The organism is Kribbella yunnanensis, from assembly GCF_039529655.1.
Classification (GTDB): domain Bacteria; phylum Actinomycetota; class Actinomycetes; order Propionibacteriales; family Kribbellaceae; genus Kribbella; species Kribbella yunnanensis.
The window spans coordinates 37,059-86,604 of the sequence record NZ_BAAANF010000021.1 but is presented as its reverse complement, the minus strand read 5'-3'; the positions used below and the strand labels follow the sequence as shown (position 1 = coordinate 86,604).

Genomic DNA, 49,546 nt, shown 5'->3' with positions numbered 1-49,546 from the left:
GTCCAAACCCCACAAGACCATCGACGGCGAACGCGACCCCCGCACTCGCGACCAACGCCAAGCCGACGCCTTGACGATCATCATGAACGCCGCCGCCGGCAACCCCGACCATCCCGGTGTCCCGCACCTGACCGTCACCATCGACTTCAACGACCTCAAAGCCGCCACCCCCGCCGGTTTCGGCGGCACCACCGGCGCAGATGCGAGCCGAGCCGGTGCGGTCGGAGCCGACACGAGCCGGGGCGACGTGAGCGGGGCTGACGCGACTGGTCTCGCTGCCGCCGGCCGGGGTGGTGGAGTAGGTGAGTTGGTGTTCGGCGGCAACCTGTCCGCCGGCGCCGTCCGTCTCCTAGCCTGCGACGCCGCGGTGCTGCCGATCGTCCTCGGCGGAGACTCCCAACCGTTGGATGTAGGCCGCGAACAACGCTTCGTCAACCGCTACATCCGCCGCGCGTTGAACAAACGCGACAAAGGCTGCGTCGTCTGCCAAGCACCACCCTGGATGTGCCACGCCCACCACCTCATCCACTGGGCCAACGGCGGCCCGACCAGCCTGCAGAACCTCGCGTTGCTGTGCTCGGTCCACCACCGCGCGGTCCACGACGGCCAGTGGGCGCTGTCGATTACGGACGACGGTGTCGAGGTCACCCGCCCGTCATGGGCCGACCCGCCCCGCACCGATCCCGCCGCACTCGCCGAGATGATCGGCTGGGTCACCCCTGCCCACACCCACAACACCAACGACTGCGGTGACGATCGGGGCGGTGTCAGCAGCACCAGTGCGGACTGGAGTGGCCTCACCGGCGTCACCAGCAACCCAACGCACCAGCAACCCGAACGGCTCCCCGCCGCCAGCACCCTGCCCAATCCTGGACTGGCCGCCGCCCGCAAAGCCCTCGCCCGGCTGCCCGAGCTGGTACCCAACTACACCGACCCCTGGGGCACCAACACCACCCCCACAGCCGGACCGTAAACCCCACCACCTCGATCCATAACCCCACCCACCCCATCACCCCACCGCGGCAGCCGGTCCCCAGACCGGCCCGCGGACCTACCCACGTCCACCACCGACGCCGACCACACCACCGGCACCAACCGCCAACCGCACGATTCCCAAGCAGCAACCACCGCGATGGGTCAGCCGCACAGCCACCTGATCCCAGCTCAGCAACCACCACGGTGGGTCAGCCGCAGGCCGCCTGATCCCGGAGCAGTAACCACAGCCCGTCAGCCCCAGGCAACGCAGGCACCGGTCGCCGGCAGCAACCATCCGGCTCAGCCATCGGACCGCCCCGCCATCCTGCTTTTAGTCGGCCGCAGCGGCGATCAACCACCACGCACGTCACCGGCCGAGTCGACGCCCGGCTGCGCCACCCGACCGGACCAGCCGTACGCCACCTTGTCCTGGGGCACCAACTACAGCGGTGGGTTAGCTGCAGGCCACCTGATCCCCGTGGCAGCAACCACAGCCTGTCAGCCACAGACGACGCAGACACTGGTCGCCGGCAGCAACCATCCGGCTCAGCCATCGGATCGATCAGCCAAGCCGCTTTTAGTCGGCCGCAGCGGCGATCAACCACCACACGCGTCAGCGGCCGAGCCCACGCAGACAGCACCCCGCTCGATGGGCCAGCCACAAACCACCTGATCCCGGGGCAGCAGCAACCATGGCGCTGGGTCAGCTGCAGGCCGCATGGTCCCCGGAGCAGCAACCACAGCCCGTCAGCCCCAGACGACGCAGACACCGGTCGCCGGCAGCAACCATCCGGCTCAGCCACCGGACCGCCCCGCCCTCCTGCTTTTGGTCGGCCGCAGCGGCGATCAACCACCACGCACGTCACCGGCCGAGTCCAAGCAGACAGCACCCGCTCGATGGGTCAGCCACAACCGCCTGTTCCAGGGCAGCAGCAACCACACCGGTGGGTCAGCTGCAGGCCGCCTAATCCCCGGAGCAGCAACCACAGCCCGTCAGCCCCAGACGACGCAGGCACTGGGCGCCGGCAGCAACCATCCGGCTCAGCCATCGGATTGCTCGGCCAACCGACTTTTGTCGGACGCAGCGGCGAACAACCACCGCGCACGTCATCGGCCGAGCCCACGCGGACAGCACCCCGTTCGATGGGGCAGGTACACGCCACCTGATCCCAGGGCAGCATTAGCCGCAGCTCGTCAGCCGTAGACGGCGCGGGTGCCCGTCGTCTGCGGTTTTGTCTCGGCAACATCTGTGCTCGTGGAGCACCGAGTGCCGCGGCAGTTCGGGAATTCATGACAGACATCCCTTACTCGGTGGAACTGAAGGCGGTTAGGCCGTCGTTCCAGTTGCCGGGGACTGTTGTCGTGGCGGTCCAGGGGTTGCGGGGGTTGCCGTTGTGTAGGTGGACCAGCAGCTCGCCTGTTGGGCTGGTGGCGAGGAGGTCGGCGCGGCCGTCTCCGTTGACGTCTTGTAGGTCGAGTGCCGTGCTGGCGGCCCAAGTGGTGCCGAGGCGGTAGGGCTTGGTTGGGTCGGCCGGGGCGGGGTCGGCGGTTGCGGGGTTCCATCGCCAGAGGGGTGCGCTGCCTGGTCCGACGACGCCACCGGGGTTCGGGAGCACCCAGACTGAACCGTCGCGTTCGCGGATCACGAGGTCGCGGCGGTTGTCTCCGGTGACCTCGCCGAACCGTACGACGGTCGTGTTCTCCAGGCCGGTCGCGATGTCGGACCATTGGCCCGCGGACAGCCAGGGGCTCGAGGCCGTCTTGCCGTCGTGCAGCCAGAACCGGAGGTTGCCGGCTGGCATCCGGGACAGGAGGTCCGGACGTCCGTCGCTGTTGACGTCCTCGAGGATGACGGCCGCGGCATTGTTCCAGCCGCTCATGCCGAACACCTTGCGGGTCAAGCTCCAGGGCCGCTGCGGATCGGCGGCGGAGTGCGGGTGGAACCACACGCTGCCGTCACCCGCGGGGTCGCGGACGAACAGATCCGGAGTACCGTCGAGCGTCACGTCACCGAGCACCAGCCGGTCGGGTCCGGCCCAGTCGATCCCAGCCATTTGCCGGGTGATCCGGCTCCACGGCCGGGCGGGGTCGCCGGTGTACGGGTAGTGCCACAACCGCCCGTCCCGATCGAGTCCAACCGCGTCACCTGGCCGCACCGGCGCCGGCGAGGAACCGCCACCGGCACCCACCTTGAGTCCAGCCGCGCCGACGGCTGCCCCGGTGAAGCCGGCCAGTACGGCGGTGTTGCCGTCCGCATGCGCCGTGGCGCGGCCTGAACTGTCGATCGTCGCCACCGTTGATGATGCGGTGGACCACGTGACCTCGCTCGTCACATCACGACTCCCGCTCGGCGACACGAGGGTCGCGCGGAAGCTGGTCGTCGTACCGGCCTTTGCTGAAGCCGTCCGCGGCTCGATCCGAACCACCGACACAACCTTCGTGACGGGACGGATCGCGACCAGGTCGTAGGCAGACCAGTCCCCCGCCGACACTGTCGCCGGCCAAGGGTTCTCACCCGCCGGCGCACCGGTGTGCAACGCGATCCGCAGCCGGCCATCGCGATCGGTGGCAAGCAGATCGGCCAAGCCGTCGCCGTTGACGTCCTGGAAGTCGAGCCGGACATCCTCGGCCCACCCGGTCCCCGCGCTGTACGGCGCCGCCGGATCCACGCTAACCCCGGCCGCAAGCTGGTTCGTGCTGACGCCGACCGCGAGGCGCTTCGCTCGTTGCTTGCTCCATTGCCAGCGGGGTGTTTGCTTCTGCTTGCCTGCAGCAACCTTCGCGGCTGCGGCGCCGGGGTGGGGTAGGACCCAGACCGTGCCGTCGTCTTCGCGGATCACGAGGTCGCGCAGTCCGTCGCCGGTGACTTCTCCGAACGCGACCAGGTCGGTGCGTTCGAGGCCTTCGGCTACGTCGTAGGCGGGTTTGGTGAGCCACGGGCTGGCGGTGGTGTTGCCGTCGTGGGGCCAGACTCGCAGGTTGCCACCGCTTTGCCGGGCGAGTAGATCGGGGCGACCGTCGCCGTCGACGTCTTCTGCCAGGACCGCCTGCGCGCTGTTCCAGCCTGCCATTCCCAGCACGCGTACTGCGGGGTCCCAGCCGGGCGTGGGGTGGTAGCCGACTGTGCCGTCGTTCGCCGGGTCGCGCGTGAAGAGGTCGGGTAGGCCGTCCAGCGAAACGTCGGCCAGCGAAAGGATGTTAGGGCCGGACCAACCTGATCCGACAAGCGTTCGTACGGCGGGATCCCACGGGCGCGTGGCATCGCCGGTACCGGGATGAACCCACAGCCGGCCGTCACGATCGCGACCCACGAGGTCGCCGGGCTCCGACCCACCGACGACAGCAACACCGGCTCCGATAGCGATGCGCGCATCGGCGGTTCCAACAGCGCTGCGTGGGTCGGCGGGTCCGGCGGCGATGCGTGCATCCGCGGGTAGGGCAGGCAGGGTTAACGCAGTCAGCAGGGCGACGAGTCCGGCAGTCGTCCGCCGTCGGAGCGATTGGGTGCTCATGGGGTCTCCGGGGGTCAGATGCTGATCGGGCGACCGGGTGACGCCGGCCTTTCGCGGCCGTTCACGCGGATCGTGCGGAGGCCGGGAAGCGGCGGAGTGTGTAGCAGGACGCGGGGCGGGTGCGGCCAGCGCCAGATGGGTTTGAAGGTGACGTCCAGCCGCTTGCCGTGGCTGGCCAGCCGGAACCGCAGATCGACCGTTCCGTGCTCGGTCGGGAGGCGGTTGAAGACGGTCTCCTCGTCCGAGCTCAGCCAGGGCAGCGGGCAGAGCCGGAGCAGATGAAGTTCCTGGGAGGCGATCGCGTCGTCGACGACGGCCTTGAGGAGATGCCAGGTGACGAGGCCGGACGACGACAGCTGTCCCTGCATGCTGTGCCGGTGCTCGTTGGAGATGAACGTCTGCGGTGACATCCCCGCCGCGAACAGGCTGTAGACGCCCTCCAAGAACTTCGCTCGATCACCGGCCTGCCAGCTGTGCGTCAGGTTCCAGCTGTAGCACGGCTCGCAGCTCGACACCTCGTGCAGCAGCGTCGCGCGGTGGATCGCGTTCGAGCGGACGTCCCACAGCTCGGAGTTCGGGCCGACCCGGAAGTAGTCGAGATGCGATGTCATCAGCGGGTCGTCGGCCGCGAAGACCCCGGCCCACACGAAGAACAGCGGACCGGTGTCGAGCAGGAACGCGTCCTGGAAGATGTGGAAGGGCCGATCGGTGTAGTCGGCCTTCGGCACTGGCTGCCGCGATCCGTCCGGGTGCGGCCACGTCGGCGCCTTGCTCATCAGATCGCGATAGGCACTGACCAGCTTGTCCTGGAAGGCCTGCCTGGCGTTGTCGAACTCCGCCGCGCGCGGGTGCCCCAGCTTGGTGAGCAGACGGACAGCGGTGGACAAACCCTTGTAGCACCAGGCTTCGGACCAGACCGCTTGGGTCTCGAGCAATTCGTCGGTGGCAACGGCCTTGGGCATCAGGCCGTGGATGCCGTCGTGGTTGGTGTTCTCGCACGAGTCCTTGACGAAGTCGCAGGCCTTGACGACCACCTCCGTCCAGTCCCGGACGAACCCAGCATCGCCGCTCAGGAGAGCGTGGTACGCGATCGTGTGCAGGAGAGCGCCGTGATCCGACAACCAGTCGAAGGCTTGCAAGTGACGCGGTGACCCGAGGTATCCCGGATGCTCGGCGTAAGCCTGCCCGGGCGGTTTCCGGGTCCCCTGCGTCGCCTTGAACAACTGCAGATGCTTGAGGGCGATATCGTGCCGCCCAAGCGGGTCGAGCAACATATGGAAGGCCATCGACGTCGGCGTCGCCCACAACACGTCGTACCCGAAAGAGCCCGTCAGCAACGTGTGATCGCCCGTCTCCGGGCTCTTCTCCCCGACGATCTCCGCCAGCTCGACGAAGCGCCGGAAAGCCTCGTTCACAAAGGGTTCCGGAGTTCGGATCTCCGCGCCGGGCTTGGCAGTTGCCGTCCAATAGGCGTTCGCCTCAGCCAGCGCCCCGTCCCAGCCGAGTGCGAGTTCGCGGTCGAACTCCTCGCGCGGCTGCGGCCGCATCGCGACCAGGAAGTCCACGTGAGCGCCGGCGGTGACATCGAGAGTGACCTTCAGGTCGTAGACCCTCTCGGTCGCGAGTTCGGTGAACGACGCCTGGTCCTGCCGCAAGGGCGACGTACCGATCCGGACCGTGTTGTCCAGATGCTGGATGCGGCGCTCGTACGGGCGGTTGCCAGGGTTGAACACCGGGGCGACCCGCATCCGCCCCGGCATCGGCGCTTGCGCCGGGTCGTACTCCAGCGTGACCCCGTTCTCGTCGGCGTACCGGTCGCGAAAGAACAGGTGCCGACGCGCGACCCGAACCACGAACGGCAACGTCTCCGGCGCCCGAACCGGATCGACCTTCTCGACCTCGAGGCGCACCCAGGCATACAGCGGATCCGTCTCCCCCTCGTACGCACCGCCGCCCTTCAGATGACCGAACACAGACTGCCGTACGACGACTCCCTGCGGCAGGCGCCATCTGGTCCACAGCACCGGCGCGACCGTGTCCGGCCGCCAGCCCTGCTCGCCGATGCCGAGGTCGTCCTGCCACATGTACCGGGCGTGGCTCGGTGGCGAGGGGAACCCACCATGGAAGTCGGGCGGCAGGAACTGCAACTGCATGCCCTGCCCCTGGTACTTCATCACGTTCTCTTTGGTATTCCACCCCGGACCCGGCTCGCACATCAGCATCCCGTTGTAGAACACGTTGAAGCGGAACAGGTGCCCCTTCCAGCCGATCGGCGTCCACTCCTGTCGTTGCGGCGGCCACCATGACCGCGCGGTGGCGAGGTCCGCCTCCCCCGACCGGTACGGCGAACTGTCGGCGACGACCTGGTTGCCGTGGGCACCTTCGGCCGCCGATGGTGCGAGTGATCCGGCGACTGCTCCGCCGGTGAGTGCGAGGAAACCCCTACGGGGAAGGTTCGGCATGTCGTGTCCTTGCTCAGATGAAGAAGGTGCGGGCCGGTTCGTCCCAGCCGTCGCCGATGATGACGGAGTCGCCGTACGGGCGGGTGCGGAAGCCCTCGTCGTTGTGCCAGGCCTGGATGTCGCCGGTGTCCTGGATCGCGGCGATCTCGTCGCGTCCGTCGGCGTCCAGGTCCATGAACCGCACCCGCTCCGGCTCGTCGAACCCGTCCGCGATCGTCACCATGTCGCCGTACGGCCGGTCGACGAAGCCGCGATCGTTGTGCCAGGCATCGACCGGGTGACCGGGCTGGTCCTGTACGGCGATGACCTCGTCGCGCCCGTCGCCGTCGATGTCGGCGAAGAAGGTGCGGGCGGCAACATAGAACCCGTCCGCGATCAGCTTCTGCGCGCCGTACGGCATCGCTGCGAACGCAAGATCGTTGTGCCAGGCCTTGACGTCACCGGTACCGTTCTCGGTGACCTCGATGAGTTCCGCGCGGCCGTCGTCGTCCAGGTCGGCGAACTTGACCCGGCCGGGCACGAAGAAGCCGGTGGCGATGACGATCTCGGTGGTGAACGCGTTCGCCCGGAAGCCGCCCGAGTTCAGCCAGGCATGGATCTCACCGTTGGCCTGGATCTCGATCATTTCCTTGCGGCCGTCATCGTTCAGATCGGCAAACCGGACCCGGCTGGGGTCGTGGCGTTTGTCGGCGATCTGCAGCGACGCGCTGTAGGGCATCGTGGCGAAGCCCTTGTAGTTCTGGGCGGCATGGACCGTCCCGTCGGCCAGGATCTCGGCGACCTCGGCCCGGCCGTTCCCGTCGAGCGATGCGGCGCGGTGACCGCCCTGGACCGGGAATCCGTTCACCCAGCTCAGGTCGATCGAGAACATCTGCCGGGCCCCGCCGACCCAGCCGTGCAGGACGACCTTGTCACCACCGGTCAGTCCATCGGCCTCGGTGACGACGTCGGCTCCACCAGGACCGCACAGACCGGTGTTGCCCGTGGTCATCAGCGGCTGGGAGGCGCGGGTCCACGGTCCACCGAGGTTGGTCGAGGTCGCGTACGACGTGAGGTAACCGCATCCGCCGTAGTCGCCGCCGGAGTAGAACAGCACGTACCGGCCGTCGCGCTCGATGATGTCGGGCGCCTCGATCACCTGGCCGGCCGGCGCCGAGAGCATCGCGTACCGCGTTCCGATCAGGCGAGCCCCGTTGTCGACCGCCTGCTGCACCCACAGCGTGCTCGACTGGCCGATCGCATTGCCGTCGTTCTTCCACATCAGCCAGCGAGTGCCGTTCGACGCCAGAAACGTGTTGGCGTCGATCGCTCCGCCGATTGACGTCGTACAGATCAGGGGCTGGCCGCCGTACGGGACGAAGGGTCCGAGCGGTGAGTTGGCGAGCGCGACGCCGATGCACTGCTTGCCGGATGCCGTATGCCTGGCGGTGTAGGTCAGCGTGAACGATCCGTCGGCATTGGCCGCGACGTCCGGCGCCCAGGTGTACCCGTACTCCGACCAGCCGTCGTGCCAGCCTTGTGGCATCGCGTCCCCGCGCATCGACCACGGCCCGTCGATCGTCGGCGCACTGGCGACCGGAACATGCAGCGAGTTGTTCGTCGAGTACGCGTACCACGTGTCGCCGACGCGCAGGATGTCCGGATCCGGGAAGTCTTGCCCGATCAGGACTTTCGGCACCTCCGGTACGGCGGCCGCGGTGGCCGTCGCCGTCGGAGGCGGAAGGAGGATGGCCAGCAGCGCCGTCACCAGCGCGAGGGTGGTTGGACGTCGTCGGTACCAGGCGGGCGGTCGTGGCATCGCGGACTCCTAAATTCGAGATATCGAAGATAATTTCCGGATATCAGGTGAGCGTAAAGTGCCGCGCGCCGCCCTGACAAGAGGTCAGGACTCGCGGAGGCGAGCGGTGAGGGCGTGACCGTACATCAGCTCGGCGTCCGCGATAGCCGCCGTCGACGGCGCGATCGAGGCCGCGCCCGCCGCGGTGAGCCGCTGGTAGGTGACCGTCTTGAGGAACTTGCCGACCCACAGACCACCGGTGTAGCGACCGGCCCGGCCGGTCGGCAGGACGTGATTGGTGCCGATGGATTTGTCCGAGAATGCGACCGTAGCCTCGGGCCCGATGAACAAGGAGCCGTAGTTTCGGAGGTTCGCCGCATACCAGTCGTCGTCCGCGGTTTGGATTTCCAGATGCTCCGGCGCATAGGCGTCGGAGACCTTGACGACTTCCTCGCGCGAATCGCAGACCACGACCGTGCCGTGCTCACGCCAAGCACCGCCCGCGACCTCGACGGTCGGCCAGTCGGTGGACAACCAACGCTCGATCTCGGCAAGGACCGCCGTACCGAAGGCTCGGTCGGTCGTCACCAAGAGCGCGGGACTGTTGAAGCCGTGCTCGGCCTGACCGAGCAGATCCGCAGCGACCAGTCGTGGGTCGGCACTCTCGTCGGCGATCACAGCAACCTCGGTCGGGCCGGCGAGCAGATCGATCCCGACCGTTCCGAACAGCTGCCGTTTCGCCTCCGCGACATAAGCATTGCCCGCACCGACCACCAGATCGACCGGCGGCACATCCTCGAAGCCGAAGGCCAGGGCGGCGAACGCCTGGACTCCGCCTAGGCAGGCGATCACGTCGGCACCGGCCAGGTCCATCGTGTAGAGCTGCGGTCCGTAGATCCCCTTCGCCGCCCGCGGCGGCGCCATCGCGACCACCGTGTCCACACCGGCCACCTTCGGCACAGTCACGGTCATGATCGAGGAGGCGATCAAGGGGTACCGCCCACCGGGTGAGTACGAGCCGACGCGACTGATCGGCAGGTGCTTGTGCCCTAGTACGACGCCGGGCCGGGTCTCCGCTTCGAGGTCGGTCAGCGTCGCTCGCTGCAACCGGGCGAACCCCTCGACCTGCTCGCGCGCGAACTCCAGATGCGCCGCCAGCTCCTCATCGACCGAGGCGGCCGCAGCCTTGATCTGGTCGGCGGAGACGACGAACGACTCCGGATTCCAGTCGTCCAGCTGTTCGGAGTACCGACGGATCGCCGGCAGCCCCTCCCGCTCGACGTCGGAAAGGATCCGGCTCACCGTGCCGATCACCTCCGGCGACCGCTCGACCCGCTCCGGCCAGCCCGCTTTGAGGACCTCCACGCTGCCCACTTCCTATCTTTCGATATACGAGATATAAATTCAGTTTCTCGTATGATCATAGGCGCGACCCTCCAGAACAGGACAGTGCTCACCATGTCTTCCCCCAGGCACACCGCACCGGCCGTCGCCACGACGGCCGCGCCGCGACCCCGCGGCCACTACGCCCAGGCCCGAATCGCCGGCGACCTGATCTTCACGGCCGGTTTCGGGCCTGTCGATCCGCAAACCGGTCTACTCGTCGGCGACGGCGATGTCGCCGAACAGACCCGGCAGACGCTGCGCAACCTGCAGGCAGTGCTGGCCGAAGCGGGCGCGACGCTTCAGGACGTCGTCAAGCTCACCGCGTTCCTGGAGGATCCGGACCGAGACTGGGACGCCTACGACGCCGTGTTCCCGGAGTTCTTCGAGGCGCCCTACCCGGCTCGACTGACGGCCGGCGCTCACCTCGGCACGATCCTCGTGGAGATCGAAGCCGTCGCACTGCGACCGCCCCAGGACCTTGCATCAAGCCCCCAATAACTCATATTATCCGCATATCGGAAGCTTTATCTCTTATTTCGAAAAATGCAGCAGACGCCGCCCCGCGCCGATCTCCGGCCCACCAAGGGAGCATTTCGATGACAATGAGGCGCGCGGCCCTGATAGCCGCCTTCGCACTGGCGCTGGTCTCGGGCTGCGGCAGCAGCAACCCTGGGACCACGGCAGGCCCCGACGCGACGTCATGGCGTGACCAGATCAAGCCGGGCCCACTGGAGGTCGGCGTACTGCCGGCGAAGGGCACTCCCGGCCTGAAGTTCCTGGAGAACCTCAGCACCGGGCTGGAGAGCGAGTACCCCGGTTCCAAGGTGACCTTGACCTTCGCCAACACCGAGGCGCGCCCGGGCCTCGAACAGCGGTGGCGTGCCGGGACTCCGCCGGATGTGGACTACGGCATGTTCGACGGCACCGTCCCGGATCTGCGCGCCTGGGCGGACGACGATGCGCTGCTCGACCTGACGCCGTACCTGCAGCAGAAGGACCCGGCCAGCGGCAAGCCCTGGCTGGACCGCTACAGCCCGACGGTGCGCAAGTTCATGGAGCATCCGGAGACCAAGAAGATCTACGCGGTGCCCTCGGAACTCTCGCTGCACGTGTTGTTCTACAACGCGAAGCTGTTCAAGGACCTCGGGATCAAGCCACCGACGACTTGGAACGAGCTGCTGTCGGCAGCCGACGCGCTGACCGCCAAGAACGTCGACCCGATCGCACTCACCGGGCTGTTCGAACCGTACATGGGGATGTGGAGCGACCATCTCTGGCTGCGAACCGTCGGCTACGCCAAGGCCCGCGGGGTGCTGACCGAAGGGAAGGGTCACATCACCGAGGACCCGGGCTTCCTGAAAGGCCTGCAGATGCTGCAGGACTTGCGGGACAAGAAGGCCTTCCTGAAGGGGTTCAAGGGCACCGACTTCACCGCCGCACAGGCGCAGTTCTTCCAGGGCAAGGCCGGCATGATCCTGATGGGCTCGTGGCTGGTCAGCGAGATGAAGGACGTGATCCCGAAGGGCTTCGAGCTCGGCGTCGTCGCGTTCCCGAAGGTGGACGGCGCAGCCGGTGACCAGGGCACGGTGATGGCCGCCCTGCAGAACGTGTCGATCTCGGCCAAGAGCCCGGACATCCCGCTGGCACTGTCCTGGATCGACAAACTGACCAGCGTCGAAACCCAGACCAAGCGCGCCACCGAGATCGGCGAGGTCTCGGCCGTCGTCGGCGTACCCAGCCCGCCTGGTGTGCCGGGGATCGACACCGTGCTGTCCCAGGCAGACGCACTGCAGCCGCGCGACTTCGGACTCTCGCAGAGCAAAGCCGGAAAGCCCGTGTACGCCGAGATCGCGCGGCTGCTCTTCGGCGAGCAGGACGCGGACGAGACGTTGCAGCGGTTGGACGCCGCCCTCCGACGAGTACACAAGAACTGACATGCTCCGCAACGCCCAGCGGCGTATCGTCATTCCGTTCCTGCTGCCTGCCGTCGTACTGCTGGCGCTGTTCTTCCTGTATCCGCTGGTGCGGACATTCGGCATCTCGTTGTCGGACTGGACCCGCACCGGCGCGTCGAGATACGTCGGCGGCGCGAACTACACCGCGCTGCTGTCCGACCCGGAGTACCGGACCGCGCTGAAGAACACCTTCGCCTTCACGTTCATCGGCGGCTGCATGCTGTTTCCGCCGGCGGTCGCGATCGCTTGGGCGCTGAACCAGCCGATCCGCGGTGAACGGTTCTTCCGGCTCGTGGTCTTCGCTCCGGTGGTGCTGTCGGCGGCAGTGGTCGCGCTGATGTGGAAGTTCATCTACCACCCGACGCTCGGTTTGATCAGCCCGGCGATGGCCGAGCTCGGTCTCGGCGGGCTGGCGCGGGAGTGGCTCGGCGATCCGTTGACTGCCTTGCCTGCGGTGGCGTTCACCACGGTCTGGCAGGGCATCGGGATCTGGGTGGTGCTGCTGTCGGCGGGATTCGAGCGGCTGCCTCGCGACGTACTGGAGGCCGGGCGGGTCGACGGCGCCAGCGAATGGCGGCTGTTCTGGTCGGTGATGATGCCGATGCTGCACGATCTGCTCCGCATCCTGCTGGTCCTGTGGATCGTGCAGAGCATGCAGGCGTTCGCGTTCGTCTACATCATGACCGGCGGTGGCCCGTTCGGTTCGACCGAAGTGGTCGGCACGCTGATGTACCGGATCGCCATCGACCAGACCGAGTTCGGCTACGCGGCGGCGATGGGCGTGGTCCTCGTCGCGGTACTGCTGATCGTCACGACAATCCTCAACAAGGTGCTGAAGCGCGATGACCTCGAGTACTGACATCCGCCCCAGGTCGTACCGGCCGCATCACCTGGTCATCTACCTGGCGCTCGGCACCATCGCCTTCTCGGCCGCGGCCGCGTTCGCCTGGGTGGTGAACGTGTCCCTGAAGACGAATCAGGAGTTTCTCGGGACACGGCCGTGGACCATCGCCGAGAAGTTCCACTTCGAGAACTACGCGAACGCGTGGACGAACGCGGACGTCGGTGCGTTCTTCGGCAACAGCGTGATCGTCAGCATCAGCGCCACCGTCCTCGGTGTCGTGGTCTCGGCGTTCGCCGCCTATCCGATCGCCCGGATCCCGTTCCGCCTCAACGGCGTCGTACTGGCGGTGTTCCTGACGGGTCTGATGGTGCCGTGGATGGTGACGTTCATCCCGCTGTACCTCACCCTGCAGGACCTCGCGCTGCTCGACACCCGCCTCGGGTTGGTCCTCGTCTACGCGACCTACAACCTGCCGTTCAACATCTTCGTTCTGGTCGGCTTCCTGCGCACCCTCCCCCGCGAGCTCGAGGAAGCCGCCGCGGTGGACGGCGCCGGCCCGGCCACGACGTTCGTCCGGGTCATCCTGCCGCTGCTCGGCCCGGGCCTGGCCTCCGTCACCATCATCAGCTTCCTGAGCAATTGGAACGAGTTCTTCTACGCCCTCGTGCTGATCCACAGTCCGTCGAAGATGACCCTTCCGCTCGGCTTGTTCCAGCTGGGCCAGGCCGCGGACTACGGCACCAACTGGGTCACGCTCTTCGCCGGGATGATGATCACCGCCCTCCCGGTCCTCGTGGTCTTCGCACTGCTGCAGAAGCAGGTGACGAAAGGCCTCACCGCCGGCGCACTCAAAGGCTGACGCTCAGCGCTGCCAGGCGCGGACGTAGTCGACGGCCTTCTTGCCCGATGCCGTCGCCGGGTTGGGCTCGTAGCCGGAGCGTGAATAGACGTAGAGGTCCTCGATGATGTTCGTGTTCTCCGACGGGGCGCCGGCGACGGTGCAGACCAGCTTCCCGTCGATGTAGAACTTGGTGCCCTGCGCCGAGATGTCAGCGCCGTACACGTGGAAGTCAGCCCCCGGATCGAAAGCGAGGTTCACCTGGCACCCACCACCGGCGTTGGCGTGCGAGGTCAGGTACAGGCGGCGAGGATTGTCGCTGTACTGCTCGTAGACGTCCGTCTCCTGCCAGGAGTTCACACCGGCGGCCTGCCAGGTCCAGAACGCCGGCCAGAAGCCTCGTTTGTCCGAGACCGGGCTCCCTTGGGCGTTCAGGACGTCGTACGTGAGTTTGGCGCGGGACTCCATGAAGCCGTACTTGAAGGTGAAGCCTCGGCTTCCCGTCGAGCTCAGCAGACACGACGTCCAGTCGTACGTCGTCCCTGACGGCGCCTGGTAGCGCTCGCGCTTGGCGGTCATCGTCATCACGCCGTTGGCCTCGCTGCAGTTGCGATCCAGGTTGTACTCGAGCTGCTGGTTGCCCTTGTTACCGCGGCCCGCGTCGGCCAGCGCGCTGGAGTGCCCGTTCCACTTCGTGCCCCAGTCGACGGCCGTTCCGTTGAACTCATCCCACCACTTGATGCCCCATCCGGTGCCGCCACCAACCGGCTGGACACCGGCCGGCGGGTCGTCGGCGAGCACCCGTGAAGTGGTTGCCTCGTCGGCCGCTGTCGCGTGCGTGGCGATCAGCGCACCGGACAGCGCGAGCAGGCCGGCTACCACCGGCACGGTGATTCTTCGTTGGAACATCAGCGATCTCCTTGTGACTGCGCCGGGCAGGCCGGCGAGGGGGCGGGCACACGGCTAGTGCATTGTTTCTGGCAACTCATGGAAACGATGCAGCAACAGCTTGCCACGGATTCCACGGATGTGCCAGCATCTGAGGGGCCTTGTGGAGGTGAGACGCGGTGCGGGTTCTCGTGACCGGTGCGGCAGGACATGTTGCACAGCAGGTACTTCCGGCACTCGAGCGGCGCTACGAGGTCCGGCCGGTCGACCTGGCGGACGGCGACCTGAGCGATGCCGCGGTCGCCCGGCGAGCGGTGACCGGAGTCGATGCGATCGTTCACCTGGCCGGCAATCCACATCCCAACTCCGGTTGGGACAGCCTGCTCGGTCCGAATGTCGTTGCCGTCGCCAACATCTTGACCGCCGCCGCCACGACCAGAGTGGTGCTCGCCAGCTCGATCCACGCCGTCGGCCAATACCCGGGGCACGTCGACACTCAGTTGCCGACAGCACCATGCTGCGCTTACGGCGCCACGAAGGCGTTTGCCGAAGCCGCGGCGTACACGCACTCCTACAGCTCCGGCGGATCAGCGATCTGCCTACGACTAGGGGCCTGTACGCCGACGCCACCTGCCCGGCAGGCGTTGGATCACTGGCTTGCGCCGGAAGATCTTCAGCAGCTGGTCATCCGAGCTCTGGAGGCACCAGTGCGATTCGCCATCGTGCATGGCGTCTCGGCGAACACCGGGAGCCACTGGTCGACCGCCAACACCATCGGCTACCGTCCGAGCCGGGACTCCTCGCCGTACCGGCTTGAGGTCGGCGATGATCCCCAATGGGCACCTTGTCAGGGAGCAGACTGATGACGATCGCGATGATTCCCGAAACCGAGCTCACCGAGGCTGAGGACCAACCGCTCCGAGAGCTGTTGGCCAAGGCCTTCCCGGGACGAGCGGACCACTTCCGTCAGCAGTCCTGGTGGCTCGCGCGACCGCAGTGGCGGTTGATCCTGAGTGACGGTGGCGTGCCGGTCGCGCACCTCGGCATCGAGCGCCGACGGATCGGCGTCGGCGATGAGGATCTGTACGTCGCCGGCGTTGGCCACGTCTGCACCGACCCGGCGTACCGGGGCCGTGGTCTCGGGGTCGAGCTGATGGCGCACCTCCGTGAGGTCCTCCCGGCTCCGTTCGGATTCCTGACCTGCTCGCGCGCCGTCCAGGGCTTCTACGAAGCCGCAGGGTGGGTCGAGGTCGCCCCCGGAGTGACGATGACCAACGTCTACACCGGCGAGAAGATCACGGCCTACACCCACCCGGCGATGGTGCTGGGCGACGGCTTCCCGGCAGGTCGGCCGATCGACCTGCGCGGCCTTCCTTGGTGATGCTGGTCAGCGTCGGACAATCGTGAAGGACTCAGCCAGGCGACCTGGCGGCAGCTGTCCCCTGTCAGCTATCGCGGCACATCGCTTCCGCACCGAGTCCGCCTCGGTGCCCGGCTGACTGATGTGCTGGGCCAGGGCGGCCAGCTTGAGGTCGAATGTGTCGGTGATGTCCACGTAGTGCTGTGGTTCCGGCGGCTCGCTGAACCAGATTTCGGGCACCGACCAGGTCTCGAGGCCGGCAAGCTCTGGATGAACGTACGGGTTCAGCGCATCGGGATAGACCGCGCAAGCCGTCGCTTCACCGACGGCCGCGTGGTCGGGATGATCCGCATCCAGCAAGCGCCAGGTCCGGACCGGCGAGCTGGTGAGGACGCGCCGCGGCCGCTTGAGCCGGATCGCGCGCGTGATGTCGCGTCGCAGTTCGAGGGTGACTGTAAGCCTGCCGTCCGAGTACCCGTCCAGGAACTCGACATCGTGGACCCCGACAGCCGCCGCGGCAGCACGCTGCTCGGCCTCCCGCAGTTGCTGGATCGTCTCCCTGGGCTCCCCCTGTCCGGCTTCGCCGCGGGTGACGACGAGGTACGACACCTCGATCCCCTCCCGGATCCACTGCGCGATCGTGCCCGCAGCATTGAAGTCGACGTCGTCGGGATGGGCGAAGACGGCGAGTGCTCTTGTCATTTCAGTGCTCCAGCGGTCAGGCCGTCGACGATCCGGCGCTGGAAGAGCAGCGCACCGATCACCAACGGGACGGTGACGGCGACACCGGCCGCCATCTGGGTTCCGAACGGTTGGTCGAACTTGTACTGGCCGGTGAACAGCGCGGTGATCACCGGCGCGGTCCGCATCTTCTGATCGTTCGTCAGCGACAACGCGATGATGAACTCGTTCCAGGCCGCGATGAAGGTGATGATTCCGCTGGTGAAAACCCCCGGCATCGCCAGTGGCAGGATGACCGCGCGGAACGCCTGCCACTGACTGCAGCCGTCCACTTGGGCAGCGTCCTCGAGTTCCGACGGCAACTGCTTGAAGAACGCGGTCAGATTGAACACCGTGAGCGGGAGCCCGAAGCTGAGACTCGGCAGCACGAGCGCCTGGTAGGTGTTGATCCAGTCCAGCCCGACAAACAGCTTCAGCAGCGGGATCAGCAACGTGACGCCGGGGAACATCGAGGTGGCGACAATGATCGCCAGTACGACGTTCTTGAACCGGAACTCGACCCGGGCGATGACGTAGGCGGTGGTGATACCGATCGCGAGCGTGAGCAGAGTCGTCGTACCGGCGACGATCAGGCTGTTGAGCAGCGCCCGCCCGAAGCCGTTGCGCTCCGCGAACGCAGCCGCGAGGTTCTGGAACGACACCGGCAACGGGAACGGCGTCGTCGCGAACTGGTCGGCCGGGTGCCGCAGGGCACTCACGATCATCCAGTAGAAGGGAACGAGGCAGAACAACACGATCAACGCGGACCCGATATCGGCAAGCTGGAGACGTTTGGTCATCGGCGCTCCTTCAGCCCGCGCCCGATCAGGTCGGCGCCGAGCAGTTTGACGAACACGAACGCGATCAATGCGATGTAGAGGAAGAGAACAGTCGAGTACGCCGCCGCCGGTCCGTACCGAACGTTCGACATCTCGTACTGCGCAAGCGTCGATAGCGTCTCCACCGAGTGTTTGTGCGCACCGACCAGGACGAATGGCAGGTCGAACATCTTCAGTGCGTCGAGGATGCGGAAGAGGACCGCCACGACCAGCGTCGGTTTCACCAGCGGCAGCGTGATGCGCCAGAAGGTCGCCCAACTCCCAGCGCGATCCATCTTCGCGGCCTCGTAGACCTCCTTCGGGACGACCTGCAGGCCGGCAAGTACCAGCAGGCCGATGAACGGAGCGGTCTTCCAGATGTCGGCGATCAGTACCGCGGTGAACGGCGCCGACAGGAACCCGAGGATCGTCGAATCGTCCGCGGTCCAGACCACGTCAGTCCGCAGTACGGCGTTGGCGATGCCGTCACTCTCGAAGACCCATCGCCACAGCAGTCCGGAGATCGCCGTCGGGATCGCCCACGGAACCAGGACGCTGACCCGGACCAGCGCCTGGGTCCGGATCGCACGATTCATGACGAGTGCCATCGCGACGCCGAGTGCCGTCTCGGCGACCACGCCGACGACAGTGAACAGCGTCGTGTTCCAGAAGGCGTTGCGAAACGCCTCGCTGGACTCACCGGTGAAGATGCCCGCGAAGTTGCCGAGCCCGATCGACTCCGTTCGTTCGAGCATCCCGGTCTGCGGGTTCACCCGATCGGCGACTTCGACGAAGGCCAGCCGGATCGCCGCCACCACCGGGTACCCGACCACCAGGGCAAGGGTGAGCAGGGTCGGTGACAGCATGAGCGCGGTCGACCAGGCAGGACGTTTCACCGGTTGACGATCTCGGTCAGGCGCTTCTGCAGGTCGGCCAGTGCCTGCTCGGACGACTTCTTGCCGGTCAGCGCGCTGCTCATCTCCTCCTGAATCGCCGCCGTGCCGTCGCCGTACCGGACGATCGACGGTCGCGGAGCGGCGTTGACGAGGCCCGCCTTGAGCATCGGCAGGAAGGCGAACTGCTTGACGAGCTCAGGGTCGTCGTACAGCGCCGTGTACGACGGCGATTGCGACGACTGCAGCATCAGCTGCTTGGCGGTCTGCTGGCCGGTCATCCACTTGATGAACTCCAGGGCAGTCGCCTTGTTCTTCGTGTACTTGCTGATCGCCAGGTTGTTGGCGCCGATCGTGCCCTTGCCCGGTCCGTCCAGGCCCGGAATCGGGGCGACACCGAACTTGCCCGCGACCTTGCTGGAGCCGTCGCTCCGGTTGGCCAGCGTGTAGACGTACGACCAGTTGCGGTGGAAGAGCAGTTTGCCTTCCTGGAACGCCCGGCGGCCGCCTTCTTCGTCCCACGTGATCGCGGCCTTCGGGATGTGCCCGGACGCGAAGCCCTGGACGAGAAAGTCCAGGCCCCGCTTCGCCTCGCTGGTGGCCAGGTTCGGCTTGCCGTCCGGCCCGACCACCGAACCGCCGGCGGAGTTGATCGCCTCCGAAGCATTGACTGTCAGCCCTTCGTACTTGTTGAACTGGCCGCCGTAGCAGTCCACGCCCTTTGCCTCAGGCAACTTCAGGACCTTGTCACAGGCAATCGTCAGCTCGGCCCAGGTCTTAGGCGGTTGTACGCCGGCCTTGGCCAGCAGGTCGGTGCGGAAGTAGAGCAGTCCCGTGCCACCACCCCACGGGGCCGCGTACATCTTGTCGAAGTACTTCACTCCCGCGACCAGCGACGGAAGCATTTGCGAGAGCTGGAATTCACTCTGCGGGAGCTCGTCGACCCAGCCGTTCGCCGCGAACTCCGCGGTCCACACGACGTCGAGCGCGACAACGCCGTACGAGGCCGACTTCGTCTGCGCGTTCTGGATCAGCTGCTGACGCTGACCGTCGGCCTGGGCGGGAAGCTCGACGAGCGTGACCTTCTCGTCCGCGTGCTCCGCGTTCCATTTGTCCAGCAGGCCCTGCAGCACGCCGCTGGAGTCCTTGCCAGTGACGAACGTGATCGGGCCCTTGCCTTCGAGGGCGCTGGTTGTGGAGTGGACGACGGGCTTGGCGTCCGCGGTGCATCCGGTCACGGCAAGAGCTGCGGCGACCAGCAGCGCACAGCTGCGGTACTTCATGGCAGGACCTCCAGGGTCGCTCCGCCGGCCAACTGGTGGCCGCGGATATCGATAACTGAGAGTTGGTAGGTGCCAGGACGATCCAGCGCGACGAGCGCGTCGAAGCGCTCGAGTCGCCCACGTCCGACGCCCAGGGTCGTCGTCGAGACGATCGCGCCGCCGGCATTGGTGATCCGGAGCCGTACAGGTCCAGCGGCTGCGACGCCTGTGCCGACATCCACGCTTCGTTTCGCCTTCACCTGTGGATGCGAGACCTGCGTGACCTGCTGCCCGGTGGCGAGCCAGCGGGGAGCCGTCTCGATGGTTCGGCCGTCGTCGGTGTACAGGACCAACTGAGCCAATGCCGTGCGGCCGGCAGTCGGCGGCGGATAGCTGAGCGGCAACTGATTGCCACTAGCAACTTGTACGCCGTCGAGATAGAGCTCGGCTCGCCGTACAGCTCTTGGCAGCTTGTCGACTGTTGCCGCGCCGGCTGCGAGCCGGAGGGCAGGTCGACGCTCCGAGGCCGCTGCGCCGGTCAGCTGCGCAAGTTCGCCGTACGTGCGGGTCGGCTTGTCCGGATACTCCAGCAGCGTCCAGCCGTGCCACTCGTCATCCGGCTTCGTCTCGGACCACACGAACCAGGCCAGGCCGGAGATGTACGAACGCTGTGCGGCAAGCTCATAGGTACGGCGAAGGTAGTACGCGCGGCGGTCGTCCGGTACCAGCCCCATCCAGGTCTGGATCGCCGAGTACGAGAACTCCCCCAGATAGATCTTCTTGTGGGCATCGCCCTGGCGGACCATCTCGGAGCGGAGCCGATCGATACCGAGGAAGTTGTCGTCGAACTCACCACCGGCCGCGTTCTCGCGCACCTTCGCCGGATCGTGGTTGTCGGGATGCCGGTCGTCGGTGTACGGATGCGCGCCCATCACGTCGAAGAAGTCATCGTTGCCCGCGGCATCGGGGTACTTGCGAAGTTCGTCGTACACGCTTCTGACGAAGCCGGGGTCGGTTCGCGTGGTGCCGCCGAAGATCACGTCAGTGGCCGGGTCCTGCGCTTTCACAGCGAGATAGCCCGTGCGCAGCAGCTTGGCGTAGTCCGCGGGATCCTCGACCGGCTGGTAGAAGTCGCGCCAGTTCTCCTCGTTCCAGATCTCGTAGCTCTCCACCTGGCCTCGGTAGCGAGCAGCGAGGGTCTGGACAAATTGGCTGAACTCCTGGAGTTCGGAGGCAGTGCGCGTCGGTGGGTACCAGATCCGCCGGCCGTAGTCCGGCACTGTCTCGACCAGATCCGGATGCACCCAGTCGGGCGTCGAGTTGATGTGTACGGCGGTGCTGATGCCGCGCTGAGCCGCTTTCGCGAAATAGGCATCGAGTACCGACCAGTCGCAGGCATCTCGTCGCGGGCAGAGACCGGTCCACGACGCGACGACCTGCGCACGCCGTACGCCGGCTTCGGCCATCTTGTCCAACGATGCGTCGAGGTTGGTGGCCGCCGGATAGACGAAGGCCACCGCGATATCGCGAACCCGCTCGGACGACACCGGCTGATCGCGCCGGGGCTGGGGCAGAACGACGTTTGCTGCTTCCGGCGGCTGCGCGGCCGTCACCGGGCCGAAGGCCAGGGACAGCGCGAGCATGACGAACTGAACCTGATGAGGCATGAGGGCATCACTTTCCGCGCACCCCGTTTGCGCATGAGGGCAGGCCGATCTGCCACGCGCCGAGGGCGCGTGGTGATCGGAGTGGTGTGATCAGTCCTGGGTTGGCAGCGGCCGAGCCGGCCAGTGGACCTTGGCGGTCGCCGGTCCCGTGGAACCCCGGACGATGAGCTGGGTGTCGACCTCGATCGGTCCGGCGTCCGCCTTGTCCCTGGACTGCAGGATGCTCAGCAGCAGGTCGACCGCGAGCGAGCCGATCTCTTCGACGGGGATGCGCACGGTGGTGAGCTGCGGACGGGTCAGGGTGGCGACGAACGTGTCGTCGACGCCCACGACGCTGATGTCGTCGGGGATGGACAGCCCGCGATTGACCAGCTGGAGCATCAGCCCGATGGCGGTCAGGTCGTTGTTGGCGATCGCCGCGGTGACCCCATGTGCGGCGACGATGTCGGCCGCCTGCACACCGCCTTCGACAGACTGGGCGAACGGACCGACCTCGACGAGTTCCATGCCGAGCGACTTACAGGTACGCCGTACTGCGGCTCGCCGATGCTGGTTGGACCACACGCTGCGCGGTGCGTTGACGTAGGCGCAACGCGTATGGCCCAGCGCATACAGGTGTTCGACGGCTTGCCGCATCCCGTCCTCACTCGAAGCGACAACGGTCGGTAGACCGCCGGCGCTGCGGTTGACGAGCACCGTCGGCACCCTGCTCGCGACCTCGACCAGCGTCTCGCTCGGAAGCCGGGACGACCAGAAGATCAGCCCGTCGACCTGCTTGGACATCTCGGCAACTGCTTCGGCCTCTTCACCGGCATGAGCGTCACTGTCGGCCAGCGAGACTCCGTAGTTGCGGGACCGTGCACGTCGCTGCACGGCCTTGATCATCGGTGGGAAGAACGGGTTGACGATGTCCGGCACGATCAGCCCGATCGAACCGGTGCGCGTCGACCGCGGGATCGGATCCGGGATGTAGCCCAGGCGCTCCGCGACCTCCAGCACATGCGTGCGTGTCGCGGCATTCACCCGATCGGGCATGCCGAACGTCCGCGACACCGTTGCCTTGGACACCCCAGCTTCGACTGCGACATCCGCGATGGTCACCGCCATACCGACCTCCTCTTGCCCCAGAGCCTGCACCGGCGCTGGCAGCGAGTCAAGAGCATTCCGGAAACTCTTGGCAAAGTTGCTGCAACACGACAGACTAGTTGCACCGCTCGAGGAGGCTGAGTTGCAGATCGCAGACGCATGGCTGACCGCGATCCCCGGTCGGGGGCAGGACATGCTGCTCGTCGTCGTAGAGACGGACGACGGATTGAAGGGTCTGGGCGAGGTCGGCGTTCGTACGTCGTCGGCCGTCTCCCGAGCCACCTTGGGGCACCTGTACGAGGTGCTCATCGGTACCGACGCAAGCCGGATCGAACACCTGTGGCAGGTGCTGAGTCGTGGCGACTTCTTCCCCGCCGACCGCTCCGCCGCGGCAGTGATCTCGGCGATCGACATCGCCTTGTGGGACCTCCGCGCCAAGGCGTTCGGCGTACCGCTACACGAGCTCATCGGCGGCCGGGTTCGCGACCACGTCACCTGCTACACCCATGTTCATCCCGAGGGACACGACACGGACGCCGTGGTGGCGGGCGCCCGTCGGCTCGTCGAAGAGGGTTGGCGTCATCTCCGGCTCGTGGTCCCGACAGCCGGCGACGTACTGGAGCCACGGCAGGCAATGCGAGTCGCGATCGAGCAGTTCCACGCCGTCCGCGATGCCGTCGGCAACGACATCGAGCTGATCATCGACGCCCACACCCGGCTGGACCCGCCCGAAGCCGTCACACTGTGCCGCGAAATCGAGTCGGCCCGCCCGTACTTCGTCGAAGACGCCGTTCGCTCCGAGGACCTCGAGGCCTACCGCATGCTGCGCTGGCGCACCGGCGTACCACTCGCCGCCGGCGAACAACTCACCTCCAAATGGCAGTTCCGCCCCCTGATCGAAGCCGACCTGATCGACTACGCCCGCATCGACCTAGGCATCGCCGGCGGCATCACCGAAGCCCGCAAAATCGCCGCCATGGCCGAGGCCCACCACATCAAGATCGCCACCCACAACCCCCTGGGCCCGGTCTCCACCGCCGCCGCCATGCACTTCAACCTCGCCTGCACAAACTTCGGCATCCAAGAAATGCCACCGGCCCCAGCCCACAAGGCCATCAACCACCCGCACTCCCTGACCCAAGGCACCCTGACAGCCCCCCGCCTCCCCGGCCTCGGCGTAGAACTCACCCCCACCAAAACCGAAACACCCGGCACACCAGCCCGAACCCCCCAACTAAGACGCCTCGACGGCTCCTTCACCAACTGGTAACCAGCGCGCCGATGTGGACCGCCTGGGCGGAAACTGACCTCGCCGGAAGCCGGTCTGATCGAAATGCTTGAATCAATCCGACGCACTTCTTCGGCCGTTGACATCGCCAATTCCCGTTCGCATACTGCGCAATAGGGGTGGGGGATGAACGATCATGGTTGACGAAATCATTTCCGTTTCGGCCGCAAATGTCCTCGGCCGGGCGCAGACAAATCTCCGGGACGCTGTCGACGGTCTCGACAGGATTCTCCAGGCCGTCCGCTCGGAACTGTCGGACTCCGGCTACGACGAGCCCGCGGGCCGGCCGGCGTCGCCGTACCGCTCGACGCTGGCAGCCACGCAGCTGGATCTCGTCGAGTTGCTCGGCAGGCTGCGCAGCACCGCGGACATCCTGGAGGTCCTCACCGCCACGCGACAGGTGGGGCCAACTGCCGCCCGGCGGGCCGAGGCACCGAGCGCGATTCCGCTGGCCAGGGTCTCGGTGGCGACCCAGCACCGGCTGAAGGTGATCCAGGACGCCTTGAAGGTCGACGAGCAGGAGGCCTGCGAGCGATCCGTCGCGACCCAGGCCTACGTCGACGATCGCCTGCGGGCCGGCTGGCAGTTCTTCGTCACCCGTGGCCGCGAACGCCGGTCGGTGACGTTCCCGGGCCAGCACGCCGTCTAGAAGGGGAGGATCGAGATGACGGCAACAAAGTGGGATCCCGTCGATACCGCGGCGGAGCGCGAGTCGTCGCGCCGCATCATCTCCATCCTGATCTTCAGCACGTTCGCCCTGACGATCATCGCCGCGTTCCTGACGGTCTGGTTGCTCGACGACGGCGATCCCGCCGGCCGCGCCGACGTCGCCTTACGCATCGGTTCACCGGTGGTCGCCATCGTCGGTACCGTGCTCGGCTTCTATTTCGGCCGCGAGTCCACAACCTGACCCAGCACCGGGTGCGGCACGAACCCGCCGGTCGGGGGTCTGGCCGGCGGGTTCGGGGTGCCCGGGGTTTACGGGTCGATGTCGATTGTGCAGGTGTAGATGCCGGGCTTCAGGTCGGAGGCGGCGGCGGAGCCGTCACCAGTGCTACCGGTGGAGCCGGAGGCCACCTGGCCGTTCGGGCCGGTGCAGACGATCGTGGACGCTGTACCGCCGTCGATCTGGGAATCGACCGAGACCGACAGGTTGGTGAGCGGGGTGTTGCCGAAGGCGACCGTCTCGCCGACGTACGGCGTTGCTCCGCAGGCGGCCTTGTTGTTGACGGCAACGGTCTTGGCTGTTGCGCCGTCGGCGGTGTAGCCGGCGGGTACTGTCTCGGTCACCGAGTAGTTGCCGAAGAGCAGGTTGTCGAAGCAGACCTGTCCGTTCGCGTCGGTGACTCCGGTTGTGCCTCCGGTGAGGGTGAAGGTGACGCCGGACTGCGGGTGGTTGCCGGAGCCGGACGCCGCGTGTTTGCGGGTCTTGGTGACCAGGATCGCGCCGCGCTGCCGCGGGTCGACGAAGGTCAGCGTGACCGGGGTTGTCACGCCGCCGACTACCGTGGCGTGCTGGTCGGCTGCGGTGTCGTGGCCGGGCGGAGTGACCGTCTCGACGACCCAGTACTCACCGGCGAGCACGCTGCCGATCGTGCAGGTTCCGTCGGCGACGGTGGTGCACTTCTGGGTTGTGATCGTGTCCTCGGCGCCGCGGGTGCCGCCGATCGGTGCGTTGTCCTTGTAGAGCGTGAATTCGGCACCCGCCAGCGGGGCGTTCAGGTCGTCGGTCTTGACGATCCGCACGGAACCGCAGTTGGTGATGTTCACCGGCGTCGGCGGCACGAAGTCCTTCAGTGCCGACGAGAACGTGTCGGACGAACGGCTCTTCAGGTAGGCGGATCCGAAGGCGAAGCAACTGCCGGGCGGGAACAGCGCGGACAGTCGCAACTGGGCCTCGCCGAAGGTGCGCGGGTCCAGGCTGCCGAGACCGTCGGCGTCCGCGGCCGCGATCAGGCTGGAATTGATCGATCCGGCCGCGTCGCTGCCGCCGATCAGCGTCTTCTTGCTCCAGCACGGCAGCGTGTTCGACGCCTCACAGTCCGCCTTCGTCCCCGACGTCAGCCACCGGGAGATGGAGATCGTCGGGTTGACCCCACCGTTGGACAGGTCGTACTGGATCAGCAGGTCGCCGGCCGTCCGGACGGGCGTCACCCCGTTGCCGGATGCGGTCTGGCTCTGGTTGAACTCGAAGTCCATGTTCGTCGTACCGGACGGGTCCTGGACCCGCGACCAGAACAGGTTCAGGAAGCCGGCCGAGCCGGTGCCTTCCTGATAGACCCCGAAGAACTTCAGGTCACTCTTGTTCGGCGGAACGCCACCGTCGACGACCGACGGTACGGCGGTGTCCTCCTTGGTGCCGTTGCCGAACGACTCGTCGTTCTGGCCACTGGGTGAGTCCTGCTTGCGGATCTCGCTGACGCTCGCCCAGTCGATCGACGGGCTCGGGTCGTCCTGTTTGAGGTTGGCGTTGGTGTCGATCTCGAAGTTGCTGCCTGCCAGGCTGACCTCCGGGTGCGACGCCACGGCCGGAACGGCCGCGAGCAACCCGCTGAACACCAGCACCGCACCGGCGCCGAGCGCAACCGCGCGTCGCGTCGGGCCCTGTCCGGCACGCCCGCCGGACCCCTGCGATTGGAACATCTCTCCCCCTCAGGAGATCGGGTCGCCGGTCCGGACCGGACCGGCCCACGTCTCCGAGGCGCCGGGAACCGGCGCGCTCAACCCCAGTGCGTACAGCGCGACCCCCACGCCCCCAGCTATGGATCCGCGACACCTGGATCCGCGCTAAAACGCTACGCCCGCCAGCCCTGGATCTCATCACCCGGCAGCCGATAACTTTCCGCCGCACCCTCGACACGTCCAGCCACCGCGACCGGCTCGGCGATCTCGAAGAAGTGCGTGGTGGTGTCGTACCAGAAGGCGAGCCCGGCTTGCTGTCCCGGGAACTCCGGCGCGCGCCCGGCGCCCGCACACCGCCACTGGCCGTGATCTTGACGACGTCAACGCCGGAACCGACCGATCAGCATTTGGTCTTGTTGATTCGACGGCTTTGGACCTCTGCAGGGGAGCTCCACCAGCCTATGTTCGTACGCATGCGGATAGCGGCAACAAGTGCGGCGGCGGCCATGTTCCTCGTGGGAACACTGGCCGCCGTCTCCGGAATCGTCAACGCGTATCCCCTGTTCGGCGGACAAGCAGTCCGGTATCTGCTGTCGGCGATACTGTTGCTGATAGCAAGCAGATTCTACGGACTGCGCTACATGCGGCCGACATCGCGCGAGCTGATACTGCTCCTTGCGCTGACCGGCACCGGCCTGGTGCTCTTCAACGTGCTCGTCGTGCACGCTACCCGGCACACCAGCGCGGCGACTCTCGGCACCATCATCGGCAGCGTGCCCTTGGTCCTGGCGACTGTAGGGCCCGCAATGGCCGGGCGACGACCTTCACCGAAGATGCTGGTTGCGGCAGCGGTCGTGGTCGCCGGAACCGCGGTCACCTCCGGCCTCGGCCGGACGGACGTCGCCGGTGTCCTGCTCTCCATCGGAGCACTCGCTTGCGAGGCCTGCTTCACGCTCCTCGCCATCCCTTTGCTCGCACGACTCGGCCCGATCCGGGTCTCCGCCTACACCGCGACTCTTGCCGTTCCGCTGTTTCTCCTCGTCGGCGCGGTCATCGAACCGGAGGGACTGCTTCGCAAGCCCACCCTTGCCGAGATCGGTGGCTTCGCCTATCTGGCCGTGGTGGTCGGAGCCGGCGCCTTTCTGTTGTGGTACAGCGCCATGCCTCGTCTCGGCGCCGACCGCGCCGGACTCTTCGCCGGGATGATCCCCATCGGGGCGATCACAACCTCGGCTGTCGTCGGCCTCGGACTCCCAACCATCGGTGAGCTGGCCGGCGCTGCGATCGTCGTGGCCGGCCTCGTCATCGGCTTGGCGCCATCCTCGGGGAGACGAGACCAGCGCAGTACCGGCCCGAGCCTCAGGCTTGGATCGGCGGGGTCGCGAGGGTCTTGAGGGCGTGGTCGAGAGCGGTCTCGGCTTGGCACTCGATGTCCGGGATCACGCCGACCTGCTCCCAGTTGGTACCGGTGATGGTGTTCACCGAACGGGCGATCGGCACGGTCAGCTCCAGTGTGTCGGTCAACTCGAAGATCTCGACGGGATGTGCGCCGCCGCCGGTTCGCTCGCCGATCACGGTCGCGCGGCCGTGGGCCTGCAGGTTGTAGGCCAGCTCTTCACATCCGGAGAAGGTGTTGGCACTGGTCAGCACGCAGATCGGGACCGACAGCGGCAGCCGTCCGGCGGCAGGGTTCGTCCAGAACTGCCGGACAGTACCGTCGCGCGAGACGAGATCCTGCAGGTGCACGGGCTCGTTGCCGAGGAGGTAGCCGCAGATGAGGGCCACCGTCTCGGGGACGCCGCCGCGACCGGCGCGGAGGTCGATGATCAACCGGTCGACGCCGGCCAGCAGTTCGAAGGCAGCGACGACGTACCGTTCGGCCATGTGCACCGGCGACGTGTACGGCGCGATCGCCAGCAGGCCGGTGTTCTCGGCCAACCGCTCCACCCGGTTGATGCCGCCCGCGTTGCGGACCGCTTCGGCGGCGTAATGCTGCTCCCAGTCGTCGGGGCGGGACAGAGCACCGGACGGACGGTATCGCGCGCGGAGGTGGCGGTCCTGGTTGACCGCCTGCAAGCGCTCGGTCAGTCGGGCGGCGGTCTCGGCCGGGTCTGTGTCGACCGCGGTCGTGTCGACATCGGCCAGCCCGGCCACGATGGCTTCGGCGACATCGGGAAAGACGTAGTTCTCGCTGACCAGGGCGGCGATGCGTTCGTTCAGGTTCGTCATACCCCCTAGTCCAGCAGCGGTCTTGACAAAGCGACAACTGCTCTTGACGCTTGATTTGTGAACCCGCCAGAGCTGTTCGACGCCACCAGCGCGACCCACGCTCGCGCCCTGAGCCATCCGACCCGGCACCGCTTGCTGCTCGAACTCGGAGAGGGCGCGGCAACCGTCAGCCAGCTGACCAACCGCCTGATGATCAACAAGGGAAACGTCGCGCACCACCTGGCAGTCCTCGTCCAGGCCGGCCTGGTCCGCAAAGGCGCCACGCGCACTGTGCGCGGCGGCACCGAGCAGTACTACCTCCGTCCGGCCCGGGCCATCAAGTTCGAGGGCGGACCGGACAATGCCGCACTGTTCGCGATGATGAGCAACCTGGCCAACGAAATCGCCGGCGACCAGCAGGCACTACTGAATCACCGAACCCTCCGACTGACCGAACACCAGGCCGCCGCATTGACCTCGCACCTCGACAAACTCGTCCACAGCCTCGAGCCGGCAAACCCACCCGAGCCCCGCTACGGCGTCGTAGTCAGCGTGTACCGCCACGGCCGGCACGCTGGAACCAGCCCGTCCTGAATCTCTTGCCTGCAAGGCTATTTCAGTTCAGCGGAGGTCTTTCCCAGGAGGCGGCGAGCGACGATCAGTTGCTGGATCTGTTGGGTGCCTTCGAAGATGTCGAGGATCTTGCAGGTACAGGCTGCACCAAACCGGACCGAACTCTCAATTCACCCTCTGACCTGCATCTTTGTCCTCATCCGTTCTCAACGCTGATCGCCACTTGTCAACGTCCCACGGAGCAGCGACGGAGCAGGCGCGCCCGTCGACGCGCACCAGAACCTGCGCCGCGGTGCACCCGCCCATCCAGACGAGGCCACCACATCATCGCTGTGGGAACCGCCCGATTCGAGGTCGGGTCATGCGGCAGCCTTCTCGGCGGTGACGTCGACCGACCTATCTCGCTTGAGCCGAGCGAGCCTCCAGATAGGAAATCACGTCGTCGTGCGAAGGCTGACCAGCATCAGATAACGACGCCTTCCTTGCCCAGTCCAGGGGTGTCCCGGGCACACTTTCGGCGCGCGCCATCAGATCGGCTCCCCGCTTCACGAGATTCTTCACCTGGTCGAGGTCTCCGCGCCACGCTGCGAGATGCAGCGACGACGCAGGCCATGGCGGGTGCTGCAAGGCTTGCTCGAATGCGTCACGGCTGTGCACCGGCTCCCCGTGCGACACTATTACCCGCTCGAACGGCAACTCAAGCAGCGACCGCAGTGCAGGCACGGCGGCCTCCTCGTGAGTTGGCGAGGCCCATATGCGTAGCACGCCAGCTCGTTCGGTCAAGGTGTCGCCGAAGACCAGCGTTCGATGCTCGGGGATCCACATGGGTGTCTCATGCCAGCCTCGTGGATCGTCAAGCGGCACCAGCCCCCCGGGCAGTTGCTGGCCGGGGATGATGTGGTGGACCTCGGTGTCGGCCTCGCCCATGTCGGGGTCGAATGTGTTCGGCCCGAAGGCTTCACATCCGTACCGCTGGACCACCGCATCCACGCTCCACGTCTCTCGGTCGGCCCACGTCGGGCGCATGTGGTCCGGCAGCAGTACAGCCACAGCGGTCGGCGGCCGGTCGGTGAATCGATCCCACAGGTCGAACGCGTTGTCCGGCGGCATTAGGGGATCCAGCAACCAGCGTTCCTCGCCCACATCCACGCACACGCTGGTCACCCGCTCCTGCCAATCCAGCCCCTCAGCCCATCGCGGATGATCCAGTCGCCAAATCCACAGCCCCTGCGCGAGATCAATCACCTGCACATTCGGCGATGAGTGCTCAATCATCGCGGCAGTATCTCACAGTGATTCATTAGAGGGCAGTACACGACATGTACTGCCCCCATATGGAGGGCGCGAACATTCGATGTCATGCTCAAGGGAAAATCACGCCGCACTGACCTCGCTCTGCACGGTGGATCGCCCGTACGCGATCCCGGCTGTCCACCCTCGCCAGGCATGGTCCATACGCTCGTTGCTGATGGCCTTGCTGGCTGCCAGGTGCGGATACGGCCTACCACCTTCGCAGCAGCATCGCGAGTTTGCGCAGTCACGCTTCTTCAAGGCACATACGACGAGCTGCCTAGCTCCGACCCTCCCCACGTGACGTCGAAACAACTGGCTCGGCAGGTCTGGAGAGTGGTCAGAACCGTCTTCATAGGCGCCATCCCGCTGGGCTGTCTCATCCTCTTCAAACGCGTAGGCATCGAGGTCCACGGCGCGCTGGGCGACGGCCTCACCATCTTGTGTATCGCCTGGACGGCCTTGACGTACATGTCGCTCCTGGATCCGTTGTTCGACAACCGGCTGACCGCCGTCCGTGAGGTGCTCTCCACAATCCGAAGCCTCACGGACAAGAAATGACGGTGGCACTGAGAGGATTCAGGCATGGTCGTGATCATCACGGTGGACAAGAGGCTGGCATCCAACCTGTGGGGAAGGTCAGGTAGCGACTACTCCGAGGCGTGGCGTTTCAGCGAGGTACATCGGCGGGTCGCGCAGGTGGCGATTCTGATCGACGAGGGTGACCAGACCGTACGGTGGCTCGGGCGGGCTGTGCCCGGCCGGCGCGTGAGCACGCGCGATCGGCTGCTGAAAATTCAGGAGCTCGAGCGGATCGATCCGATTCCGACGTCGGCGATCCGCCAGTACTGGACTGACGAGGTCGGCCGACTCAGCGGCGAGCAAGACGGCATGCTGACCGATGCGGAGGGGCACCAGGCAGTCGATGCGCTCGTCGCCATCAATCCGCATCTGGCGTCGATCATCCAGCGGCTGGATCGTGACGATGCCTCGCTGCTCGGATCGGGAGCGCGCGGTGAGCTCAGGAATCAAGAGCGCGACGCACTCGGGCTGGTGCTCACGTTGGCAAACATCGACAGAGCACCGCTGGGCGACTGGAATCCGCCAGGTGGTGACATCCCGTTCCTTGCCGGTATGCCCGGCTACGTCGAGCGGGAGGATGCGCTCGTTGACCATGACCTGCACAGATTCGGAGACTGGGCACACAATCGTCAGACGAGAGTGGGCTGGCAGACCTTCAGGGAGGGCGATCGACGAGTGTTCGTGATGAACGCCAACCGGTCCGCGGTTGAGCATTCGCTCGGGGTGGACATGGTGTATTACAACGAAACTCGCGATTCGTTCGTCCTGGTGCAGTACAAGAAGATGCGGCCGGAGATGCAGAAGGGTGGCAAGCGTGCGTTGCGCTATCGGCCGGACGAGCGGCTGTCGGCCGAGGTGGAGCGGATGCAGCGAATCAACGAGGTGTGTGCTGCGGCCGGCGGAGAATATCGGTTGAACTGGGGTGCGTCATGGCTCAAGCTGTGCGACCCTGACCCAGCGATTGAGGACCCGACAGCCTTGATCAGAGGCATGTACTTCGCCCTCGACCACTTTCGGGAGCTCCTGGTCACGTCGCGAGGTCCGCAGGGCGGCATACGGATCGGGTACGACACGGTCGACCGGCACCTGAGCAACACGCTGTTCATCGACCTGGTGCGTGACGGCTGGATCGGTAGTCGCGGACCTGCCTCGGATCAGATCAAGGCCATCATCCGCGAGAGCCTCGCCTCTGGCCGGGCCGTGTTGTTCGGGGTCGAGCCCAAGCGGCAGTAACTCGACACGCGACTCCGGGCGCGCGGCGGAGTTACGGAAAGTAGCCTCGGGGCATGGCAGGTGACGGCTCCACCGGAGCCTCCCAGGTCGAGCTCGTCGTCGTACGTCCACAGGACGACGAGCTCATCGCCGCGGCAATCGCGCTGGGAAACACGGCACGCGCGACCTTGGGACATCTCCCGTTCGCCGCCTACGACGCCGCGGCGGACAAGGGCACCTTACTGGTCGGCCGCGTCAACGCGAACGTCGTGGGCTACGCCCTCTACGGGCGCTCCTTTCGGCGTATTCGCCTCACGCATCTGTGTGTAGATCCGGCCGCTCGAGGTAACGGGATCGCCCGACTGCTAGTCGACGAGATCTCGCGGTCGAACGCCAACTATTTGGGCATCCGGGTCCGCTGCCGCCATGATTACGGGCTCGGACCGATGTGGATCACCCTCGGTTTCCGGCAGCTCAGCGAGCGGCCAGGCCGGGGCCGGGAAGCGCAGCCGCTGATCGACTGGTGGCGCGACCACGGTTATGTCGATCTGTACGCCGCCGATGCCGATGCCGTGCTGGTGAAGGCCGCCATCGACATGAACATCCTGCGCAACTGGCTCGTACCGAGCCGTCCGCGGCACCTGGAGTCGATCGCACTGCTCGAAGATCACCTGTCGGACCGTCTTCGGTTGTTCCGGACCCAGGCACTGGACGCCGAGATCGACGCCATCAACGGCGAACTACGGCGGCAGTGCATGGCGAAGGTCCAGCCGTTGGGTGCCGCGCCACGCAATCCGGAGCGCTATACGGGGCTTCAGATTCTCCTGCAGGCTGCCGCGGATCTGATCGTTCCGGGATATCCACGCACCACCCAGGACGAGCGCGATCTCCGGCACGTCGCCGCCGCGATCGCCGGCGAGCTGAACGTCTTCGTCACCCTCGACGCCGACCTCGGCAAAGCGCTGGGACCTGAGGCTGCCCGACACGGCCTGTCGATCCTCCATCCCGCCGACGTCATCGTGCGGATCGACGAGCTCGCCAGAGCAGAGGCGTACCGGCCCATCGATCTGGAGAACACCCGCTACAGCCAGCGCCTGCTCGGAGCCGGCGAAGACTACCTCGTCCAGTCGCTGGCCAATCTCGCCGACGGTGAACGCCCCCGAACAATCCTCAGCGCCGCGAGGAATGTCGCCGTCGCAGGTGGAGAGCGTGTCGGCATCTTCAACCCGACCGGCGAGCTGTCAGGGTATTACGGGCTCCGCGATCGCCAGTCCGTGCTGGACATCGACTCCTTACGCGTCACCGATGCCTACATCGGCGACACCCTGGTTCGTCAGCTCCTGTTCAACCTGCGGCAGACGGCCAGAGGGAGAGGCGCACGCGTGCTCAGCATCGACGGCGACCATCTTCAGCCGCGAGTGCGTGCTGCCGCCATCCATGACGGTTTCCGCGAGCACGACGGCCGCCTGGTCGCCTTCGTACTCGATGCCGTCGGCGATGCGGACGTCGTCGGACGGGCGGCGACGGAGGCGGCGCGTGCTGCCGGTCTTGAGGCGCCGTCATGGATAACATCGAGGATGCTTGCGATCCCGGCCGCCGAAGTCGAGCAGAACTGGTGGCCCGCGAAACTCGTCGACTCCGAGCTCCCGACGTACCTAATACCGATTCGGCAGGCCTACTCGTCGAACCTTCTCGGCGTACCGCCGGTGCTCATCCAACGCGACGACACCCTCGGTCTGAACCGCGAGCATGTGTACTACCGACGTCCCGGAACACAACGATTGCAGGCACCCGCGCGGATCCTCTGGTACATGAGCCTTGGCGGACAGTCAGCCGCGGAGCAGGCCGGAGTCATCGCGTGCTCCCAACTGCACGCCGTCCATGTGTCCGATCCTGAAGAACTACACGACCGCTTCCGACATCTCGGCGTATGGAGTCTCGACGACGTCGTAGCGGCAGCTCGCGACGGACAAGCTCAGGCGCTGCAGTTCACCAGTACCGAGGTCTTCCCCCGAACTGTGACCCTCCGACGAATGTCTGAACTAGCAGAGAACCTCAGTCTGTCCTGCACAGCGCCGCAGAGTCCGCGCGCCTTACCATCGGAGCTGTTCGCCGCGATCTACCGCGAAGGGTTTACTTCGTGACCGACCGAGCCCTGGTACTCTCCCTTCGCTGCCGCTTCGCCCGGGCGATCATCGACGGATCGAAGACTGTCGAGCTCAGGCGCCGGCCGATCAAAGCACTCCCCGGTACAACGGTGATCCTGTATGAGAGTTCACCGACAATGGCAGTCGTCGGCACGGCGACCCTCATCGACGTTGTCTCGCTGCGTCCACACACAGCCTGGCGTCGCTACCGCGGAACGCTCGGGTTGACCTGGAACGAGTTCATCGAGTATCTCGATGGCACCGATCAAGCGCACCTTCTGCGCCTCGACGACGTCAAGGAACTCACCAGACCACTCTCGCTCCACAAACTACGCGCATCGGGGACGTTCCATCCTCCACAGAGCTTTCGCTACCTCAGCTCAGCCGATCCACGCGAGCTCCACCAACTGATCCGAGGCTGACGTCCTGAGAAGGTTCGAGAGCTTGGGATCGACCGGTTTATCGTCACGGGCGCGTCGTCTTCGGCCAGACGACGGCTGGCGGCGGCCGGGGTGGCGCCCAGCGGCATCCGTCAGCTCAACGGCGCCCTGAGACCCTCGACGGGATGCCCGAGCCCGGCGCATAAACGAGATCATGCGTGCTTGGCAATTAGTGTCTAACCCTCCGTACGCCCCGGAGAAGGCGGTCATGGCAGACATGGCAGCCCACGACAAGACGCTAGCGTGGCGAGCCATCTAGAGCAGTCCGTCACACGCATCCCGAGGCCAAGCTGATCCGATCACCGCACGATGGACTACTGCGCCGCGGAACACGCGGGATGTCGCTCGTGCAGACAGGTGCTGAACCTATAGTTCCGGCATGGGTGGGGATGCGACACGAGTCGACTATGCCGGTGACCTCCCGCAGTGCTGTGAGTCGACGCAGTTGCGACTCCCGCGGCCGGACGACGCCGTGTTCGAGGTTAAGGGAAAGTTCGGACACAGCGAGGCATGGTGTGCTGGACTTGAAGAATGGCACGTCAGGATTGGTGTCTCCTGGGAAGGTGACGACGAGCAGACGCTGCTCGGAACCGTCGAGCAACACTCTCGCGAGTCGGACCCAGAGTCCCTGCTCGTTGCTCACGGTGTGAGCATTGACGAGGATCGGTACGCATGGGTTGGCGAGGTGGCCCTGGTCGTGACTCGCTTGGACGTTCCTGTTGGGCGAGATCGCGAGGTACTCAGCGACGGCAGAGACCTGTGGATGGCCGCTGATGCCATCGCAGAAGACCTCGGCCGCCTCGCGACTCCACTTGCAGCATCCGGTGACGAAGACTTCGACGGGTGGAGTTCCGCGGTGCACGAAGCCTGGCCAAATGCATTCGGCACCGACGCTGTCATCTTACTTCGCTCAGCGCGCGTAACGCCGGTGCTCCGTGGTCATCTCCTCGGCGCCTGGGCGTGTGCACAGGCCGTCGACTTGTTCGATCATGGCTCGACCCTCGTCGCCGCCGAGGCGGCGCCGCTCCAGTGGCGAGATGCACATTCCGGGATCCATCCGGATCAGCTGAGCCTGTCCCCAGACGATTCGAAGGTCTGGCAGGCTGAACAGACCCGGCTCGCCAAACACTTGCACAAGCATCTCGGCTTGGCCCCACTGCCTGGTCACCCGAGCATCCTCACCTGGCATACGACATACCGGAACGACGCCTTCACGAGCACACTAGACCTTTGGCGCTGAGCGCACAGCCAGACCAACTGCCGAGTGGCGCTCCAGACCTACCCGACGCGCAATGGCTGTTCCAGGCGAATGAACCTCAGCCCGCCCGGGCCCACGCAGAACTGCGCGGCATCCGCGGACAAGTCGTACGGCGCCGTCAGTAGTGTCCTGCGAATGCCGGGCCGATCATTGAACTCTGCTGGCAAAGCCTCCGGATAACCACCGAGGGACCAGAACGAGTCTTCGTTGTCGTCCAGCCTGTTGAGAAATGCGTCGACCACCGACGGCCAGCGCGGGGAAAGCCACCACTGCGGACAACTTACCGCTCCCCTTAGCGCCAGCCACGAGACGACGACATGCACACCCTTCTCGTCAGCTTGCTCAAGTAGTGCCTCAAACTGTCGTGCACCATGCTCCTGCAGCAGAGGTACTTCCTCGCCGCCCAGCTCCAACAGGGTCATACCGTTTGGCAGGACACGTTCAGGATCGAACACCTCTTCATCCGCCGCGTAGAAGGCGCCCTCAAGCACATCGACGTCGTACTCGTCGAGTGCCTGCCGATCCAGCAGGTCCGCAGCCGCGAAATCTTCGGCGAAAGCAGGCCAGAGATTTGCGTGGAAGACCTCCGTCGTGGCGGCATTCGTTCGGAACATGTCGCCGTCACTGATCCTGGACTCGGGGCCGGCATGCCAGTCCTCAAGTACAGAGTTCCTCCACGCCAGATGCGTGAGCCCCAGGGGTGCGTACCTGAGCAGCGTCACGACGTCGTCCGGGTGCAGCCCAAACTGCTTCAGGAGCTGGTCCAGTACCTTGACGTCGAACGACTCCCCGAACGTGTTGCCCCGAGGCCGACTCACCGATCCCACTCCCCCTCCACCACGAACAAGTCGTCGCACCCTACTCCGATCCTCCGACTACATGTCACCGCGGCGCGTGCCGAAACTCGACTCTAGGCTCGTGCTGTGACTTCAGCAGACCACGAGCCCGACGCCGGCCGCCCGATCGACCACTTTGACGTAGCTCAGCTGGTCGAGCCATACATGCCAGCCGGGCAGGGCATATCCAACTTCGTGCTGTTCGAGTATCGGTTCGCCGCTCTTGTTTGGCTGCATCGCACGGTCGCCACCGCGCTCGACGCCGAGGTCGGCAGGCTTCTGACGATCCGAAGGTCCGGGGTGCACCGCATCCCCGGCTGGGCGGGCGAGTCCGACATGACGCTCGACGACTCCATGGGTCTGCTGCAATACGATGCAGCGCCAATAAGCGCAGGGGCGATCGTGGCGGGCTGCTGCAGCGCTCTCGAGTCTCTACTGACCTACCTGCCGTCGGCAGGCCAAGACGTGGCACGTGGTGGCCTTCTACGGAAGGTGCGCGCGCTGGTCGAGCTGTTGCCGGACCGCGCCGACGCGGACCTCGTGATTGACAACGCACGATGGCTGGCCGAACGACGAAACTCCTTCGCTCACCGCCTCCTCGATGAGGGCGGCCTCTGGGATAAGGCACCGGGCGCAACGTCCTTCACCTTCGACGACGAACTCGTCGAAGAGTCGTTCGCTCGCCTAGGAGAGATCGCCGGAATCCTTGCTGCGCGTTATGAGGCGTACTCGAGCGGAGCTGATGGCAGGGACGAATCACCTTGACCAAGCCGACCTCCCGATGTGCGCAGCTTACACCTACCCCATTTTATTCGCATTTCGAGGATTTTCAGACCGTGAGTTCGGCGGCATCGCCTGCCGAACTCCTGAAGGCGCCACTGTACCTTTGTTGCCATGATTGGTGCAGAAGCAATTGTCGCAACGCTGATCGACAATGGAGTCCGGGTGTGTTTCGGCAATCCAGGGACGTCGGAGATGCATTTCGTCGCCGCGCTCGACCGGTTCCCGGAGATGCAGGGGATCCTCTGCCTCTTCGAGGGTGTGGCCACGGGCGCCGCTGACGGATACGGCCGGATGACCGGCGCACCCGCAGCCACGTTGCTGCACCTGGGCCCTGGTCTCGGCAACGGGTTGGCCAACCTCCACAACGCTCGCCGGGCCGGGACACCGATCCTCAACCTCGTCGGCGAGCACTCCCTCGATCACCAACAGCTTGATTCCCCGCTGGACTCGGATATCGACGCGGTGGCCAAGTCGGTGTCTGCTTGGCTGTACCGGCCTGCCTGCAGCACGGATCTCGGGCCGATGATCGCCTCCGCGGTCGCGGCGACCAGCGGGTTCACTGATGCCGCCGAGGCACGCACCGGAACTTCGGGCTCGATCGCGACGGTCGTCGTACCGGCCGATCTGTCCTGGTCGGACGGTGCCGAGGCGGCGGCACCTTTGCGGCGCCCGTCGGCTCGGGGCGGTGAGCTTGAGACCGACGCAGTAGCGAAGCTTCTCGCGTCCGGCGAACCCAGTGCGCTGCTCCTGGACGGCGACGCTCTCACCATCGAGGGGTTGAACGCGGCCGACCGCATTGCTCAGGCCACCGGCGCGCTGCTCTTCTGCCCGACCTGGCCGGCCAAGCTGCGACGCGGAGCCGGCGTGCCGGTGGTGACACCGCTGGCCTATCGCGGGGAGGACGTCGAGACTCAGCTGGCTGGAGTGCGGCATCTGATCCTGGCCGGGGCGCGGCATCCGGTGGCTTCATTCGGCTATCCGGGGAAGAACGGCGACCTCGTCCCCGCCGGCATCGGCATTCACGTCCTCGCCGACGAGTTCACCGCAGTCGAGGCCGAGCTGACCAACCTGGCCGACCAACTCGCGCCTACACTGACACCTCGCCCGGCACCGCGTCACGACGCGGATCTGCCTCTCGGTTTGCTCACCCGCGAGAACTGGGCTTGGGTGATCGGCGCTCTGCTGCCGTCTAATGCCATCGTCTCCGACGAGTCCGTCACCTCAGGGCTGCCGTCACTCGCTGCAGCAACGGCAGGTGCGCAACCTCACGACGTCCTGGGGCTCGTCGGGCTGGCCATCGGTCAAGGTCTTCCTCTGTCGGTAGGGGCAGCTGTCGCGTGTCCGGATCGGCCAGTTGTGTGCCTGGAGGCCGATGGCAGCGCGATGTACACGATCTCGGCTCTCTGGACCCAAGCCCGGGAGAACCTCGACATCACCACGGTCATCCTCAACAACAAGTCGTACGCAATCCTGCGCTCCGAACTCGACCGCGTGGGCGCCCGCAACGAGGCAGGCGCGCCATCCACCAGGATGATCGAGCTGTCAGAGCCAGACCTGGATTTCGTTGCCCTGAGCCACGGCATGGGGGTTCCCGCGACCCGCGCGAGGACATGTCAGGAACTCGCCGAGCAATTCGCGGCCGCAATCGCGGAACCGGGCCCGCATCTCATTGAAGCGGTGCTGCAGACGCCAGTTTGATCAGCCTCGGCGGCGCATTCTCGTCGGAGCAGAGGTTTGCGTCCACGCGCGGCTCACCAGGCATGACACTTGTCCGTCATTGCACGAAGGCAAACCTTGGCCGAGGTCAACCGTGCGGAGCAGGAGACGTGCGCCTACTTCTTGGTTTGATATCCGTGAATGCGTTCCCGACAGCTCTTCAGCGTCTTTAGTGCCGCCTCGAGTTCTTCCAACTCGGAGGTGTGTAGATGCGGTCCGGATGGTTGTCATGTCGCCGCGCCCAGGCCGACGTCTGGCCGTAACAAGCCTGGAACTCGTTGTTGTCGTCTTGGTTGATGTACACCAGAGCTTTCAGCTTCCTCGGATTGACCTCGAGTTTCACGGGGTCGACCACGGCGCAGGCGACCTCGACATTGATCATTCGTTCCCAGGTCTCCGAGAGTTGGCCAGCGAACGCGGAGACCCGTGCCCTCGTACTCGAGGTCCAGGAGGTCGGGACGATCGCGCCTCAACGCCTGCGACTGGACGCCGAGGACGTGAATCCGGATGTTGATGTCAGTCGCTGTCCACGGATGCGTCTCCACGCAGAAACCGGGCTTCGTTCCCCTGCGGGAGCAACCCGATGCCGGGTACGTCGCAGATGCACACCGCGTTGCTCGATGCGTTCGCTGCGACCGTCAACCCCATGTATGTCGGATCATCCTCTGGGCCTGATGTACGGAGCCTGGTCGATGTCTCTGGCATCCCCTGCCGAGCGGTGCATCGGCGACCACCACGGCGCCCGACATGGCGCCGTTCACGGTCTTCGAGGACGATCGGGTACGGGTGAGCGCAACCCTCGTCCCGCACGGTCCGGTGTTCCCGGCCTACGCGTTCCGTTTTGACAGTGACCACCGGTCGGTGACTTTTTCGGGAGACACTTCCGCCTCCACGAATCTAGCCCGCCTAGCCACTCACACAGCCCTGCTGGTCCACGAGATCATGCACGTGCGGGCCATGCTTCATGCCGGAGTGCCCGCGGCGTTCGTCGACTTCCTGCACAGTGTCCACACCGACGTGTCCGAGGTCGGCGCGGTTGCTGCAGCTGCTGATGCGCGCAGCCTGGCGTCGTCCCACGTCGTCCCGATCGATCCTCGTAGCGACCACGGGCCGACGTTGAGCGAGCAGCGCTGGATACGAGAGGTGAAGGACTTCGACGGCACGACGACCCTCGCCCACGACCTCACGACCTTCCGGATCAAGCGCCGCAAGGTGGCTTGGGTCAGACACGCCACGACCTGACAGGGAGCGCGGCCGCGGTCGCTCCAACCCGCCTCGCCCCAACCGTACGGATTCAGTGGTTCGGCACTCGGAGTCCTTGCCAGGCGAACTGGCGGATCACCTCGTCGGCTAGTGCGTCGAGAAAACGCTCGGGGTCGAGGTGGGCGGGGCTGGACTCGTCGACGACCGCGTGCACGATGCCGATCTCGGCGAGGTCGTCGGCGCGGACTCGCTGGCGACGAGCCATCTCTGCGGCGCGGTCCGCCGTGCCGTAGAGGATCGCGCTCGCGCCCTCGGGTGGCAGCGGCGAGAGCCAGGCGTTGCGAGCCGCGACCACGCGGCGGGCCGGGAGCAGCGCGAGCGCGCCGCCGCCGCATCCCTCGCCCATGAGCACGGCGACCGTGGGCACGCTGAGCTGGACCATGTCGGCCAGACAGCGGGCGATCTCGGGGGCGAGCGCGCCCTCCTCAGCCTCGGCGGACAGGTCGGCGCCGGGGGTGTCGATCAGGCTGACCAGCGGCAGCCGCAGCTGCTCGGCGAGCTGCATCCCGCGGCGCGCGGCGCGCAGCGACGCCGGGCCGAGCGGCCCCTTGAGCGCCTGAGCTCGCCGGTCCTGAGCGATCACCAGGCAGGAGATGCCGCGGATCGAGGCGACCACGGTCAGCAGCCCCGAGTCGGCCTCGCCGGCCTGCGTCCCGTGCAGCGGTACGACGTCGCTCGCCACGTGCGCCAGCAGCTCACGGGCGCCGGGTCGGTCCTCGCGGCGAGTGGTTTCGATCGCCTCCCACGCGTCGGGGACCTTCACATCCACGTCGTACGCCGCCGGGGCGGTCGGCAGGGTGGCGAGGTCGGCGCGGCCGCCGGTGAGCAGTCGCAGCGCGCGGGCCGCGACGGGCGCGAGCTCGTCGGCCTGGACGACGGCGTCGAGGACGCCCTTGGCGACCAGGTTCTCGGCGGTCTGCACGCCTTCGGGGAAGGCGCGCCCGTGCAGGGTCTGGTAGACCACCGGCCCTAGGAAGCCGATCAGCGCACCGGGCTCGGCGACCGCGACGTGGCCGAGCGAGGCCCATGACGCGAAGACCCCGCCGGTGGTGGGATGACGCAGGTAGACCAGGTAAGGCAGCCCGGCGGCCTTATGGTCGACGACGGCGCGCGAGATGTCGATCATCGAGACGAACGCCGGGGTGCCCTCCTGCATCCGCGTGCCGCCCGAGGAGGTGGCCGCGATCACCGGCAGCCGCAGCTCGGTCGCCCGGCGTACGGCCGCGACGACGCGGGACGCGGTCTCGGCGCCGACCGAGCCGCCGAGGAAGCGGAACTCGCCCACCACCAGCACCACGTCGTGGCCCTCGACGCGCGCGCGACCGGTGATCACGGCCTCGTCGGTGCCGGCCTTCGCCTCGGCTGCGGCGAGTTCCTCGGCGTACGCCGGGTCGAGGCCGGCGCGCACGATCGGCTCGTCCCACGAGACCCAGGAGCCGGGGTCGACGGTCGCCTGGATCAGCTCGCGCGCCCCGAGCCGCCTCATCGGGCGGCCTCGGCGAGCCAGCCGCGCAGCGACGACCCGTCGCCGTCCAGGACCGGCGGCGGCCGGTGGTCGGTGCCGGTGGTCTCGGTGCCGTCGGGGGCGAAGAACCGCAGCGGCGGGCCCGGCAGGGCGAGCTGGCCGAGGGTGACGTGCTGGACGTCAACGACCAGCCCCTGGCTGCGGGTCTGGTCCCAGTCGTAGACCTCGTCGATGCTGCGCACCTTGCCGGCGGGGATGCCGAACTCGGCGAGCCGCTCGAGCAGGTCGACGGCCTTCCAGTCGGCGAACGCAGCCTCGACGAGCTCGATCGTCGCCTCGCGGCGCTCGACCCGCTCGGGGTTGGTCGCGAAGCCGTCGAGCGCAGGGTTCAGCCCGAACCCATCGCAGAAGCGGCGCCACAGCGACTCGCTGCCGACCGCGATCTGCACCGCGCCGTCGGCGCAGCGGAACAGCCCGTACGGCGCGATCGAGGGGTGGTGGTTGCCGGCGGCGCGGCCGACCTCGCCCGCAATCGTCCAGCGGGTGCCCTGGAAGGCGTGCACGCCGACGGCGGCGGCGAGCAGCGAGGTGCGCACGACCTGGCCGCGACCGGTGCGCGCACGCTCATGGAGCGCGGCGACGACGCCGTAGGCGCCATACATCCCGGCGAGCAGGTCGCAGATCGGGGTGCCGAACTTCTGCGGGTCCTCCGCGCTCGCTCCGGTCAGCGACATGAGCCCGGACTCGCCCTGGGCGATCTGGTCGTAGCCGGCGCGACCACCCTCGGGGCCGTCGTGGCCGAAGCCGGTGATCGAGAGCACCACCAACCGCGGGTTCAGCTCAGCGAGGCGCTCGGTCCCCAGGCCGAGGCGCTCCATCACGCCGGTGCGGAAGTTCTCGACCAGCACATCGGCCCGGGCGACCAGCTCGGTCAGCACCGCGAGGTCCGCCGCGTCCTTGAGATCGAGGCAGATCGACTCCTTGTTGCGGTTCGCCGAGAGGAAGTACGTCGACTCGCGGGCGCCGTCGTCGGGCGTCACGAACGGCGGACCCCAGCCGCGGGTGTCGTCGCCGGTCGCGGACTCGACCTTGACCACGCGGGCACCCAGGTCGCCGAGCATCATCGTCGCGTGCGGGCCGGCGAGGGCGCGGGTCAGGTCAACGACCAGGACGTCGTCGAGCGGGCCCTTCACCCGGCACTCCCGGCCGTCCGAGCGCTGCCGTCCACCACGGTGTTGCGCAGCACGCCGAGCACGTCCACCTCGACCTCGACGACGTCGCCGGGCTGCAGCAGCCACGGCGGGGTCCGTGAGTAGCCGACACCCGACGGCGTGCCGGTCGCGAGCAGGTCGCCCGGCTGGAGGGTGAAGGTCCGGCTGATCAAGGCGAGCGTGTCGCCCACCGTGTAGACCATCTCGTCGGTGGTGCCGTCCTGGACCACCTCGCCGTTGACCCGGGTCTGCACCTTAAGCCCGTCGCGCAGGTCGCCGACCTCGTCGGCCGGGACGATCGGGCCCAGAGGGCCGGAGCGGTCGGCGTTCTTGCCGAGGATCCACTGCGAAGTGAGCTTCTGCGCGCGGCGGGCGGTGACGTCGTTGAACGTCGAATAGCCGATCACGGCCGCAAGGGCCTCCTCGGGTGTCGCGTCGACGAGTGGTCGGCCGACGTAGGCGACCACCTCGCCCTCCCAGTCCAGTCCGTCCTCGTCAACCGGCACCGGGATCTCGGCACCGCCAACGGTCAGGGACGCGGGCCAGCGCGCGAACAGCGTCGGGTACGGCGGCACCCCGTCGACGGCGTACGACCCCTCGGCGACGTGCTTGAGGTAGTTGAGCCCGATGCAGACCACCCGGGCGCCGGGCAGGACCGGGGGCACCAGTTCGACGTCATCGACCGGAAGGGTGGCGCCGGTCGGCTCGAGCGCGGTGTAGCGGTGCGGCTCGGCCCAGAACTCCTCCAGTCCGGCCAACGCGGTGACGGCGGCGCCGTCTTCGGACAGGGCGCCGACCAGCGTGGCGCCCTCGGCGTCACGGAAGCCGACCAAGCGGGTGCCCATGGGTTCTCCTTCGGGTGAGCAGTAACCACTAAACGTTCTATACCTTTTGGAACGTTGATGCTAGCCTAGGGCCGTGCTTTCCGACGCACCTCTCTCGCGGGCCGAGCACCTCGCCGCCACGGTCGAGGAGCAGATCCGCCTCGACGGACTCGCCGCGGGCGCGGCCATCGGGACCTTGGAGGAGCTGCGGTTGCAGAGCGGGTTCTCCAAGCCCACGGTGAGTGAGGCGGTCCGTCTGCTCCGCGACCGCGGCGTCGTGCTCATCAAGCCCGGCCGGGGCGGCGGCCTCTTCGTCGCCGACCGCGGGCCGGTGGTCCGGCTGCGGCACACGCTGCTCTCGGTCGCCGAGGCGCCGACGACCGTGATGGACGCCGTCGAGCTGCGCGAGCACCTCGAGCTGCTGGTCGACCAGGGCGCCGCGCGCTGTCGCAGCGACGCCGACATCGACGCGCTGCGCCGGCTGGTGGCTGCGATGGGCGAGGCCGCCGACTGGCCGGCGTTCATGGCCGCCAACTGGGCACTGCACGAGCGGATCGCCGAGATCTGCCCCAACGCGATGGCCAGTGCTGTCTACACCTCGACGCTGGGCCACATCGCGGCCGCCACCCCGGTCTTCGACGACGACGCCGACTTCGGCGACTACCGCGACCTGCGCCACCGGGTGCACGTCGAGCTCGTCGAGGCGATCGCCTCCGGCGACCCGGACCAGGTCGCGGCGGCGGTCGCGGCCCACGCGTCGCCACCGCCCGCCTGACCCACCCAGCCCCGAAGGAGCTCCATGACCACCGTCAGCGACGAAGACGTCGACAGCAGATCCGCGTTCCGCCGCTACCTCTTCCCGCACGACCACCCGCGGCTGGCCGACGTACGTGGCCTCGACGCCTACGAGTACCGCGAGGCCGCCAAGGGCGACGCGTTCACCGGCGGGCTGATCGAGGGCTGGACGCCGCTCTACCTCTCGCCGTACGTCGGCGTCACCGAGGACGGCACCCTGCGCACCGGGCTCTACCCGCTCGAGCCAGCCCGGCCGGGCGAGGACGCCCCGGTCGCCGATATGGTCGCCGCCGCCAACGCGCTGCTGGCGCTGCTCGACGACGAGGCCCGCTCGGAGATCTCCCACGCCGTGGACGCGCCCGAGTGGCAGACCTGGGCCAACCCGGAGTTCATGCAGTTCGACACGGGCCTCCGCCTCGACCTGCAGCCCGAGACGGTCCGCGCCGCGGCGCTCGAACTCGTGCGCGCTTCGCTCAGCGAGGAGGGCTACTTGCTGGCCCGCCGGATGATGCAGATCAACGGCTTCCTCGGCGAGGTGGTCGACCTCGAATCGATCCTCAACGAGTTCTCCTACAACATCGCGCTGTACGGCGAGCCCGACCCGGTCGCGCCGTGGGGGTGGCAGCTGTTCGGCCACCACCTCGCCGTCAACTGTCTGGTCGTGGAAGGCCGGATGGCGATCGGCCCGGCGTTCCTCGGTGCCGAGCCCGACGCGATCGACGACGGCCCGCTGGCCGGGGGCCAGAGCTTCGCGCGCCGCATCGAGCTGGCCACCGACCTGATGGCAGAGCTAAGCGACGAGCAGCGCGAGGCCGCGGTCGTGTACGCCGAGATGGTCGACCCGGCGATGCCGCCCGGCCGGGTGCACCCCGGCGACGAGCGGCACCTGGCCGGCGCGTTCCAGGACAACCGGGTGATCCCGTTCGAGGGCGTCCGGGTCGCTGAGCTCGACGCGCGGGCACAGCAGCTTGTCCTCGACCTGGTCGCCGAGTTCGTCGTACTGCTGCCCGAGGGGCCGCGCGCCGCACGCCTGCGCGAGGTCGCCGATCACCTCGACGAGACCTGGTTCAGCTGGATCGGCGGCCACCGGCGCGGCGAGGTCTTCTACTTCCGGATCCAGTCCCCGGTGGGGATCTTCGAGCTCGACCACCACTGCGGGGTCTTCCTCAACTACGGCGTCCCGCAGCCGTTCCACATCCACACCGTGATGCGCACCCCGCACGGCAACGACTACGGCCGCGCCTGGGTGCGCGAGTGGCAGCAGCGGTGAACGGCGCGGAGGCCCGTCACCTGACGGCGAACGTCCTGCACACGTACACAGAGGTCGCCGACCGCAAGGACGTCGACGCCGCCGTCGCTCTGCTCGGCCGGGCGGTGGTGCGCTTCCCGACCGGCGGCTACGAGCGCCCCGAGGACGCGCGCGGCTGGTGGGAGCAGCTGTGGGGCTCGCCGGTCGCGCACCGCCACGACGTCACCAACCTCGTCGTACGGCCGCTCGTCGATCCCACCGATCACATCCAGGACGGCACCTGGCGGGCGGAGGCGCATTACCAGCGATGGATGGTCAAGGATGAGCCCGTGCTGCACACCCTCGGCCGCTACGACCTGATCCTGGCTACCGAAGGCGACGACCTCGCCGTACGCCGACTGGCGGTCACGCAGCAGTGGTCGCGGGGCTGACGTGCCCTCGATCGCGCGGGCCTCGGTCATCCTCGATACGATTGCCGAGAGTCGCCGCCCGCTGAGCCTCAGCGAGCTCTCGGAGCGGCTGGGCATCCCACGCTCCAGCGTGCACCGGGTGGTGCGCACCCTTGAGGAAGAGCTGTTCGTGGTCCGCTCGCAGAGCGGCGTCGGTTTCAGCCTCGGTCCGGGGCTTCTGAAGTTCGGGATGAACAGCCACCTGCGGCTGCTCGCGGCCAACAGGCAGTCCCTGCTAGCGCTCGCGCGCGAGGTGCAGGAGAACGTCGACCTCGCAGTCTTCAGCGGCCGCGAGATCGTGGTCGCCGACCAGATCGTGTCGCCCGCACGGATGAAGGGCGTCACCAAGGTCGGCCAGAGCTTCTCGCTGCACGCCAGCTGTATCGGTAAGGCACTGCTCGCACAGCTGCCGCAGACGCGGGTCGACGAACTGCTCCGACTGCAGCCGATGAAGCGGTTCACCGAGCGCACCGTCACCGAGCGGGCCGCGCTGGACGAGGAGCTCGAGGCCGTTCGAGCGACCGGGCTCGCCTTCGACTTCCAGGAGCACGACGAGGGAATCAGCGCCGTGGCCACCGGCATGGTCGGCCCGACCGGCGCCCGCCAGGCCGTCGCCGTGGTGATGTCCAGCCGCGACCTGCCAGGCAAGTGGGACGCTGTGCTCGCCGGCCTGGCGCGGATCAACCCCGTGATCGACACCGCTGCCGCGGCGGCACGACGGCCCCCGCGCTGACGCGCTGACGCGCGGGGGCCGCCTCTGGCTCAGGCGGAGACCGGCTCCACACTGGCGTCGGCCCGCAGCGTGCTCGCGCCTCCCCGGCGTACGCCACGGCCGAGGGCGTAGAGCGCGGTGACGGCCACCAGGCAGACCGTAGCCGCGATCGCGAAGGTGCGGAACACCCCGTACGCACCATCCACGTGGATCGCGATCCCGCCCAGGGTCGGGCCGAGGAACGCGCCGATGAACGACGTGCTGTTGGACCAGCCGAGCGCAGCGGCGCGAGCCGGCAGCGGGAAGGCGTCGGCGGTCGTTGTGTGGATCAGGTTCATCGTGGAGTGACCGCCGATCCCCATCAACGCGATGCAGAACAGCACCGAGACGGTGGAGGTCGGCAGCACCAGCATCAGCACCATCCCGAGCACCGTGCAGGACCCGGTGAGGATCGCGGTCACCGCCGAGCCGCGGCGGTCCGCCATCCAGGCACTGGCGAACGACGCGACGACCGCCGCGCCGGTCAGCGTGAAGGCGAACAGTGTGGCGGTGCGCAGCGTGAAGCCGAGGTTGATCGAGGACTCCGTCACCCACACGTTCAGCCCCTGCCAGGCGACCATGTTGGCGATCGCGCACAGCGCGATGACGGCGGCGAGGGCCGCCCCGCGGCCGGTGAAGACGGCGCGCAACTTCTGCCTGCCCGTCCACGAGCGGCCGGCCACCTCCTGCGGGATCGTGGCCGGGAACTGCGTACGCGCGACGGCAAGGGTGATCAGCAACGCAACTGCGGAGCCGATGAAGAACATCGGCCGCCAGCCGAAGTGTGGCAGCACCACCAACGACACCAGCGCTGCAATCACGCCGCCGAGCGGGATGCCCGCCATCGTGATTGTCACGACCAGCGAGGCGCTGCGCGAGGCGGCGCTGTTGCGCGCGACGGTCATCGCGGTGGTCAGCGCGCCGCCCATCCCGAGACCAACGAGGAGGCGGGCGCCGCCCAGCATCTGACCGTCCTGGGCCAGCCCCGAGGCGAGCGCACCGGCGGCGAACACAGTGATCGTGGTGACCAGCACCCGCTTGCGGCCCAGTCTCTCGGCCAGGACCGGGGCGAGCGCGGCGCCGACGATCGCGCCGAGGTATGCCATCCCGCCGATCGCGCCGGTCTGCTTGTCGGTGATGCCGAGGGAATGGTCATCGAGCAGGAGCGGCACGACGTTGCCGTAGACGATGAGGTTGTAGCCCTCGATGACAGTGATGACCATGCACAGCACGATCAGCGCAGGGTGGGACCGGGTCTCGGACCCGTCATACGCTTCTTGGGACGCGGACACCTGCATGTGCTCCTCCTTGAACGACGCGCCGGCTCTCAGGGCGTCCGGCGATGTGTCGCACGTCATAGTGGGGTCAGAATGCAGCGTCGCAGAACCTCCGTGTCCCGGTTTCCGGTACACCAACGCGACAGGGGCCACGTCCAGCACGGACCGTTCACGTCATGAATCACGCACCTGCCGCTGGCACGCGCCGGCTGAACTCGGACGTCTGCATCATCGGCTTCGGGCCTGTGGGTCAGCTCCTCGCCCTCCAGCTCGGCCGCCAGGGCCACCAGGTCGTGGTAATGGACCAGAACGAGGCCGGCTACCCGCTCCCCCGCGCGGTGACCCACTGCTCGGACTTCGCGCGGATCCTCCAGTCGGTCGGCCTCGCGCCCGACACAATCCCAGAAGTCACCCAGCCCTACGACGACATGTACGTGTGGATGAACGCCGAGGGTCGATCCCTGGTCGAGGTCGACTGGAGCGGCTTGGGGGAGTCCGGCTGGTTCAACACCTACTTCTTCAACCAGCCCGAGCTCGAGCGCCTACTCATCGACCGGATCGCGGAGATGCCGAACGTGTGCCTCCTGCGCCCGGCCCGCGCGGTCAGCATCGAGCAGGTCGACGACCACGCGGTCGTCACGGCGGTCGATGGCCTCGACGGCGCCACCCTCGAGGTCGAGGCGGCGTACATGGTGGGCGCGGACGGCGCCAACAGCGCAGTCCGCCGCTGGTGCGGCATCAGGCAGGTCGACCGCGGCTTCTTCTACGACTGGCTCGTCGTCGACGTGCGCCCTTCGCCCGAGCTCGAGTTCCCGCACGTGGCCCACCAGCACTGCGACTACCGTCGCCCCGCGACTATGGTCC

The 49,546-nt window shown here is 67.0% G+C and carries 45 protein-coding genes; 25 read left to right on the top strand and 20 right to left on the bottom strand.

The features are described 5' to 3' along the window. On the top strand, window positions 1–973 hold a 973-nt coding region (locus tag ABD231_RS31765), incomplete at its 5' end, for an HNH endonuclease signature motif containing protein (protein ID WP_344160203.1). A gap of 1,306 nt (window positions 974–2,279) precedes the next feature. Here the strand turns inward: ABD231_RS31765 and ABD231_RS31760 are convergent. The 4 genes from ABD231_RS31760 to hisD all read right to left on the bottom strand — a co-directional run bounded on the left by ABD231_RS31760 (window position 2,280) and on the right by hisD (window position 10,091). Further along, window positions 2,280–4,487 (bottom strand): FG-GAP-like repeat-containing protein, encoded by a 2,208-nt coding sequence (locus tag ABD231_RS31760; protein ID WP_344160200.1) that lies wholly within the window; start codon window positions 4,485–4,487, stop codon window positions 2,280–2,282. 14 nt (window positions 4,488–4,501) lie between these two features. Beyond that, the gene (locus ABD231_RS31755) at window positions 4,502–6,949 is read right to left on the bottom strand and encodes a hypothetical protein (RefSeq protein WP_344160197.1); all 2,448 of its coding nucleotides are present in this window, start codon (window positions 6,947–6,949) and stop codon (window positions 4,502–4,504) included. A gap of 13 nt (window positions 6,950–6,962) precedes the next feature. Next, a complete protein-coding gene (locus ABD231_RS31750; protein WP_344160194.1) occupies window positions 6,963–8,747 on the bottom strand; it encodes a glycoside hydrolase family 43 protein in 1,785 nt (594 codons plus the stop codon). A gap of 84 nt (window positions 8,748–8,831) precedes the next feature. Further along, on the bottom strand, window positions 8,832–10,091 hold the full coding sequence (hisD, locus tag ABD231_RS31745; RefSeq protein ID WP_344160192.1) for a histidinol dehydrogenase: 1,260 nt from the start codon (window positions 10,089–10,091) through the stop codon (window positions 8,832–8,834). 93 nt (window positions 10,092–10,184) lie between these two features. Between hisD and ABD231_RS31740 the strand changes: the two genes are divergently transcribed. The 4 genes from ABD231_RS31740 (at window position 10,185) to ABD231_RS31725 (ending at window position 13,770) form a co-directional block, all read left to right on the top strand. Continuing rightward, window positions 10,185–10,610: a RidA family protein gene (locus ABD231_RS31740; RefSeq protein ID WP_344160189.1), complete on the top strand. Its 426-nt coding sequence runs from the start codon at window positions 10,185–10,187 to the stop codon at window positions 10,608–10,610. 98 nt (window positions 10,611–10,708) lie between these two features. Continuing rightward, window positions 10,709–12,046: an ABC transporter substrate-binding protein gene (locus ABD231_RS31735; RefSeq protein WP_344160186.1), complete on the top strand. Its 1,338-nt coding sequence runs from the start codon at window positions 10,709–10,711 to the stop codon at window positions 12,044–12,046. Between the two features lies 1 nt (window position 12,047). Continuing rightward, window positions 12,048–12,926, top strand: a complete 879-nt coding sequence (locus ABD231_RS31730; RefSeq protein ID WP_344160183.1) for a carbohydrate ABC transporter permease — start codon at window positions 12,048–12,050, stop codon at window positions 12,924–12,926. Then, window positions 12,910–13,770, top strand: a complete 861-nt coding sequence (locus ABD231_RS31725; protein WP_344160181.1) for a carbohydrate ABC transporter permease — start codon at window positions 12,910–12,912, stop codon at window positions 13,768–13,770. The genes ABD231_RS31730 and ABD231_RS31725 overlap by 17 nt, the downstream gene beginning before the upstream one ends. Before the next feature lie 3 nt (window positions 13,771–13,773). Here the strand turns inward: ABD231_RS31725 and ABD231_RS31720 are convergent, their stop codons facing one another. Then, entirely contained in the window at window positions 13,774–14,658 is an 885-nt protein-coding gene (locus ABD231_RS31720) for a glycoside hydrolase family 16 protein (RefSeq protein WP_344160178.1), read from the bottom strand. 158 nt (window positions 14,659–14,816) lie between these two features. Here ABD231_RS31720 and ABD231_RS31715 point away from each other — a divergent pair, with 158 nt between their 5' ends. Beyond that, window positions 14,817–15,500 (top strand): NAD-dependent epimerase/dehydratase family protein, encoded by a 684-nt coding sequence (locus tag ABD231_RS31715; protein ID WP_344160175.1) that lies wholly within the window; start codon window positions 14,817–14,819, stop codon window positions 15,498–15,500. Continuing rightward, the gene (locus ABD231_RS31710; protein WP_344160172.1) at window positions 15,500–16,018 is read left to right on the top strand and encodes a GNAT family N-acetyltransferase; all 519 of its coding nucleotides are present in this window, start codon (window positions 15,500–15,502) and stop codon (window positions 16,016–16,018) included. Before ABD231_RS31715 ends, ABD231_RS31710 begins: the two co-directional genes overlap by 1 nt. 6 nt (window positions 16,019–16,024) lie before the next feature. Here the strand turns inward: ABD231_RS31710 and ABD231_RS31705 are convergent, their stop codons facing one another. From ABD231_RS31705 to ABD231_RS31680, 6 genes are all read right to left on the bottom strand, one after another. After that, on the bottom strand, window positions 16,025–16,699 hold the full coding sequence (locus ABD231_RS31705; RefSeq protein ID WP_344160169.1) for a PIG-L deacetylase family protein: 675 nt from the start codon (window positions 16,697–16,699) through the stop codon (window positions 16,025–16,027). Beyond that, a complete protein-coding gene (locus tag ABD231_RS31700) occupies window positions 16,696–17,517 on the bottom strand; it encodes a carbohydrate ABC transporter permease (protein ID WP_344160166.1) in 822 nt (273 codons plus the stop codon). The genes ABD231_RS31705 and ABD231_RS31700 overlap by 4 nt, the downstream gene beginning before the upstream one ends. After that, complete coding sequence (locus ABD231_RS31695; RefSeq protein WP_344160163.1) at window positions 17,514–18,431, bottom strand: carbohydrate ABC transporter permease; 918 nt, start codon at window positions 18,429–18,431, stop codon at window positions 17,514–17,516. The genes ABD231_RS31700 and ABD231_RS31695 overlap by 4 nt, the downstream gene beginning before the upstream one ends. Further along, entirely contained in the window at window positions 18,428–19,711 is a 1,284-nt protein-coding gene (locus ABD231_RS31690; protein WP_344160161.1) for an ABC transporter substrate-binding protein, read from the bottom strand. The genes ABD231_RS31695 and ABD231_RS31690 overlap by 4 nt, the downstream gene beginning before the upstream one ends. Beyond that, a complete protein-coding gene (locus ABD231_RS31685) occupies window positions 19,708–21,357 on the bottom strand; it encodes a hypothetical protein (protein WP_344160158.1) in 1,650 nt (549 codons plus the stop codon). The genes ABD231_RS31690 and ABD231_RS31685 overlap by 4 nt, the downstream gene beginning before the upstream one ends. Before the next feature lie 90 nt (window positions 21,358–21,447). Further along, complete coding sequence (locus tag ABD231_RS31680; protein WP_344160155.1) at window positions 21,448–22,464, bottom strand: LacI family DNA-binding transcriptional regulator; 1,017 nt, start codon at window positions 22,462–22,464, stop codon at window positions 21,448–21,450. A 121-nt stretch (window positions 22,465–22,585) separates the two neighbouring features. Between ABD231_RS31680 and ABD231_RS31675 the strand changes: the two genes are divergently transcribed. The 3 genes from ABD231_RS31675 to ABD231_RS31665 all read left to right on the top strand — a co-directional run bounded on the left by ABD231_RS31675 (window position 22,586) and on the right by ABD231_RS31665 (window position 24,641). After that, the gene (locus ABD231_RS31675; RefSeq protein WP_344160152.1) at window positions 22,586–23,713 is read left to right on the top strand and encodes a mandelate racemase/muconate lactonizing enzyme family protein; all 1,128 of its coding nucleotides are present in this window, start codon (window positions 22,586–22,588) and stop codon (window positions 23,711–23,713) included. Between the two features lie 154 nt (window positions 23,714–23,867). Continuing rightward, window positions 23,868–24,380: a hypothetical protein gene (locus tag ABD231_RS31670; RefSeq protein ID WP_344160149.1), complete on the top strand. Its 513-nt coding sequence runs from the start codon at window positions 23,868–23,870 to the stop codon at window positions 24,378–24,380. A gap of 15 nt (window positions 24,381–24,395) precedes the next feature. Beyond that, entirely contained in the window at window positions 24,396–24,641 is a 246-nt protein-coding gene (locus tag ABD231_RS31665) for a hypothetical protein (protein ID WP_344160147.1), read from the top strand. A gap of 68 nt (window positions 24,642–24,709) precedes the next feature. Here the strand turns inward: ABD231_RS31665 and ABD231_RS31660 are convergent, their stop codons facing one another. Beyond that, window positions 24,710–26,374, bottom strand: a complete 1,665-nt coding sequence (locus ABD231_RS31660; protein WP_344160144.1) for an MSCRAMM family protein — start codon at window positions 26,372–26,374, stop codon at window positions 24,710–24,712. Window positions 26,375–26,826: 452 nt separating this feature from the next. Here ABD231_RS31660 and ABD231_RS31655 point away from each other — a divergent pair, with 452 nt between their 5' ends. Beyond that, a complete protein-coding gene (locus tag ABD231_RS31655; RefSeq protein ID WP_344160141.1) occupies window positions 26,827–27,747 on the top strand; it encodes a DMT family transporter in 921 nt (306 codons plus the stop codon). Here the strand turns inward: ABD231_RS31655 and ABD231_RS31650 are convergent. Continuing rightward, window positions 27,713–28,582, bottom strand: a complete 870-nt coding sequence (locus tag ABD231_RS31650; protein WP_344160138.1) for a S41 family peptidase — start codon at window positions 28,580–28,582, stop codon at window positions 27,713–27,715. The two genes, ABD231_RS31655 and ABD231_RS31650, sit on opposite strands and share 35 nt — an antisense overlap. 57 nt (window positions 28,583–28,639) lie before the next feature. Between ABD231_RS31650 and ABD231_RS31645 the strand changes: the two genes are divergently transcribed. Continuing rightward, the gene (locus ABD231_RS31645; protein WP_344160135.1) at window positions 28,640–29,155 is read left to right on the top strand and encodes an ArsR/SmtB family transcription factor; all 516 of its coding nucleotides are present in this window, start codon (window positions 28,640–28,642) and stop codon (window positions 29,153–29,155) included. Between the two features lie 375 nt (window positions 29,156–29,530). Here the strand turns inward: ABD231_RS31645 and ABD231_RS31640 are convergent, their stop codons facing one another. Beyond that, a complete protein-coding gene (locus tag ABD231_RS31640; RefSeq protein WP_344160132.1) occupies window positions 29,531–30,409 on the bottom strand; it encodes an MBL fold metallo-hydrolase in 879 nt (292 codons plus the stop codon). A 315-nt stretch (window positions 30,410–30,724) separates the two neighbouring features. Between ABD231_RS31640 and ABD231_RS31635 the strand changes: the two genes are divergently transcribed. The 5 genes from ABD231_RS31635 to ABD231_RS31615 all read left to right on the top strand — a co-directional run bounded on the left by ABD231_RS31635 (window position 30,725) and on the right by ABD231_RS31615 (window position 36,045). Further along, window positions 30,725–30,985, top strand: coding sequence for a hypothetical protein (locus ABD231_RS31635; RefSeq protein ID WP_344160129.1), 261 nt, complete (start codon window positions 30,725–30,727; stop codon window positions 30,983–30,985). Between the two features lie 24 nt (window positions 30,986–31,009). Further along, window positions 31,010–32,239, top strand: coding sequence for a hypothetical protein (locus ABD231_RS31630; RefSeq protein ID WP_344160126.1), 1,230 nt, complete (start codon window positions 31,010–31,012; stop codon window positions 32,237–32,239). 53 nt (window positions 32,240–32,292) lie between these two features. Continuing rightward, window positions 32,293–34,362: a GNAT family N-acetyltransferase gene (locus ABD231_RS31625; protein ID WP_344160123.1), complete on the top strand. Its 2,070-nt coding sequence runs from the start codon at window positions 32,293–32,295 to the stop codon at window positions 34,360–34,362. Beyond that, window positions 34,359–34,787 carry an ASCH domain-containing protein gene (locus ABD231_RS31620; RefSeq protein WP_344160120.1) on the top strand — a complete coding sequence of 143 codons (429 nt, stop codon included), beginning with the start codon at window positions 34,359–34,361 and terminating at the stop codon, window positions 34,785–34,787. The genes ABD231_RS31625 and ABD231_RS31620 overlap by 4 nt, the downstream gene beginning before the upstream one ends. 397 nt (window positions 34,788–35,184) lie before the next feature. Further along, entirely contained in the window at window positions 35,185–36,045 is an 861-nt protein-coding gene (locus ABD231_RS31615; protein WP_344160117.1) for a hypothetical protein, read from the top strand. A gap of 38 nt (window positions 36,046–36,083) precedes the next feature. Here the strand turns inward: ABD231_RS31615 and ABD231_RS31610 are convergent, their stop codons facing one another. Beyond that, complete coding sequence (locus tag ABD231_RS31610) at window positions 36,084–36,881, bottom strand: hypothetical protein (RefSeq protein WP_344160114.1); 798 nt, start codon at window positions 36,879–36,881, stop codon at window positions 36,084–36,086. A gap of 105 nt (window positions 36,882–36,986) precedes the next feature. Here ABD231_RS31610 and ABD231_RS31605 point away from each other — a divergent pair, with 105 nt between their 5' ends. Continuing rightward, on the top strand, window positions 36,987–37,664 hold the full coding sequence (locus tag ABD231_RS31605; protein ID WP_344160111.1) for a hypothetical protein: 678 nt from the start codon (window positions 36,987–36,989) through the stop codon (window positions 37,662–37,664). A 129-nt stretch (window positions 37,665–37,793) separates the two neighbouring features. Next, window positions 37,794–39,380, top strand: coding sequence for an acetolactate synthase large subunit (locus ABD231_RS31600; protein WP_344160108.1), 1,587 nt, complete (start codon window positions 37,794–37,796; stop codon window positions 39,378–39,380). Between the two features lie 187 nt (window positions 39,381–39,567). Here the strand turns inward: ABD231_RS31600 and ABD231_RS31595 are convergent, their stop codons facing one another. Continuing rightward, a complete protein-coding gene (locus ABD231_RS31595; protein ID WP_344160105.1) occupies window positions 39,568–39,780 on the bottom strand; it encodes a hypothetical protein in 213 nt (70 codons plus the stop codon). A 365-nt stretch (window positions 39,781–40,145) separates the two neighbouring features. Between ABD231_RS31595 and ABD231_RS31590 the strand changes: the two genes are divergently transcribed. Beyond that, the gene (locus ABD231_RS31590; protein ID WP_344160102.1) at window positions 40,146–40,640 is read left to right on the top strand and encodes an MBL fold metallo-hydrolase; all 495 of its coding nucleotides are present in this window, start codon (window positions 40,146–40,148) and stop codon (window positions 40,638–40,640) included. Window positions 40,641–40,692: 52 nt separating this feature from the next. Here the strand turns inward: ABD231_RS31590 and ABD231_RS31585 are convergent, their stop codons facing one another. From ABD231_RS31585 to ABD231_RS31575, 3 genes are read right to left on the bottom strand one after another with little or no spacing between them, the layout of a single operon-like run. After that, window positions 40,693–42,147 carry a carboxyl transferase domain-containing protein gene (locus tag ABD231_RS31585; protein WP_344160098.1) on the bottom strand — a complete coding sequence of 485 codons (1,455 nt, stop codon included), beginning with the start codon at window positions 42,145–42,147 and terminating at the stop codon, window positions 40,693–40,695. Continuing rightward, window positions 42,144–43,319, bottom strand: a complete 1,176-nt coding sequence (locus ABD231_RS31580; RefSeq protein ID WP_344160094.1) for a CaiB/BaiF CoA transferase family protein — start codon at window positions 43,317–43,319, stop codon at window positions 42,144–42,146. The genes ABD231_RS31585 and ABD231_RS31580 overlap by 4 nt, the downstream gene beginning before the upstream one ends. Then, window positions 43,316–44,182 (bottom strand): fumarylacetoacetate hydrolase family protein, encoded by an 867-nt coding sequence (locus tag ABD231_RS31575; RefSeq protein WP_344160091.1) that lies wholly within the window; start codon window positions 44,180–44,182, stop codon window positions 43,316–43,318. The genes ABD231_RS31580 and ABD231_RS31575 overlap by 4 nt, the downstream gene beginning before the upstream one ends. A gap of 73 nt (window positions 44,183–44,255) precedes the next feature. Between ABD231_RS31575 and ABD231_RS31570 the strand changes: the two genes are divergently transcribed. Genes ABD231_RS31570 through ABD231_RS31555 form a run of 4 tightly spaced genes read left to right on the top strand, consistent with a single transcriptional unit; the run spans window position 44,256 to window position 47,387 of the window. Beyond that, complete coding sequence (locus tag ABD231_RS31570) at window positions 44,256–44,936, top strand: FadR/GntR family transcriptional regulator (protein WP_344160088.1); 681 nt, start codon at window positions 44,256–44,258, stop codon at window positions 44,934–44,936. Between the two features lie 24 nt (window positions 44,937–44,960). Beyond that, a complete protein-coding gene (locus tag ABD231_RS31565; protein ID WP_344160085.1) occupies window positions 44,961–46,226 on the top strand; it encodes a DUF3500 domain-containing protein in 1,266 nt (421 codons plus the stop codon). Continuing rightward, a complete protein-coding gene (locus ABD231_RS31560; RefSeq protein ID WP_344160082.1) occupies window positions 46,211–46,636 on the top strand; it encodes a hypothetical protein in 426 nt (141 codons plus the stop codon). Before ABD231_RS31565 ends, ABD231_RS31560 begins: the two co-directional genes overlap by 16 nt. Window position 46,637: 1 nt before the next feature. Then, window positions 46,638–47,387: an IclR family transcriptional regulator gene (locus tag ABD231_RS31555; protein ID WP_344160079.1), complete on the top strand. Its 750-nt coding sequence runs from the start codon at window positions 46,638–46,640 to the stop codon at window positions 47,385–47,387. A 29-nt stretch (window positions 47,388–47,416) separates the two neighbouring features. Here ABD231_RS31555 and ABD231_RS31550 read toward each other — a convergent pair whose 3' ends face one another. Further along, entirely contained in the window at window positions 47,417–48,703 is a 1,287-nt protein-coding gene (locus ABD231_RS31550) for an MFS transporter (RefSeq protein WP_344160076.1), read from the bottom strand. A gap of 155 nt (window positions 48,704–48,858) precedes the next feature. On the opposite strand from ABD231_RS31550, the gene ABD231_RS31545 reads away from it, so the two are divergent. After that, window positions 48,859–49,546, top strand: a 688-nt coding sequence (locus ABD231_RS31545) for an FAD-dependent monooxygenase (protein WP_344160073.1), incomplete at its 3' end; no start/stop codon positions are given.

What these genes read in the sequence shown, in the direction of transcription:
- ABD231_RS31760 (WP_344160200.1), bottom strand. Translation starts at nt 4,487, where the DNA reads ATGAGCACCCAATCGCTCCGACGGCGGACGACTGCCGGACTCGTCGCC.
- ABD231_RS31755 (WP_344160197.1), bottom strand. Translation starts at nt 6,949, where the DNA reads ATGCCGAACCTTCCCCGTAGGGGTTTCCTCGCACTCACCGGCGGAGCA.
- ABD231_RS31750 (WP_344160194.1), bottom strand. Translation starts at nt 8,747, where the DNA reads ATGCCACGACCGCCCGCCTGGTACCGACGACGTCCAACCACCCTCGCG.
- ABD231_RS31740 (WP_344160189.1), top strand. Translation starts at nt 10,185, where the DNA reads ATGTCTTCCCCCAGGCACACCGCACCGGCCGTCGCCACGACGGCCGCG.
- ABD231_RS31735 (WP_344160186.1), top strand. Translation starts at nt 10,709, where the DNA reads ATGACAATGAGGCGCGCGGCCCTGATAGCCGCCTTCGCACTGGCGCTG.
- ABD231_RS31730 (WP_344160183.1), top strand. Translation starts at nt 12,048, where the DNA reads ATGCTCCGCAACGCCCAGCGGCGTATCGTCATTCCGTTCCTGCTGCCT.
- ABD231_RS31725 (WP_344160181.1), top strand. Translation starts at nt 12,910, where the DNA reads ATGACCTCGAGTACTGACATCCGCCCCAGGTCGTACCGGCCGCATCAC.
- ABD231_RS31720 (WP_344160178.1), bottom strand. Translation starts at nt 14,658, where the DNA reads ATGTTCCAACGAAGAATCACCGTGCCGGTGGTAGCCGGCCTGCTCGCG.
- ABD231_RS31710 (WP_344160172.1), top strand. Translation starts at nt 15,500, where the DNA reads ATGACGATCGCGATGATTCCCGAAACCGAGCTCACCGAGGCTGAGGAC.
- ABD231_RS31705 (WP_344160169.1), bottom strand. Translation starts at nt 16,699, where the DNA reads ATGACAAGAGCACTCGCCGTCTTCGCCCATCCCGACGACGTCGACTTC.
- ABD231_RS31700 (WP_344160166.1), bottom strand. Translation starts at nt 17,517, where the DNA reads ATGACCAAACGTCTCCAGCTTGCCGATATCGGGTCCGCGTTGATCGTG.
- ABD231_RS31690 (WP_344160161.1), bottom strand. Translation starts at nt 19,711, where the DNA reads ATGAAGTACCGCAGCTGTGCGCTGCTGGTCGCCGCAGCTCTTGCCGTG.
- ABD231_RS31685 (WP_344160158.1), bottom strand. Translation starts at nt 21,357, where the DNA reads ATGCCTCATCAGGTTCAGTTCGTCATGCTCGCGCTGTCCCTGGCCTTC.
- ABD231_RS31680 (WP_344160155.1), bottom strand. Translation starts at nt 22,464, where the DNA reads ATGGCGGTGACCATCGCGGATGTCGCAGTCGAAGCTGGGGTGTCCAAG.
- ABD231_RS31670 (WP_344160149.1), top strand. Translation starts at nt 23,868, where the DNA reads ATGGTTGACGAAATCATTTCCGTTTCGGCCGCAAATGTCCTCGGCCGG.
- ABD231_RS31665 (WP_344160147.1), top strand. Translation starts at nt 24,396, where the DNA reads ATGACGGCAACAAAGTGGGATCCCGTCGATACCGCGGCGGAGCGCGAG.
- ABD231_RS31660 (WP_344160144.1), bottom strand. Translation starts at nt 26,374, where the DNA reads ATGTTCCAATCGCAGGGGTCCGGCGGGCGTGCCGGACAGGGCCCGACG.
- ABD231_RS31655 (WP_344160141.1), top strand. Translation starts at nt 26,827, where the DNA reads ATGCGGATAGCGGCAACAAGTGCGGCGGCGGCCATGTTCCTCGTGGGA.
- ABD231_RS31650 (WP_344160138.1), bottom strand. Translation starts at nt 28,582, where the DNA reads ATGACGAACCTGAACGAACGCATCGCCGCCCTGGTCAGCGAGAACTAC.
- ABD231_RS31640 (WP_344160132.1), bottom strand. Translation starts at nt 30,409, where the DNA reads ATGATTGAGCACTCATCGCCGAATGTGCAGGTGATTGATCTCGCGCAG.
- ABD231_RS31630 (WP_344160126.1), top strand. Translation starts at nt 31,010, where the DNA reads ATGGTCGTGATCATCACGGTGGACAAGAGGCTGGCATCCAACCTGTGG.
- ABD231_RS31625 (WP_344160123.1), top strand. Translation starts at nt 32,293, where the DNA reads ATGGCAGGTGACGGCTCCACCGGAGCCTCCCAGGTCGAGCTCGTCGTC.
- ABD231_RS31615 (WP_344160117.1), top strand. Translation starts at nt 35,185, where the DNA reads ATGGGTGGGGATGCGACACGAGTCGACTATGCCGGTGACCTCCCGCAG.
- ABD231_RS31600 (WP_344160108.1), top strand. Translation starts at nt 37,794, where the DNA reads ATGATTGGTGCAGAAGCAATTGTCGCAACGCTGATCGACAATGGAGTC.
- ABD231_RS31595 (WP_344160105.1), bottom strand. Translation starts at nt 39,780, where the DNA reads ATGATCAATGTCGAGGTCGCCTGCGCCGTGGTCGACCCCGTGAAACTC.
- ABD231_RS31590 (WP_344160102.1), top strand. Translation starts at nt 40,146, where the DNA reads ATGGCGCCGTTCACGGTCTTCGAGGACGATCGGGTACGGGTGAGCGCA.
- ABD231_RS31585 (WP_344160098.1), bottom strand. Translation starts at nt 42,147, where the DNA reads ATGAGGCGGCTCGGGGCGCGCGAGCTGATCCAGGCGACCGTCGACCCC.
- ABD231_RS31575 (WP_344160091.1), bottom strand. Translation starts at nt 44,182, where the DNA reads ATGGGCACCCGCTTGGTCGGCTTCCGTGACGCCGAGGGCGCCACGCTG.
- ABD231_RS31565 (WP_344160085.1), top strand. Translation starts at nt 44,961, where the DNA reads ATGACCACCGTCAGCGACGAAGACGTCGACAGCAGATCCGCGTTCCGC.
- ABD231_RS31550 (WP_344160076.1), bottom strand. Translation starts at nt 48,703, where the DNA reads ATGCAGGTGTCCGCGTCCCAAGAAGCGTATGACGGGTCCGAGACCCGG.